This is a genomic window from Cryobacterium sp. (genome assembly GCF_026786305.1).
In the GTDB taxonomy this organism is placed as follows: domain Bacteria; phylum Actinomycetota; class Actinomycetes; order Actinomycetales; family Microbacteriaceae; genus Cryobacterium.
Map to the genome: position 1 here is coordinate 56597 of NZ_JAJAYI010000070.1, position 57671 is coordinate 114267.

Consider the following 57671-nt stretch of genomic DNA (forward strand, 5'->3'; position numbering starts at 1 on the left):
CGCCGGCTTCGTGGGCCTGATCGGCCTGTTCCTTCGTCGTTTTCGCAGGGGAGAGGTCTCGATATGACCGGCAGAAGCACGATCGACAGCACGATTAGCCCCGCCGGTAACAGTTCCGCCGTTGACGTGCGCGGCGTCAGCCGCATTTTCGCCGCCCGCAGGGGTCCCGGCGTCACCGCCCTCGACGACGTGAGCCTCGTGGTCGCGCCCGGCGAATTCGTCTCCCTGATCGGGCCGAGCGGCTGCGGCAAGAGCACCCTGCTGCGCCTCATCGCCGACCTCGACACACCGACTGCCGGCAGCGTAGAGGTCTTCGGCAAGCCGGCCAGGCAGGCCCGTATCGACCAGGACTACGGCATCGCGTTTCAGCAGGCCGGGCTGTTGCCGTGGCGCACCGTCGCCGGCAACATCGAGTTACCGCTCGAACTGCACGGTGTGGGCAAGGCGGCGCGGCGGGCACGGGCAGCCGAACTGATCGAACTGGTGGGCCTGGCCGACTTCGCCGGCCACTACCCCGACCAGCTCTCCGGCGGTATGCAGCAACGCGTCGCGATCGCTCGTTCCCTCGCCGAGAGCCCGAGCCTCCTGCTCATGGACGAACCGTTCGGCGCCCTCGACGAGATGACCCGTGAGCGGATGCAGAATGAGCTCGTGCGCATCTGCGCCGAAACCGAGGCGGCGGTCGTGTTCGTGACCCATTCCATTCCCGAGGCCGTTTTTCTCTCCAACCGTGTCGTCGTCATGTCACCGCGCCCCGGCCGCATCCGCTCGGTCGTCACCGTCGGACTTGGCGACAGGAGCCGCCGCGGCGAAGACCTGCGCGAAGACGAGGGCTTCTTTCAGGCGCTCAGCCAGGTGCGCGACCTGCTGCGCGGCGATGAGGCCGCGAGCACGCCGCAGGGTGCGCAGGGGGTGGAGACCCGATGAGAGGCAGCCCGATGAGAGGCAGCCCGCCGCGTCTGTTGCAGACGGTGCTCGCACCGATCGTCTTCGGCGTGGTCGTGGTGCTGCTCTGGCAGGCTGTTGTTACAGGGCTCGCGATCAAGGCGTTCATTCTGCCTGCCCCCCTCGCGATCGGCGCCGAATTCGGCTCCAACCTGCAGAACGTCGCCAACGGCATGGCGGTTACCGGGCGAAACGCCCTCGTCGGCCTGCTGATCGGGGCTGTCCTGGGCATCCTGCTGGCGATCCTGTCAGCCCTGGCCCGGGTCTTCGATGACATGGCCGCGCCCGTGGTCGGTGCCCTCTCGGTCGTGCCGATCGTCGCCCTCGCCCCGGTGCTGTACACCATGTTTGGGGCCGGAGCCGAGACCGCGCGGCAGCTCGTCGCAGCGCTCGCCGTGTTCGTGCCGGTGTACTTCACTACCCTCAAGGGCCTGCGCCAGGTGCGCCCGGTGCACCGCGACCTCATGCGCTCCTACGCCGTCTCAAGCGCCCAGGCGACCCGGGCGGTGACCCTCCCAACGGCGCTGCCGTTCGTGTTCACCGGGCTGCGCATCGCGTCGTCGCTCGCGGTCATCTCGGCGCTCATTGCCGAGTACTTCGGTGGTCCGGTCGGCGGTCTCGGCAAGTCCATCACCTCGGCGGCGGCGAGCAGCAATTATGGTCTGGCCTGGGCTTACGTGCTCGGCTCGATCATCCTCGGACTGGTGTTTTTCTGCGCGGCGCTCGGTGTCGAGAAGCTGGTCAGCAGGCGCACCGGCTAGGAAGCGCCGCCTAGACGTTCCATCGGCAGCAGCACCACCTTTCTCTGCATCAGCAATCAAGGAGGCAAACATGAAACACCGCACCACACGACTCGGCACCATCGCAACAGTCGCCGCGCTCGGCGCGCTGGTTCTCAGCGGATGCAGCACCTCCGGCGGCACAGGTGGCGTGACCGACGCCGCTTCGGCCGGGCTCACCCCGATCACCCTGCAACTGCAGTGGGTAGCGCAGGCCCAGTTCGCGGGCTACTACGCCGCGGTCGACCAGGGCTATTACAAAGACGAAGGCCTCGACGTCACCATCGAAGAAGGTGGCCCCGACATCGTTCCGCAAGACGTGCTCGCGGCCGGCGACGTCGACTACGCCATCTCCTGGGTGCCCAAGGTGCTCGGCTCGATCGAACAGGGTGCCAACATCACCGACGTCGCGCAGATCTTCGAGCGCAGCGCCACCACGCAGATCTCCTTCACAAACAAGGACATCACCACGGCCGCCGACCTCACTGGCAAGAACGTGGGTAGCTGGGGCTTCGGCAACGAATGGGAGCTTTTCGCGGGCATGCAGCAGGCCGGTGTCGAGGTCGGCGATATCTCGCTGATTCAGCAAGCCTTCGACATGAACGCGTTCCTCTCGGGTGACATCGATGCGGCGCAGGCAATGACCTACAACGAGTACGCGCAGGTGCTGGAAACCGAAAACCCCGACACCGGTGAGCTCTACCAGCCCGAGGACCTCAACGTCATCGACTGGAACGACGAGGGCACCGCGATGCTCCAGGACGCCATCTGGGCCAACGCCGACAAGCTGGCGAGCGACCCGGACTACGCCGACAACACCGTGAAATTCATCAAGGCTTCGATCCGCGGCTGGATCTACGCGGCGAACAACGCCGAAGAGGCCGCCGGCATTGTTACCGCGGCCGGCTCCTCGCTCGGCCAGAGCCACCAGCTGTGGATGACCAACGAGGTCAGCAAGCTGATCTTTCCGTCCACCAACGGCGTCGGCCTGATCGACGAAGCCGCCTGGGCGAACACTGTCGATATTGCGATGAACACCAAGAACGAGACCGGAGCGACCATCATCACTGCAGAACCTCCGGCAACCGCGTTCTCGAACGAATACGTACAGAAAGCTCTCGACGAGCTGACCGCCGACGGTGTCGACGTGATGGGTGCCGATTGGGCCCCGATCGATGTCACCCTGAATAAGGGCGGCAACTAGCCGCACCGCCTGGCTCGCGACCGATTGGCTGGCCGGGCGGCGGTATCCGCTACCCGGTCACTCCACAATTTACCTAACGCACGACCTCTTCACCAGTACATCTAAACCGAAAGAAGCGATATTTGTGAACGACACCACGTTAGTAGGCACCGCGCAACTCGGACTGAACGAGAGCACCACCGAGCTCGATCGCGCGCACGTCTTCCACTCATGGTCTGCACAGGCGGCGTTGACGCCGCTCGTGGTCGCCGGCGGCCTCGGCTGTCGGGTGTGGGATCACGATGGGCGCAGCTACCTCGATTTCTCGAGTCAGCTGGTGAACGTGAATATCGGCCACCAGCATCCGGCCGTTATCAAGGCGATCACCGAACAAGCCCACACCCTGACCACCATTGCGCCGTCGACGGCCAACCTGTCCCGCGGCGAGGCGGCACGGCGCATCACCGACCGTGCCCCCGAGGGGTTCAACAAGGTCTTCTTCACCAATGGTGGAGCGGATGCGAATGAGAACGCCATCAGAATGGCCCGATTGCACACCGGTCGCGACAAGGTGTTCTCGCTGTACAAGTCGTACCACGGCAACACCGGTTCGGCGATCGTCGCGACCGGCGACTGGCGCCGCATCCCCAACGAATATGCTCGCGGACACGTGCACTTCTTCGGCCCGTACCTCTACCGCAGCGAATTCTGGGCGACCAGCGAGGCCGAGGAGTGCGCCCGCGCGCTGCACCACCTCGAACGCGTCATTCAGGGCGAGGGCGTGTCGTCTGTTGCCGCCATTCTGCTCGAGTCGATTCCCGGCACCGCCGGCATCATGATGCCGCCGGCCGGCTACCTGCCCGGCGTGCGCGCCCTCTGCGACAAGTACGGCATCGTGCTCATCCTCGACGAGGTCATGTGCGGCTTCGGCCGCACCGGCAACTGGTTCGCGTTCCAGGCCTACGACGTCGTGCCCGACCTGATCACCTTCGCCAAGGGCGTCAACTCCGGCTATGTGCCCACCGGGGGCGTGATCATCTCCGATGCCATTGCGGCGACCTTCGACGAGACCGTCTTTCCCGGCGGACTCACCTACAGCGGGCATCCGCTTGCCATGGCGTCGATCGTCGGCGCGCTCGATGCAATGCAGAGCGAGGGCATCGTCGAGAACGCCGCCCGCATCGGCCGCGACGTGCTCGAGCCGGGGCTTAAAGCACTGCAGGCCAAGCACCCGATCATCGGCGAGGTTCGCGGTGTCGGGGTGTTCTGGGCGGTTGAACTCGTCGCCGACCCCGAGACCCGTGAACCGGTGAGCGCCGCCGTCATGGCGCGCGTGAAGGCCGAGCTGCTCGGCCGCAACCTGCTGCCGTTCCTTATGGAAAACCGCATCCACGTGGTGCCCCCGTGTGTCGTTACCGACGCCGAGGTCGCCGAAGCCCTCGCCATCTACGACGAAGTGCTCAGCCTCGACCTGCTCTCCTAACCAACGGACCAACGAAAGGTTTCATCAGAATGACTGTCACCACCGCAGTATCGCTCCTCACTCACTGGGTCGACGGGGCACCGTTCGCCGGCACCTCCACCCGCACCTCCCCGGTGTACAACCCGGCTACCGGGCTCGTGACCAAGAACCTCACCCTGGCCACAGCAGCCGATCTCGACGCTGCCGTCGCGATCGCCCAGGCCGCGTTCCCCGAGTGGCGCGACACCAGCCAGGCCAAGCGCCAGACCATCATGTACAACTTTCGCGAGCTGCTCAATGCGCGCAAGGGTGACCTGGCCGACATCCTCACCGCCGAACACGGCAAGGTGACCTCGGATGCCCTCGGCGAGATCATTCGCGGGCTCGAGGTCGTCGAATTCGCCCTCGGCATGCCGCACCTGTCAAAGGGTGACTACTCCGAAAACGTCTCGACCGGCGTCGATGTCTACACGCTGCGTCAGCCGCTCGGCGTCGTCGGCATCATTAGCCCGTTCAACTTTCCGGCGATGGTTCCGCTGTGGTACTTTCCGATCGCGATTGCCGCCGGCAACACCGTCGTGCTCAAGCCGAGCGAGAAAGACCCATCGGCCGCTAACTGGCTCGCCGAGTTGTTCGCTGAGGCCGGCCTGCCCGCCGGCGTGTTCAACGTCGTCCACGGCGACAAAGAAGCCGTCGACGCTCTGCTGGTCAACCCCGATGTGCAGGCAATCTCGTTCGTCGGGTCGACTCCCATCGCCCGTTACATCTACGAAACAGCAGCCAAGCACGGCAAGCGTGTGCAGGCACTCGGCGGGGCCAAGAACCACATGCTCGTGCTGCCCGACGCTGACCTCGACCTGACAGCGGATGCCGCGGTCAACGCCGGATTCGGATCGGCCGGCGAGCGGTGCATGGCCATCAGCGTGATCGTCGCGGTTGAGCCCGTCGCCGATGAGCTCATCAAGAAGATCACCGAGCGTATGAGCGGCCTCAAGGTCGGCGACGGCACCCGCGGCTGCGACATGGGCCCGCTCATCACCGAGGTGCACCGCGACAAGGTGGCAAGCTACATCGACATCGCCACGGCGGATGGCGCCACCGTTGTGGTTGACGGTCGCGGCATCGAAGTCGACGGCGCTGCCGACGGTTTCTGGCTCGGGCCCACCCTGTTCGACAACGTCAGCGTTGATTCGGCCGTCTACATCGACGAGATCTTCGGCCCGGTGCTCTCCATAGTGCGCGTCGACAGCTACACCGAGGGCCTCGACCTCATCAACGCGAGCCCGTACGGCAACGGCACGGCGATCTTCACCAACGACGGCGGCGCCGCTCGCCGGTTCCAGAACGAGGTGCAGGTCGGTATGGTGGGCATCAACGTGCCGATCCCCGTTCCGGTGGCATACCACTCCTTCGGTGGCTGGAAGAACTCCCTGTTCGGTGACGCGAAGGCCTACGGTCCGGCCGGCATCAACTTCTTCACCCGCGAGAAGGCCGTGACGAGTCGTTGGCTCGACCCGAGCCACGGCGGCATCAACCTCGGGTTCCCGCAGAACCAGTAGGTTCAAACCGCGAGAGCGGGTAAACGGTTGCTTGTGCATGGTCGAGGCAACCGTGTGCTCGCTCTCGCGGCCCTATGGCTCGGTGTGGGATTGCTGTACCCGCGCAGCTTCGGCTTGGAGTTCCTCTATGACGGTGCGCACGGCAAGGCGTTCGGCGCGGTCAGGGCGCATGAGCGCAACGATCTGCCGCTCCGATTCGATGCCGCGCAGCGGTTTGAGCACGAGGCGGCCGGGCTGGCCGCCGCCGGAGGTGTAGCGCGGCACGAGCGCGATACCGAGCCCGGCAATCACGAACGATTCGATCAGGGCGAGGTCGGCGAAGCGCTGCGACATCGACAGGCGTGCACCGGCCTCCTGTTCGATCGCGTGCAGAATACGCTCGAACGGATAGCCGTCGGTCACGCCGATCCAGGTCTCCCCGACGAGATCGCGCGGGCCGACCCAGACGCGATCGGCGAGCGGATGCCCCACCGGCAGCCCCACATCGAGCGGCTCCGTCATGAGCGGAACGACCGTGAGGCCCCGGCCGGCCCAGGACAGCTGCCCGCTCATCGAGTGGGCAAGCACGATGTCGTACTCGGCCGTGAACGCGGGGAAGTCGCTCAGTTCGGGGTCTTCGTCGGCGCAGTTGAGCACGAGGTCGGCGCCGAGTTTCTTGATGACGCCGGGCAGCAGCATCTGGCCGGCGGTGGGAAAGGTGACGAGGCTCACTTCGCCGCTGGCCTGGTTGCGAAATTCGTCCCAGAGTGCGGTGGCCTTCGCGAGCGACACCGCGACATCCGTTGCACTGCGGGCCAGGGCGCGGCCCGCGTCGGTGAGTACGAGGCCGCGACCCTGCCGCTGGGTGAGGGGCAGGCCGGCTTCTCGTTCGAGCACCTTGAGCTGCTGGGAGACGGCCGAGGGGGTGCGGTGGGTGGCGAGGGCGACCGCCGTGACGCTACCGCGATCGGCGAGTTCGCGGAGGAGTTCGAGTCGCTGCACGTCCATGTAGAAAATCTACACGATGTATGCAGAACAATGCGATTGTGCTGCACGGTTGGGAGTGGTCAGATGGAAGAGTCATACACGAGCAATGTCGCCTCCGTGCCGGGCCACCCCACCTCCTTCGAAAGGCATCTCGTGTTCGTCCTCATCGCCATCCTGCTCGTCTCTGTTGCTTCTATCGCCGCCCTCGTCGTCGAGGTGCATCGCGATGGCTACCGTCAGACCGAGCGTCAGAACCTGGTTCGCATCTTCTAGCTCCTGCCCTCTCCTTCGCGCGATACCGGGTGGGATAGCGGGAACAGGCTCACCTGCTCCTCGCTGGAACATTCGGGTGTTTCGGGGACCACCGCGAAAAGTGCGCGGCGCCCACCCCGGAACACTCGCCGCCCCCGCCTACAACCCCGCCCCCGCCTCAGGCTCTCGCGACATTTGGCGGCCGGGGTGAGCGGCGTGGGCATGCCCTAAACTGGCAACCGTGACTGATACACGGCAGCAACTCATCGACTTCATCTCGGCCGAGGCCGTTTTTCACGGAGACTTCGTTCTCACCAGTGGCAAGAAGGCCACGTATTACGTGGACCTGCGCCGGGTGAGCCTCGATCACCGGGTTGCCCCGCTGATCGGCCAGGTCATGCTGGACCTTATTAAAAACGTGCCCGATGTCGTTGCTGTTGGCGGTATGACCATGGGCGCCGACCCGATCGCTGCCGCCGTCATGCACCAGGGCGCCGCCCGCGGCGCGAGCTACGACGCGTTCGTCGTGCGCAAGGAGCCAAAGGACCACGGCCGCGGCCGCCAGGTCGAGGGCCCCGACCTCGTCGGCAAGCGCGTGATCGTGCTCGAAGACACCTCGACGACCGGCGGATCCCCGCTCGCCGCCATCGAAGCCCTGCTCAGAGTCGGCGCCGAGATCGCCGGCGTCGCCGTCGTGGTCGACCGCAACACCGGCGCCCGCGAAGTGATCGAGGCCGCCGGCTACCCGTACTTCGCCGCGATCACCCTTGGGGACCTGGGGCTCAACTAGTGGCACCAGACGGCACCGCGGTGGTGAGCCGTCACCGATCAGGGCGCGGCGCTCCCGGAGTGACCCAGGCCGCCCTGATCTGGGCGGCCGTCGGGCTGCTCGCGCTCATCGTGCTCGTGGGGCTGTTCTATCTCGGCCAGCGACTCGTGGCCAGCCCGGTGCCGGTCGCTCCGCCCACTACCTCGGCGTCGGCCATCCCGACTCCGACCCCCACGCCTACCCCAGCGGCGGAGATTACTGCCGTGCAGCCCTCCGGTCTGCACGAGTGGAACACCCTGTTCGGTGGCGAGTGCCTCGAACCGTATGCCTCGGCGTGGGAGGAAGACTTCACAGTCGTCGATTGCGCCGCCGCGCACACCGCCCAGCTGGTCTACCGCGGCGACTTCGGCGGCGACGCGACCACGGTGTTTCCGGGCGAGGCCGCACTCGCCGCCCAGATAAACCTGCTGTGCACGACACCCGGCATCCTCGACCTGACCACGGCGGGCGCCTACCCGAACCTCCAGATGCAGGGCAGCTACCCGATCACCGAAGAACAGTGGACCGACGGCCCGCGCAACTACTACTGCTTCGTGAGCCGAGCCTCGGCCGAACCGCTCACCGCGAGCATCAGGGGTGCCGGCCCCGCCGCATGACCTCAGGCGGACCCACAACAATGTGGGGGGTGCCGCCTCGTACGCCGCGCGTGCGGCTTTCGGCCGCGCGAGCGCGGCGAGCTAGATCTCGTCGCTCTCGATCGGTTCGGCGGCGAGTAACTCGTGCACACCGGCCACGATTTCGTCGGGGCGAAATGGGTAGCGATTGATCTCGGTCTCGTCGCTGATGCCGGTCAGCACCAGAATCGTGTGCAGCCCTGCCTCGATGCCCGCGACGATGTCGGTATCCATCCGGTCGCCGATCATGCCGGTGTTCTCCGAGTGTGCGCCGATCTTGTTCATCGCCGAGCGGAACATCATCGGGTTGGGCTTGCCGACGACATAGGGCGCCATGCCGGTGGCCTTCGAGATCAGCGCCGAAATCGCGCCGGTCGCCGGCGTCGGGCCGTCTTTGCTCGGCCCGGTCGCATCCGGATTCGTCGCGATGAACCGCGCCCCGGCCAAAATAAGTCGAATCGCCTTGGTGATCGCTTCAAAGGAATAGTTGCGCGTCTCGCCGACGACAACGTAGTCGGGGTTGGTCTCGGTCATGATGAACCCGGCCTCGTGCAGCGCGGTCGTGATGCCGACCTCACCGATCACGAAGGCGGTGCCGCCGGAGACCTGTGACTTCAGAAAGTCCGCCGTTGCGAGCGCCGAGGTCCAGATGCGGTCCTCGGGCACGCTCAGCCCGCTTGAGCGCAGCCGTGCACTCAGGTCACGCGGCGTGAAAATTGAGTTATTGGTGAGCACGAGAAATGGTGTGCCGGAGTCGGTCCACTGTTGCAACAGTTCTGCCGCCCCCGGGAGGGCCTGGTTCTCGTGCACGAGCACACCGTCCATGTCGGTGAGCCAGCATTCGATTTCGTCGCGTCGTGCCATCAGGCGCTCCTGTTCGTTGTGGGTTCCAGCCTAGCCGCGCGAAGTTTCGCCACGGTGACAAGATGCCTGACTCGGTGAGTATGCGATGAACGCGCACACTGAGAGGAGTACGGAGCGTCAGGGGGCACTCGCTGAATTTTTCTGGTGGCGCGGTTGAGGCGAACGTGATGTCAGCTGGCGCGCTGGCAATGTTGAGTACTCGGGCTCTTGGGCTGGCGAGCCTTCCTGATAGGCGGGCGGCATGGCGGGTCGTCTTCGAGGCGGATGCCGGTATTGCAGCGGCAGGAAAAGAGAAGAGCGTTTCGACGGGGTGGCCTGCGTGTCCCTCGATCTCTGCCTGTGTCGGGGATAGGTGGTCATCCGGTTCAGCCGCCCGGTCAGCGATTGCGCCGCTTTGGGCAACGCGTCAGGTCGGGTTGCCCCGGCCGGAAGGAAACGGCCCGGACGTGTGCAGGTAGGAGCTGGGCTTTGATCGCATCCAAAACTGAGGGTGCTTTTTGGTGTTCGTGCGCACACACCAGGGGGGTGCCCGCCATCAATACCCGCCATCAATACCCGCCATCAATAGCCCCGGGTTCGCCAGGACGGCATCTCTGGTCGCTTGATCATCCGGTCGCGAATGACGCTGATGGCCCGGCGTTCTCCGTGGTGCGGCGAAGCTGACGTCTTCCCACATGTTTAGTGCGTTCTAGGGATTTCGAGGCTGAGAAGGTGCGGAACCCGCCGGTTCCGTGGCCACGGCACCGGTAACGACTGGTACATGAGGCGTTGGCACGACGTCGACCACATTTTTCAAGCTTGGCTACTCGCGTGGACCGTTGTCGTCGCACTACTTTGCGGCGACCTGATTGCCATTCATGTCATCCCTGTAGCAGTTGTCGCCGCGTTGATGATCGGCACCTAGCCCCGTCAACAGCGCAAAACAGCACACGGTCAGTACTGGAACAGTCGCCCCTTTTTGGCGATTGGATCAATTGACCCGCATATCGAGACAGAGAACAGCTGACGCATCCGCAGGATCGGTACGTAGCGGAACAGTGGTTGGCGCTCAGCGCTGGGTTTGGTGCTGGATAGGTGGCGGAAGATGGTGGCGCGGGAGTGGTTGCGTCCCTGCGGGTGACGCGCTCCCAGTCGACGGATGCCATTCGACGGATGCCAGTCTCCGCAGCCCCGCGTATTGGCAGGAGCCCCGCGCAGCGGCACGGCACGGCACGCCGCCAGCGACCCGACTGAACGTCCTCGGCACCGTGGGCCTTGACCGGGTCGTCCGCAGAAGAAATTGCACAGTTTTTCCCCAGTTTGAGTGCCTACTGTTAGCGCACCTAGGGGAGTATTGATGTTCAATCGTACGGTGGGGTTGGTCGTGGCCGCGATGGTGACCGGGGGCGCCGCCCTGCTCTGGATCGCTGTCAGCGTGGATACGCCGGAGGCCGGCCGGGTGCTGGGCGAGGAGATGTTCGGCATCTGGACCTTCCTCTACTCCCTAGATACACCCGCCCCTCGCGTGATCGTGGCGGCGATCGCCGTGGCGGTATTCTTCGCCGCGGGCCTCAACCTGCTGGAATGGCGCGTGACTAACCGGTCGCGCCGGTCCTCGAACGCCGCCAGGACTCCGCTTGCTCCCAAGATTGTGATGGCGGCGACACGGCATGTCTTCGCCGGCCCGGTGTCGTTCACCGTTCTAATTCCCGCCTACAACGAGGAGGCATCGCTGCCAGCCACCCTGACCTCGCTCTTGACCCAGTCTCACCGGCCGGAGCGGGTCATCGTGGTCGCTGACAATTGCACCGACAACACCGCGTCCATCGCCCGCAGCTTCGGCCTTGAGGTCTACGAGACTCAGGGCAACACCCAGAAGAAGGCTGGCGCGCTCAACCAGGTGCTCTCAATCATCCTCCCCGATCAGGGCGACAACGACATCATTATGGTGCTTGACGCGGACACGACACTGGACGCCGGCTTTCTTAAGAGCGGGGTCGCTCGCTTCGAGGGCGACCGGGCACTGATGGCGATCGGGGGTCTGTTCTACGGGGAACCCGGCGCGGGACTGCTCGGCCAGATGCAGCGCAACGAATATGTCCGTTACTCCTCACAATTGAATCGCCGCCGCGGCAAGGTGTTCGTGCTCACCGGAACAGCGTCGATGTTCCGGTCCCGGGCGCTGCGCGAGGTCGCGCGCAATCGCGGCGGCAGCATCCCGGGCACAGGGGGTGACGTTTACGACACCCACGCTCTGACCGAGGACAACGAGCTCACCATTGCGCTGAAGACGCTCGGCGCGCTCATCACCTCCCCGGCCGCGTGCACAGTGGTCACCGAGGTGATGCCCACCCTGCGCGCCCTGTGGGTGCAACGCCTGCGCTGGCAGCGCGGAGCCCTGGAGAACATCGGTGCCTACGGCATTACGCCGCCGACCCTGCGGTATTGGGCACAGCAACTCGGGATCGGGTACAGCGTCATCGCCCTGACCTCGTTCCTCTCCCTCATTCTGATCACCCTGCTCGCCCTGGATGTGTGGATCTGGTTCCCGTTCTGGCTGGGCCTGGGCGCCGTCTTCATGACCGAACGTGTGGTGTCGGCCTGGAACGGCGGTTGGCCGGCGCGGCTGCTGGCCGTGACCGTGGTACCGGAGCTGCTCTTCGACATGTTCCTCAACCTTGTCTACATCAAGGGGATCATCGACATCACCCGCGGCCGACAGGGCTCCTGGGGCCCCGGTGCTGACGCCCAGCCCGCCGTTGCCGGCGGGGAGCTACCTGACCGGAGCCAGATGTCGGGTGCGAGCTGATGCTGTTACCGGCGGGGATCCTGTTTCCCGAGTCGGTGCTGCAGTCCCCGTTCATCTCCGTTCTCGCTGCCTTCGTGGCGGTGAACACGGTCATATACGCGACGCTCGCGATCGCCAAGCTCGTGCCCATGGTGCGCCTCGGCGACCTCTTTCCCGGCCGTCCGCGCCGCTCCGAGACGCGCAGTATCTTTCCGCACTCCGTCCGCGCTGATGGCGCCCGGCAAGCACGGTTGCGCTGGACCAGACGCGGGGCACCGCGACCGGACTCGCGCGGCGTGCGCGAGATGTAGTTCCCACGCGGGTTGTGTGCAGGGCCGCTGAGCCGGGGCTCAGCGGGCTCATTCAAATCCTCCGACTTGGCGAAGGGACCTTCCGTGCTGAGCAGGATGGGCATGTGGTGGTCGGCACGCTCGCTCCACCAGATGCCTGACCCGGTGGCTTCGTCGAGAACACCCAACAACAAGACGGCGAGGCACCCGCCGGGCGGGGTGGTGGCGAAGTGTTTGGCTGAGCATGCCTCCCGTGGCTTCCTCGACGAGAGGGGGCAGGCCCGCCGCAACCTGCCGATAATCGCGGCCGTGGCATCCGCCCGCCGAAGGTGGCCGACGCTGTGGTATTCGGGAGCCTCCTCGACAACGCTGGTGCCGGCTCGAGAACCGATTCCCCAGGCTGCTGGCTTCGGTTTGACCACGATTAAGATCCGAGAAGATCCAGAGCGCGGATGAGCATGTGTGACGACATTTTGAACAATTCAGGCCGAGACGGTGACCCAGATCGACGCTGCCGCAGCCGGTGTGACCAGCCGGCTCTGGCCATCCGCTAACACGATGGTGAGTGGCGCCGCGAGGGTGAAGTCGGTGCCGGGCCCGATCAGATCGGCGGCGAGCTCGCGCAGCACGGCCGGGTCACGGTCGCTGATGCGCAGCACGGTTGCCCGGTGCCCCACCGTGGCCGCCGCCAACAGCATCGCCGGCGGCCGAACCACGGTTCCATCGGCGGCCGGAATCGGATCGCCGTGCGGATCGTGCGCCGGAAACCCGAGCCGGGCGTTGATGGCCTCGAGCAGGCGATCCGAAATGGAGTGCTCGAGAATCTCGGCCTCGTCGTGCACCTGATCCCAGTCGTAGCCCATGTCGCCGACCAACCAGGTCTCGATCAGGCGATGCCGCCGCACGACGGCGGTCGCGCGCAGCCGGCCGGCATCCGTCAGCGCCAGCGGCCCATACGGTATGTGGGTGATGAGCCCGTTCGCGGCGAGCTTTTTGACCATTTCGGTCACGGATGACGGTGCCACGCCGAGTCGCACCGCGAGCGCCGACGGGGTGATCAGGTCGCTCTGCCACTCGGTGTGGGAATAGATGGTCTTGAGGTAATCCTCGGCCGCGCCTGTCGTGTACGTCATATCTGTTTCAGGGTAGCCGGGTCAGGCGCCGGTGAACACGAGCACGAGCAGCACGACGTTGAGCGCGACCAGGGCCAGCGCGCAGATGACGCCCGCGGCGGTCGTGAACCACCGGTTGGTGAAGGTGCCGAGCAGGCCACGCTGGGCGGTGAGCCAGACCAGCGGAATCAGCGCGAACGGAATGCCGAACGACAGCACCACTTGGCTGAGCACGAGGGCCTGGGTCGGGTCGAATCCCACGCCGAGAATGAACAGTGCCGGAATCAGCGTGACCAGTCGGCGCAGCAGCAACGGAATGCGCACGTGCAACAGGCCGTGCATGATCTCGGCCCCGGCATACGCACCGACCGAGGTCGAGGCGAGGCCCGAGGCGAGCAGCCCAATGGCGAACGTTGTTGCGATCGCCAGTCCGAGCGTGTCCTTGAGCGCCGCGTAGGCACCCTGTAGGGTGTCGGTTCCGTCCACACCCTGCAAAGCGGATGCCGCGAGTAGCAGAATTGCCAGGTTCACCGTGCCGGCAATCGCCATGGCAATGGTGACGTCCCACTTCGTGGCCCAGAGCAGTCGGCGGGTGGCGACCACGCCCTGCCATTCCGGAAAGCGATCGCGGGTGAGCGAAGAATGCGCATAAATGGCGTGCGGCATGATCGTGGCCCCGAGAATCGAGGCGGCGAGGAGCACCGAGTTGGAGCCCTCGAACCGCGGCACCATTCCGGCGAGCACCCCGCCGGCCTCGGGCGGTGCGAAGAACACGCCGGCGGTGAATCCAACGGTGATGATGAGCATGAGGGCGATGATGACGCGTTCGAAAATGCGCGGTCCCCGGCGCGAATGCACCATGAGCACGATCATCGAGATGGTTCCGGTGATCACGCCGCCCCAGATGAGCGGAAGGTTGAACAAGAGGTTGAGGGCGACCGCCCCGCCGATGATCTCGGCGAGGTCGGTGGCCATCGCGACCAGTTCGGCCTGGATCCAATACAGCCGCCGGGCCGTGGGGCGTTTCATGCGCACCCCGAGAATCTCGGGCAGGCTCGCCCCGGTGACGATGCCGAGCTTGGCCGAGAGGTATTGGATGAGCCAGGCCATGACGTTCCCGGCCACGACCACCCAGACCAGCAGGTATCCATAGCGGGCGCCGGCGGTCATGTTGCTCGCGACATTACCGGGGTCGAGGTAGGCGACCCCGGCGACGAGTGCCGGCCCGAGCAGCCAGAGCAGCCGGCTGGAGGCGACCGTGGTGGGAGCCTGCGAGAGCACGCGGTCGTGGACCGGGGCATCCGTTTTAGTCATACCGAAACCCTAGCCAGAATTTAGGGGGACCGAAACCCCAATTTCGACCGCAAATTGCAGGATACGGTTAGGTAGTGACAGATCCAGCGCCAGCAGTAGATAACTCCACACCCGAGCGCTCGACCTACGGCGTCGGTCCGTGGCCGGGGGAGTGGCCGGGCGAGGACCGCTACGACGCTGACCTGCTCGAGCACGGCGACACCCGCAACGTGATCGACCGCTACCGCTACTGGAACATGGCCGCGATCGTGGCTGACCTGGACGAGCATCGACATCCGTTTCACGTGGCCATTGAGAACTGGCAGCACGACATGAATATCGGCTCGATCGTGCGCAGCGCCAACGCGTTCGGTGCCGACACCGTGCACATCATCGGCCGCCGACGGTGGAACAAGCGCGGCGCCATGGTCACCGACCGCTACCAGCACGTGCTGCACCACAACAATGTCGCCGCTTTCGTCGACTGGTGTGCCAATGAGTCGCTGCCCGTGATCGCGATCGATAACGTGCCGGGCAGCGTTATTATCGAAACCTTCAGCTTTCCGGAACGCTGCGTGCTTCTGTTCGGCCAGGAAGGCCCTGGATTGTCGGAGGAGGCCATTGCCGCCGCGGATTCCATCGTCGAAATCAGCCAGTTCGGTTCGACCCGGTCGATCAACGCCTCGGCCGCCGCGGCCGTGACCATGCATTCCTGGGTGGTCCAGCACCGGTTCTGACTTTTTTACGGTTTGAGCGCTCCTTCACGAATCTTTTCTGCATTCGGTTACGGTTTGGGGCTAGCGTGACGGTATGACTGCGATCACTGACGATCTTCCGGCCCGGCTCCTGCACGAGGAAAACGCCGGATGGCAGGCCATCCTGAGCGGCCACGGCGGCGCGTACTATCAGCGCGAAATGACCGACGACGGCCTGATGATCGTGCCCGGTGCGGTCATCACCCGCGATCAGGTCACCGCCTACTTTGACCAGGCGGCTCCGTGGGAGAGCTACGGCATTCACGAGCCCGCCATCATTCGCCTCGGCGAACATGCCGGCGTTGTCGTCTACCGGGCGATCGCCCGGCGCGGAGAGGTCGTGGCCGAGCTCAACATGTCGACGACGTACCTGTTCGTCAACGGTGGGTGGCGAGTCGCGGCCCGGCAGCAAAGCCCAGCCTGATTGGCCCCGTTTCGGGCTTCGGGCCCGGCGCTCGGGGCGACCGACCCGGGCTTGGTAGGATTGAGTGTGACCGGCGAAAATTTGATTTCAGAGCCCGAGACCCTTCTTCCCGCGGAACCGGAGGTGCTCGAGGCCCTGCGCCGAACCGTGAGGAGCGAGATCGCCGGCGTCGTGCGGGTGCATCCGACCTCATCGCTCGCCTGGGCCGAACTGGCAGATGCCACCCACGCCGAGGGTCGCATCCTCGAGTCGTACGCCTACGCCCGGGTCGGGTATCACCGCGGACTCGACGCCCTGCGCAAGGCCGGCTGGAGTGGCCACGGCCCCATTCCGTGGCACCACGAACCCAACCGCGGTGTGCTCCGCGCCCTGTTCGCACTGCGCCGCAGTGCCGAAGAGATCGGCGAGCCCGACGAAGTCTCCCGCCTCACGGCTTTTCTGACGGATGCCGATGCGAGCGCCATGTCGATTATCGCCACCCTGCACACCGGCAGCCCGGGTTTCGACCCAGCACCGCCCACCGAAGCCTTTGTTATTCGAGGAGAAGACTAAATGCCCGCGATCGTACTCATCGGAGCCCAGTGGGGCGACGAGGGCAAGGGTAAGGCCACGGACCTGCTCGGCAGTCGGGTTGACTACGTCGTCAAGTTCAATGGCGGCAACAACGCCGGACACACCGTCGTCGTCGGCGACGAGAAATATGCGCTGCACCTGCTGCCGTCGGGCATTCTGAGCCCCGGGGTCACCCCGGTCATCGCCAACGGCGTCGTCGTCGACGTCGAGGTGCTCTTTGAAGAGATCGATGCCCTCTCCGAGCGTGGAGTCGACGTCTCCCGGCTCAAGGTCAGCCTCAACGCGCACGTCATCACCGCGTACCACCGCACCCTCGACAAGGTCACCGAGCGTTTTCTCGGTAAGCGCCAGATCGGCACCACCGGGCGCGGCATCGGCCCGGCCTACGCCGACAAGATCAACCGTGTCGGCATCCGCGTGCAAGACCTGTTCGACGAGAACATTCTGCGCCAGAAGGTTGAGGGAGCCCTCGACCAGAAGAACCACATGCTGGTCAAGGTGTACAACCGCCGTGCCATCGAGGCCGAGGAGATCGTCACCGAGCTGCTCGGTTACGCCGAACGCCTGCGCCCGATGGTCACCGACACCGCGTTGCTGCTGCACCAGGCGCTGGACGCCGGCAAGACCGTGCTGTTCGAGGGCGGCCAGGCCACCATGCTCGACGTCGACCACGGCACCTACCCCTTCGTTACCTCATCGAACGCCACCTCGGGCGGCGCGGTGACCGGTTCCGGTATTGCCCCGAACCGCATCGACCGTGTCATCGGTGTGGTCAAGGCGTACACGACGCGCGTCGGCAGCGGCCCGTTCCCCACCGAACTCTTTGACGAGTCAGGTGAATACCTGCGTGCCAACGGCGTCGAGTTCGGCACGACCACGGGGCGCCCGCGCCGCTGCGGCTGGTACGACGCTCCGATCGCCCGCTACACCGCGCGCATCAACGGCGTCACCGACTTCGTGCTGACCAAGCTCGACGTGCTCACCGGTCTGGCCGAAATTCCGGTCTGCGTGGCCTACTCGGTCGACGGCGTGCGTGTCGAAGACGTGCCGGTCTCGCAGAGCGACTTTCACCACGCCGTTCCGATCTACGAAAACTTTCCCGGCTGGACCGAGGACATCACCGATGTTCGCACGTTCGAGGAGCTGCCGCACGCGGCGCAGAACTATGTGCTCGCCCTGGAGTCGATGAGCGGATCGCGCGTGTCGGCGATCGGTGTCGGCCCCGACCGCGAAGCCATCGTGGTGCGTCACGATCTGATCGACTGATCTGATCGACTGATCTGAATCACCGGCCGGGCCCCCAATGTGCCCGGCTCGCACATTTTGTGAACAATTCCTCACTTTGACCTGTCACACTAATCGAGTGAGCGCCGTAAGACCCCATTCCCTGACCCTGACCGGTCGTTTTGTGCAGTTACAACCGCTCGGTAGTGCGGTGCTGCCCGACCTTGCGCGCGCCATCGCACACCCCGACGTGTTCGCAGCCGGCTACGGCGGCGGCCCGGCCGCACTGCACCGTGATGTTGACGGCTTCATCAAGTGGGCGCACGACTACTTTCAGTGGGAAGGCCTGCCCTATGTGGTGCGCCTGCTCGGCGGCCCAAACGACGGCGATGTCGTCGGCACGACCACGCTCGGCGACATCGATGTCGTCAACGAGTCGATCCACCTCGGCTGGACCGCGTACGATCCGCGCGTCTGGGGCACCGCCGTCAACGCCGAAACCAAACTGCTCGTACTCGGCACCGCCTTCGAGAACGGCTTCGGCCGGGTCAAAATTCAAGCGGATGCCATCAACACGCGTTCCCGCGCCACCATCCTCGGCATCGGCGCCACCTTCGAGGGCATCCTGCGCCGTGATCGTCCGCGCGCCGACGGCACCTGGCGGGACAGCGCCGTTTACTCGATCCTCGCCGACGAGTGGCCGGCCGTGCGCGCCGGGCTGCGGGCCCGCCTCGACGCATTCGAGGAGCGCTTCGTGACGTACCGGAGCCTGCGCCCGACGAGCCCGAGCGGTACCATCGTGGGTGGCGGCCCTCAGGGTGGCGGCCCTCAGGGTGATCGCCGTCCGTCCTCCGGGAGCGCGCCCCGGGCCCCGGGCGCCACGGGTACCACCGGAGCGGCGCCGGGCTCCGCAACGGACGCGGAGCGCAACGCCGGGGCCGACACCTCGCAGTAGGCGCCGCCAGGCATCTCGGCGCTTTCAGGCGTTGCGCTCCCGTGGGCCCGCACTCGGCAACGCCGCCTATAGGCTCGGAACGTGCCCCCTACGCCTGCCGCCGGCAAGACCCTCGTCACCGTGCAATTTCTTGGGATGGGGCTGATCTGGGGCTCCAGCTTTCTGTTCATGAAGATCGCCCTCGATGGCGTCAGCTTCGGCCAGATCGCCTGGTCGCGGCTCGTGCTCGGCGGCCTGACCCTGGGGCTGATCGTGCTGATGAATCGTCCGCGCATCAACAACGGGCCAGTGCTGCCGCAGGAGGGCGTGGTCTGGCTGCACTTCCTGGTGATTGCGATCAGCGGATGCGTCATTCCGCACCTGCTGTTCGCTTGGGCCGAACAGTACGTCTCATCGAGTCTGGCGAGCATTTACAACGCGGTCACCCCGATCATGACAGCGTTGATGGCGACCCTCGCCTTTCGGGTCGAGACGCTCGTGCGCGCGCAGGTCGCCGGAGTCGTGCTCGGCATCGTCGGCGTCGTCGTGATCATTGGCCCCTGGCAGTATTCCTCGCTCACCGGTGACCTGTGGGGACAGCTCGCCTGCCTCGGCGCTGCCGTCTGCTACGGCTTCACCTTCGGCTATACCCGCCGTTTTCTGAGTGGGCGGCCGATCGCAGCGTCGACGTTTGCCTTTCTCAACATCGGCATTGCGGGCGGAATCATGCTGCTGCTGACCCCGGTTCTGGCGTGGAGCCCGGTGCAGTTGACGCTGCCGATCGTGCTGGGCCTTCTCACGCTGGGCGCGCTCGGTACCGGCCTGGCCTACATTTGGAACATCAACGTGCTGCGCGCCTGGGGCCCGACCAATGCGTCCACGGTGACCTATGTGACGCCCGTGGTCGGCGTGGTGCTCGGGGTGCTCGTGCTGAGCGAAACGTTCTCCTGGCACGAACCGGCCGGGGCGCTCCTGGTGTTGCTCGGCATTCTGCTCACGCAGAAACGGTTGCGGCTGGGCTCGTTCGGATCGCGCGGCCGGGAGACGGCGGCATCCGTTTGAGGGCGCAACGGTCGTATGCATTATCGTAAAAGTATGGCCGTACACGAGGAATTACCCGCCGACGCCGACGCGGCTGCGATTGAGCAACTGCACAGCATTCGCGAAAGTATCGACAACATTGACGCCGCGCTCATTCACCTGCTGGCCGAACGATTCAAGTTCACCCAACAGGTTGGCCGGCTCAAGGCGGCCCACGGGCTGCCGGCCGCAGACCCGGCGCGCGAACTCATGCAGATCGACCGCCTGCGCGGCCTCGCCGAAGAGGCCCACCTCGACCCGGCCTTCGCCGAGAAGTTTTTGAATTTCATCATCGCCGAGGTGATTCACCACCACGTGAAGATTGCCGGTGGCGAGGCGGCGCAGCCCCCGACGCCGGCTACTGGAGCGGCGCCGACGGGTGCCGTATCGCACCCGGTGCCCCACCCACCGACCGCGCACGCGCCCAGCGCGGCCTTGTAGTCTCCACCCGATGACCTGGAACCCACTCTCGCTGCCCAACCAGGCCGGCAAGACGTTCGTGGTCACCGGAGCCAACGCCGGGCTCGGCTATTTCACGAGCGAGCAACTCGCCAACACGGGCGCCCACGTCGTGCTCGCCTGCCGCAATACTGTGAAAGCGGATGCCGCGGCGGCGGCCATCCGCGCCCGCGTGGCCGGGGCATCCGTTTCTGTGTTGCAGCTCGATGTGTCCGACCTGCAGTCGGTGCGAGACGTCAGCGAGACGCTGCGCGCTTTGCCGCGCCTCGATGGGCTGATCCTCAACGCCGGAATCGTGCACCCGTCTGCGGACCGCCAGGTGAGCCTCGACGGCAACGAGCTCATCTTCGCCACGAACTTTCTCGGCCACTTCGCGCTCACTGCGGGCACCCTCATGGCGTTGCGCCGCACGCCCGGCAGCAGGGTCGTGTCACTCGGTTCGATGATCTCGCGGCTGATGGACTCGTCGCTTGAGGACCTGCAGCTCGCCACGACGTACAACGGCTGGAAGGCCTACGCGCAGTCGAAGATCGCCATGCAGGTGTTCGGTTTCGAGCTCGACCGCCGCCTGCGCGCCGCCGGTGCAGGTACCGTGCAGTCGCTCGTGGCGCACCCCGGCTATTCCATCTCCGGTCTGACCCCCACGGTGCCGGGGATCAACGATCTCACGCCCGCCAAGCGGGTCATCGACGGCCTGCAACTGCTCGTCGGCGCGCAGGGCAAGCACCACGGCGCGTGGACGACCGTGCGTGCCGCGATCGACCCGGATGCCCACGGCGGCGACTACTTCGGCCCGCGATTCCTCACCCGCGGTGCACCAACGCTGCAGGCGGCCACTGCCACGTCGCGTGATCGCGGCGTGGCAGCAAAGCTGTGGGAACGGGCCGAGACACTCATCGAGGAACCCTTCCTCTAGACCTGCTCACCACCGGGCTCGGCTACTTCCCCGGCTTCTGCTGGTCGTCGACGAGCACGGCCACGGTGCGGGCGGGCACGGTGATCGTGCCGGTGACCGCGTCCCAGGTCGTGGTCTTGACCACGGCATCCGTGCCCTTCGCCTGGGTGGGGCTGAGCGTGTACGTCTTGCCGGCCAGGTCCGCCAGACGGATGGTCTGCGGCTCCGGGCTCGGGTTGAACACCGTGAGCAGGCCGTCCAGCTTACGGTCCACGTCGGCGCCGACGGTGTCATCGATGCGCATAACGATGACCCCGGGGACCTGGGTCGGTCCACCCGCCGGGAACGACAGCTTCTGCGTGATCAGCTTTGCGTCACCGAGCCGGAACAGCTCGGTCGACTGCTTGAGCCGAAGCAGGTCCTGCGCCTGGTGTGACGCGGCCGTGATATCGGCCGGGGTCGGCACGAGCGCCGGGTCTTCCAGCAGAGGCCGCTGGATGTCCCACTTGTCCTTGTTCGCTGCCGCCGACGGCAGGCCCACCCCGAAGTTGTTCGTCTGCCCGGTCCAATCGATCCGGTTGAACCAGTCGCCCGAGTTGTAGCTGTCCCGATCGAGGGACTTGGAGCGCAGCAGGTCGGTGCCGGCGTGCCAGAGCGACGGCGACTGGGAGAGGGTCGCGGTAGCCAGGGAGAGGGTGTTCATCCGTACCCGGTCGGTCATGGCAGAGTCGGCCGGCATCTTGAGGGCGAGCAGGTCGAAGAGCGTCTCGTTGTCATGTGCGTCGACGTAGTTGATCACCTCGTCGGGCTGGGCGGCATAGCCGGCCGGGGAACCGTTGTAGTCGAGCTCGTCGCCGCGCTTCACGGAGCCGTCGCTGGTCACGAAGCTGAACTCCCGGAGGTTCGCGGCGAGTCCGAGCCGCACCAGGTCGCTCGCCTGAGCCAGCCTGGCAAGCGCCTGCGGAGTGGTGCCGTTAATTGCGGCCCCGTTCGGGTCGGTGCCGAGGCCGGTGCCGAAGCCCTGCTGCTGCACCGTTCCGCCGTCGACGGGGCTGCCGCCGTGCACGGCGTCGCGCAACCGGTCGTTGAACGTGCCGATGCCCGTTCCGCCGAGCTGGCCCTGGCTTGCCTGTTCGAACAGGGCGTTGTTCGCGACCTCGCCGAAGTTCCAGCCCTCGCCATAGAGGTAGATTGCTTTTCCGTCCACCCCGTCCTTTTTCAGCGTGAGCTGGTTCAGGGCCGCGCGAACGGCGAGCAGATTCTCCTTCGAGTGGTGACCCATCAGGTCGAACCGGAAACCGTCGACCCGGTACTCCCTGGCCCAGAGAACGACCGAGTCGACCATGAGCCGTTCTGCCAGCCGGTGCTCGGTGGCCACGTTCTGGCAGCAGGTCGAGGTCTCGACCGCGCCGAGCGGGTTGAGCCGGTGGTAGTAGCCGGGTACTACCTTGTCGAGCACGGACTTGGCGGTCTGGCCGCTCGCCGCGGTGTGGTTATAGACCTCGTCGAGCACGACCTGGAGACCGTCGTCGTGCAAGGCGCCGACCATGCTGCGGAACTCGGCCACTCTGGCCCCACCGCGCGGGTCTGCCGCGTAGGAGCCCTCCGGCGCCTGGAAGTGCAGCGGGTCGTAGCCCCAGTTGAAGCCGTCGGCGTCGGCCGTGGCCTGCACGCAGGCCTGCTGCTTCGTCGAGGCCGGTCCGAAGGATTCGAGATCGCAGGCCGGAACGGCCTGCTTGCTGCGGTCTTCCTCAATGGTGGCGATGTCGAAGGTCGGCAGGAGGTGCACGGTGTTGAGGCCGGCATCCGCCAGCTCGGCGAGGTGCCGGGTTCCGGCGCTGTCCACGCCGAACGCGCCGTAGGTTCCGCGGAGCGGCTCCGGCACGGTCTTGTCGGAGATCGAGAAGTCACGCACGTGCAGTTCGTAGATCGACCGGTCGACGGGGTTGTCGATTGTGGGCGACTCGGCCCGCTCCCATTTCTTGGGCCGGAAGTCCCGGTTCGCCAGATCGACGAACACCGACCGGGTCGAGTTGGTCGTCAGAGCCACCGAGTACGGGTCGGTGATCTGGTTCACCTCGATCCTGCCTGTGGTCGGCGCGAACACCGTGACCTCGAAGACGAAGGAGGCGTCGGCCCAGCTCTTCGCGCCGGTCGTCGTCCAGGTGCCGTCGGCCTGGCGTTTCAGGGCGACCCGCTCGGCTTCGGCGGCGTCGCCGGCGGTCCAGGCGAGCAGATCAACCTTCTGGGCGGTCGGCGCCCAGACCGCGACGGTCGGCCGCTTCTTCGACCAGGTGACACCGAGCGGACGGGAGGCGACGGCATCCGCGTAGAGGTCATCGAGCACGCCGGGCAGTTGCACCCCGGTGAGCGCGCTCAGCGCGCCGTCGGCGCCGGCCTGGCTGACCTGCAGCTGCGTGGTGAGCAGCCGCTCGATTTCGGTGCGGTCGGTGCCCACCGGGCGCAGCACGACGGAGTTCACCAGAGCGGGGAACGCCTTCTTCTGTGCGTCGGTCAGGCCCGTCTTGTCGTAGGCGAGCTTCACCGTGTCGCCGCCGGTCACGGCGCCGTCTGCGAGTGTCAGGGTCGAAGTCGGCGAGGAGTGGATTGCGTAGACCAGGTCGGCCGGATCAGCGTTCACCGGCAGCAGGTCGCGCGGCCAGGCCAGCGTCTTCTCGCCCAGCCAGTGGGCGCGCTGCTGACCGGTACCGGCGAGCGGCGGGTCGGTGGCCAGGACGGTGAGGACGTGGCTTGCCAGGTCGTAACTGAACGTGGTCTGCTTACCCTCGGTCACGCTGAAGCCGATGTTGGCGCCATTCGGCACGCCGTTTGCGCCGTAGTTCTCGGCCCAGTCAAGATTGTGCGCCACCTTGCCCTCATAGCTGCCGGTGGGCAGGGTGCTCGTGCTCCAGGTGAGGATGCCGTCGCCGTCGATGTCCTGCAGCCACGTGGCGAGGCAGTCGGGTTTCCAGTCGCCGGGGCACCCTGCCTCCTCCTGGAAGGAACCGGCCGCTACGACGATCGGGCCCTGCGCTGTGTTTTGGAAGAAGTTGCTGCGCGGGTCGAAGTAGAACGTGACCGGTCCGCCCGGGGCGGTGAAGGCGACGTTTGCGCCGTTCGGAACGCCGCCCGCACCGTAGTTGATGTCCCAAGAACCGTTGATCGCGATCTTGTATTCGTAGGCGCCGGCCGGCAGGTCGAAGGTGCCGGCGTAGATGCCGTCGGCGCGCTTGGTGAGCTTCGCAGCGTCGCAGCCGGGCTGCCAGTCGCCCGCACAGCCGATCTCCGAGTCGAGACTGCCGGCCACGGTGACCATGTCGATGGCGGGCGGCGGCGTGCCGGTGTCGGTGAGGGTGACGCTATTGCCCACCGACGCGAAGGTGGAGGCGGCTGCATGGTTGCCGGCGGCATCCGTGGTCACCGCGCGGTATTCGACCAGGGTGCCCGGTGCGAGTCCGGCAGTGTCGTGGAAAACCCGCGGGCTGGTGTCTTCAGCGGTACCGAGGGCCGTCCAGTCCGGGGAGCCGACCACGCGCCAGGCGAAGCCGGTCTCGGCCCAGGTGCTCTCGTCGACCGTGGCGGAGACCGGTGAGACTCCGGATACGCCGGCGCCGGCCGTCGGGACGGCGACCGTGATCGCGGCGGCCGCAGTCGGCGCCGTGACCGGTATATCGGCGACGAGCACGACCGAACCGAGCGCGGGTACGGTCACCGAGAGCTCACCGGTGGCGGTGGCGGTGGCGGGGGTGCCGGATCCGTAGAGCACGGAGAAGGCCGCGTTGTCGGTGAGGGCCGGCACCGTGACGGTTCTGGTGGCAGCCGAGTTGTTGACGGCGACGAGGTGCTCGATCTTTTCGGTGCGGTCGACCCGGCTGAAGGCGTAGATGCCGGCTCCGGTGTCGGTGTAACGCTCGATCTGCGCGCCGGTGGCCAGCGCCGGGTGATCCTTCCGGAGCGCAGAGAGGGCGCTGATGTGGGTATACAGCGGGGCGTCAGTGCCGAAGCGGTCGACCGACCCGGCCGTCTCCCCGGTGATCAGCGGCTGGTTCGTGTAGTCGGTGACCTTGCTGGCGAATAGGGACTGGCGGGCGTCCTTGTCGCCACCGACGCCGGCGAAGCCCTGCTCGTCGCCGTAGTAGACAACGGGCTGGCCGCGGGTCAGGTACAGGAGTTCGTGGGCGAGCTTATCTCGCTGCACCGGGGAGTCGGAGCTTTTCAGGAAGGAGCCGATCCGGCCCATGTCGTGGTTGCCGAGGAAGGTCGGCAGGGCGTAGGCGTTGGAGTCGGGAGTCGTGTAGCGGTCGTCGTTTGCGAACAGCTGACTGAGGCCCTTGGCCGAGTTGCCGGCCGCGAAGCTCGTGGCCTGCGACTGGAAGCCAAAATCGAGGACCGAGCTGAGGTCGGTCCCCCGCACGTAGGGAGAGGTCTTGGCGGCGTCCGCGTCGTACACCTCGCCGAACATGAAGAAGTCGGGCTTGCCCTTGGAGTGTGCGTAGTCGCGCACAGCGGTGGACCAGGTCTGCCAGAACTCGAGGTTGACATGCTTGACGGTGTCGATGCGGAAACCGTCGATGCCGAGGTCGATCCAGGTCTTGTAGACGTCGATGAAGCCGTTCACGACGGCCGGGTTCTCCGTCATCAGGTCGTCGAGGCCGGAGAAGTCACCGTCGAGCGCGCTCTCGCCCTCGAAGGTCGAGTCGCCGCGGTTGTGGTAGAGCGTGGGGTCGTTCAGCCAGGCCGGCACCTTGCGGTTGGTGTTGGACGGGGTCACGGCCGGCGTGTAGGGGAACGAGGTCGTGTCGAGCACGGGGAAGTCGGCCGTGCCGGCGTAGTCGGCCGGATCGAAGGCGACGCCGGCGGCGGTCGTGTACGGGCTGGTGGCTTTGTCGATGTAGCTGTATTTCTTCTCGGCGTAGTCGATCAGGTCTGCGGTGTGGTTGGTGATGATGTCGAAGTAGACCTTGATGCCGCGGGCGTGCGCGTCGGCGATGAGGGCCTCGAGTTCGGCGTTCGTGCCCAGGTGCGGGTCGATTCGGGTGAAGTCGGTGATCCAGTAGCCGTGGTACCCGGCCGAGGCGTTCGCCCCCTCACCCTGTACCGGGTTGTTCATGAACGACGGAGTGAGCCAGAGGGCGCTCGTGCCGAGCCCCTGGATGTAGTCGAGAGAGGAGCGGAGCCCCGCGAGGTCACCACCGTTGTAGAAACCCTTGTTGGTCGGATCGAAGCCCGAGACAAGCGGATCGGCGCCGAGGCCGGCGGTGTTGTTGGTCGGGTCGCCGTCTTTGAACCGGTCGGTCATCACGAAGTAGAACTGCTCGTCGCTGCCGGCTTCGCGGATGGGGGCGGCCGCGAGCGGGGCATCCGCTTCGGAGTACGGACCGGCGAGGGAGAGCGCTTCGAGACCGACCCGCTTCTTCGCGAGGTCGAAGGTGAACCGCAGGGTGCTCTGGCCCGCGAGGGTCAACGGGATGTTGTCACCGCCGCCGTCGAGTCCGTAAGCGACATCCCAGGTGTCGTTCAACGCCACCTTGTAGTCGTAACTGCCCGAAGGAAGGGTGAACTCTGCAGCCCAGACACCCTCGGTGCCCGTTGGGGCGAGCTCGGTGGCGGCGCAGTCTGGTTGCCAGTCCTCGCTGCAGCCGAGTTCGCTCTGCAAGCTTCCGACCAGGGCTACGGTCGGCGTTGCCGCCACCGTAGCGATCGGTGCGAAGACAAGACCGGAGACGATGATCGCCCCGGCACCGATCGTGGCCAGGATTCGGCGTGCAGCGGTGCGACTAGTCATCATTGACTCTCCCCGTTCGGCGCCGAGCGGCGCAAAGAACAACAGGTTCGACGCTACCGCGCGCAGCGCCAATTCTGCAAGCGTTTACATGTGTTTTGTCGGGGATCCGTCCGTTTCGACCGAATCGCCGAAAAGTGACCCTCAGTGGAGGGTAAGATCGCCCCCATCAGCCACTTTTCGACTTGCAAGCGCTTGCAGAGAGCCGATGCGTCCGCGCGGATACGACCCGTAGAGTCCGCGGCTGATCGCCCGGTTCATCACCACCACGAATCCCGTGCCGTCGCTGCGCTGAGGCACGACGTACACGGGGAGGGGTCCTTCGGTCGACTTTTCGGCACCTGTGTGCCCGGGTCGAGTTGGCTCTGGAGCTGGTCAGGCAGCCACCGAGCGCCGCCGGTTATGCAAACGCGGCGGGCAGCGTGGTGCGATGTCGCGCCCGCAGATCATCGATCGACACCGAGAACTGATCTTGAATCTCGAGCGCGCCGAGTTCGGCATCCGTTACGCCAATACGCAAAACCGGGTATTGGCGACCCTTGCACAGGCCGAGAAACTTCACGTCGTCTTCACGCGGAACCGACACGATCACGCGACCGGCCGACTCCGAGAACAGGGCAACGGATGCGTCGATGCCAGTGCGCTCGCAAATATCGCCCAGCCATACGCGAGCACCCACGCCGAAACGCATCACGGCCTCCGCGAGGGCCTGGGCCAGCCCACCCTCGCTCAGGTCGTGCGCGCTGTCGATGAGGGCTTCCTTCGATGCGGCGTGCAGCAGTCCGGCCAGGGCCACTTCGCCCTTGAGGTCAACAGCCGGCGGACGACCACCGAGGTGGTTGTGCACGACGCCGGCCCAGGCCGAACCGTCCAGCTCGAGCGCGGTCGTGCCGAGCAGGTAGATATTGTGCCCGTCGTCCTGCCAGCCGCTCGGGATGCGGCGGGCGACGTTGTCGATCACGCCGAGCACGGCAACGACCGGGGTCGGGTGAATGGGCTGGTCGCCGGTCTGGTTGTAGAACGAGACGTTGCCGCCGGTGACGGGAATCTCCAGCTCGAGGCATCCGTCGGCGAGGGCGGTGACGGCCTCGCGGAACTGCCACATGACCTCGGGGTTCTCGGGTGAGCCGAAGTTGAGGCAGTCGCTGACGCCGGCCGGAACGGCTCCGGTCGCGGCGACGTTGCGGTACGCCTCGGCGAGGGCCAGCTGCGCGCCTCGGTACGGGTCGAGCTGGCAGTAGCGGCCGTTCGCGTCGGTGGCGATCGCGACACCGAGGCCACTCTCTTCGTCGACGCGAATCATGCCGCCGTCGTCGGGGAACGACAGGGCCGTGTTGCCCTGCACGTAGTGGTCATACTGGTCGGTGATCCAGCTCGGGTCGGCGAGGTTCGGCGAGCCGAGCAGGTCAAGGAACTGCTCGCGCAGGGTCTCACGGTCGAGGGCGCGCGGCAGCACGGAAGCGGTGTCGGCCTGCAGTGCGTCGATCCAGGTCGGGTAGGCGAGCGGACGCTCGTAGACGGGGCCGTCGACGGCGACCGTGCGCGGCAGCACGTTGACGATCTCTTCGCCGTGCCAGTTGATGATCAACCGGCCGGTGCCGGTGACCTCGCCGAGCACGCTGGTCTCGACGTCCCATTTCTTGGTGACGGCGAGAAAACCCTCGAGCTTCTCCGGCGTGACGATCGCCATCATGCGTTCCTGACTCTCGCTCATGAGAATCTCTTCGGCGGTGAGCGTGGGGTCGCGCAGCAGCACCTTCTCGAGCTCGATGAACATGCCGCCGTCGCCGTTGGAGGCGAGTTCGCTCGTGGCGCACGAGATTCCGGCCGCACCGAGGTCCTGAATGCCCTCGACGAGCTTGCCCTGAAACAATTCGAGGCAGCACTCGATGAGTACCTTCTCGGCGAACGGGTCGCCGACCTGCACCGCGGGGCGCTTGGTCGGCCCGCCGGCGCTGAACGTGTCCGAGGCGAGAATGGATGCCCCACCAATGCCGTCGCCGCCGGTGCGGGCACCAAACAGCACCACCTGGTTGCCCACGCCGCGAGCGTTGGCGAGGTGCAGGTCTTCGTGACGCAGCACGCCGACCGAGAGCGCGTTGACGAGCGGGTTGCCCTGGTAAACCGCGTCGAAGTAGGTTTCGCCGCCGATGTTCGGCAGACCCAGGCAGTTGCCGTAGAAGCTGATGCCACTCGTGACGCCGTGCACGACCCGGGCGGTGTCGGGGTCATTGATGTCGCCGAAGCGCAGGGCGTCCATGACGGCGACCGGGCGGGCGCCCATCGAGATGATGTCGCGAACAATGCCGCCGACGCCGGTCGCGGCGCCCTGGAACGGCTCAATGTAGGAGGGATGGTTGTGCGATTCGATCTTGAACGTCACCGCCCAGCCCTCGCCGACGTCGAGCACGCCGGCGTTTTCGCCCATGCCGACCATGAGGTTCTTCTTCATGGCCGGGGTGACCTTGTCGCCGAACTGGCGCAGGTACATCTTCGAGCTCTTGTAGGAGCAGTGCTCGCTCCACATCACCGAGTACATGGCGAGCTCGCCACTCGTGGGGCGCCGGCCCAGAATTTCGCGGATCTTCGCGTATTCATCGGCCTTGAGTCCGAGCGCGCCGTAGGGTTGCTCCTTCTCGGGCGTCGCGATGGCGTGAGAAACGGTGTCGGCGACGCCGCGGGAAGAGGTGTTGGAAACAACGGTCACGTGTGGAATTCTCCCCGAGATAGCGGATGCCTGACCTGGCAAGTCTACCCGTCGCGTCGCCCCTGCCCGCGGGCCGTGTTGGGCGCGCTTCTAGATCACTGCGGCACGCTCTCTGGCGCGCAGGTCCTTGCGCAGAATCTTGCCAGACGACGACTTGGGAATCACGTCGATGAACTCGACCGCTCGCACCTTCTTGTGCGGGGCGACCCGCTCAGTGACGAATGCCATGACTTCCTCGGCCGTGACGAAAGACTCAGCCACGACGACGACGAAGGCTTTCGGAATCTCCTGGCCGTCGGCATCCGCTGCGCCGATCACCGCCGCGTCCGCGATCTCGGGGTGGGTGAGCAGCAGCGCCTCGAGTTCGGCCGGCGCGATCTGGTACCCCTTGTACTTGATCAGCTCCTTGCTGCGGTCGACGATGGTGACCTCACCGAGTGCACTGACCGTGGCGATATCGCCGGTGTGCAGAAAACCGTCGGCGTCGATGGTCTCGCGGGTCGCTGCGTCATTATTGAGGTAGCCGAGCATCACGTTCGGACCGCGCACGAGCAGCTCACCGGGTTCGCTGGACCCGACTGAGGGAACCTCGATCTCTTCCCCGGTTTCGGTCGAGACGAGCTTGCAGTCCATGTTCGGCACGGTCACCCCGACCGAGGCACGCGACAGGTGCACAGCGTCGATCGGGATCAGGTGGCTCACGGGGCTGACCTCGGTCATGCCGTAGCCCTGCAGAATGCGGCAGTCCAGCCGGGATGCCACGGCCGCGGCGAGGGCGCCGTCGAGCGGTGCCGCCCCCGAGAGAATCGTGTGCACACTCGACAAATCGTAGCTTTCGACGAGCGGATGCTTCGCCACGGCCACCGCAATCGGCGGCGCGATAAACACGTAGCTGCAGCGGTGGTCCTGGATCATGCGCAGAAACTCGACGAAGTCGAACCTGGCCATGGTGACGAGCGCGGCCCGCTGTTTGAAGGCGAGGTTGAGTAGAACCGTCATCCCGTAGATGTGATAGAACGGCAGCAGCGCGAGCACCTTGTCTTCGGGCACGACCCCGATCAGGTCACGGGCCTGCTGCACGTTCGCGACGAGGTTGCGGTGGCTGAGCATGACGCCCTTCGGCGCCGCGGTCGTGCCCGAGGAGTAGGGCAGAACGGCCACGTGCGTGGCCGCCTCGATGCTCACGACGGGCGCTGCGGCATCCGCTTGGAGAAGATCAGCCAGAGACGGATGCCCCGGCTCACCGTCGATCACTACGATGCACTCGTTCGAGATGCCCGCCGCGTGTGCTGCCGCCCGGGCACCGGCCAGCAGCGGTGCGATGGTCACGAGCCAGGTCGCACCGGAATCATCGAGCTGGCGTTTGATGTCGTCGGGGGTGTAGAGCGAGTTGATGGTGGTCACCGTTGCGCCCGCGCGCAGGATGCCGTGGAAGACGGCCGTGAACTCCGGTGTGTTCGGGCAGAGCAGGCCCACGACCGTGCCGGTGCCGACGCCGCGCTCGGCGAGAGAGCCGGCCACCCGGGTGATCTGATCGACCAGGGTGCGATAGCTGATCATGGCACCGCTGGCCCCGTCGATGACAGCGGTGCGGTCCAGTTCGGTCTCGCTGAGGTCGCCGAACAGATAGTCAAAAATGCTCAGGTCGGGAATCTCAACGGGAGCGTAGGGGCTCGTGAACACGGGGATCTCCTTTGATCGGGTGTGGCCTGCACACGCTACCGCCCTGCGCTGCCGTGAAACTGTGCATCCGGCCCCAGTCGTCACTGCTCGTTCACCTGCCGGTTACCCGGGGCGACATTGCTGTTGGTGGGGCCTGCCTAACGTGAGGGAGCGTACTGCCCTCGACTCAGGAAGGTTTCACGTGGCAATCCACAGTGCTTCTTCACGCAGTGCTTCTTCACGCAATACTTCTGCCCGCACCGCCAAGACGGCGCTTGCCGCCGGTGCCGCCGTCCTGCTCACCCTGAGCCTCGCATCGTGCTCGACGGACACCGCCGACACGACCGGCAACGATGCGGCCGGCGTGAGCTACGCCGCCGACGAGAACACCCTTGTTTTCGGAGTGGTTCCCGACTCGGTGGACACGCAGACCAACTACCAGCCGCTGATGGACTACGTCGAGCAGGAGACCGGCAAGACAGTGGAATACCACGAGTCGACCGACTACGCCGCCCTGATCGAGGCCGCGATCGCCGGCAAGATCGACGTGGCCTCGTTCTCCGGCTTCACCTACATCACCGCGACCAATAGCGGAGCGGCCATCACCCCGATCTCCTCGATCGTCACGACCGCGGGTGCGGCGCCCGGGTACTACTCGCAGGCGATCGTGCCGACCGACAGCGCGATCACGTCGCTGACGGAATTCGCCGGCAAGAAGGTCTGCTTCGTTGACCCGTCATCGACGAGCGGCTACCTGTTTCCCTCGTACAATCTGCTCGAAGCGGGCGTTGACCCGGTCGCCGACGTGACCCCGGTGTTCGCCGGCAAGCACGACGTGAGCGTGCAGAAGGTCGGCGAGGGCAAGGAGTGCGAGGTCGGTTTCGCCGAAGACAGCGAAGTCGCCAAGAGCGACCAGGTCAAGGTCATCGCCGAGACCATGGTTCCCGGTGCCCCGATCGTCGTCTCCGACACCCTGCCGGCCGAACTCAAGACTCGACTGGCCGCGGTGCTCGGCGAGGTCACCATCGAGGACATCATCGCGTCCGGAGTGAAGAGCGCGGATACCCAGGCCTTTCGCGACACGTTCTACGCCACCGAGCCGGTCGATGACCAGTACTACGACACCATCCGCGATATTTGTGTGAAGACGTCGGCGGCCCAATGCCAGGGCTGACCGAGCCCTTTCGCTCGCTCACCGGCTCCGCTCTCGAGGTGCAACCGGTGATCGACGTGCGCGGTGTCACGAAAACCTTCGGGGAGACCACGGCCCTGAACAATGTGTCGCTCACTGTTGCCCGCGGCGAAATTGTCGTATTGCTCGGACTGTCGGGTTCGGGCAAGTCAACCCTGCTACGGCACCTCGACGGCCTCGACCGGCCCGACTCGGGAACGGTGACCGTGCTCGGCGCGGCGGTGTCGCGTCTCACGGGCCGTCCGCTGCGTGCCCTACGCGGTCAGGTCGGCTTTGTCTTTCAGCAGTTCGAGCTGGTCGGTTCGCTGACCGTGCTCGAAAATGTGCTCACCGGCGCCCTGTTTCAGGTGCGGGGGCCGCGCCTCGGCCTCTGGGGTTATCGCCGCGCCCTCAAGCTGGCCGCCCTCGGCCTTCTCGACCGGGTCGGCCTGCTCACACAGGCCTATCAGCGCGCCGACACGCTTTCGGGCGGGCAGCAGCAGCGAGTGGGGATCTCCCGGGCACTCATGCAAAATCCGTGCATTCTGCTGGCCGACGAACCGGTCGCCTCGCTCGACCCGGAATCCAGTGATCAGGTCATGGCGCTGATTCGCGAGATCGCGCTCGACCAGGGCCTCACCGTGGTGTGTAGCCTGCATCAGGTCGACCTCGCCCTGTCCTGGGGCGATCGCATTGTGGGGTTGCGGCACGGCGAGGTTGTGCTCGACACGCCCGCGGCGGGTCTCAGCAAGGCCGAGGTCATGGAGATCTACGGCCGTGTCGCCACCACGACCGCGGAACCGGGCACGATCGCGAACGAGCTCAAGACCAGTGCTGCTGTCGGCGTGCCCGTCGAGGAAACGGCCAGGAGTGACCTGGTCGACGCGACGTGGGAGCCGCGACGGTGACCGGCACCACGGTCGATCTGCTCGATAGGGTACCGCGGCGTCGCCTGTCACCCGAGAAGATCGCGGCCGGGCTGACGCTGCTGGCGCTCGTGCTCACCTCCGTCGTCTCACTGGTGGGCATCGATATTTCGATCCCGCAGATGATTGCGAGTTGGTCGAACGCCCAGAACTTCTTCGAACGGGTCGGCTTGATCAGCTTTCCCGAACCGGGGGAGCTGCTCCACCTGACCGGTCTCACGGTCGGGCTCGTGCTCTGCGGAACCCTGTTCGCGGCCTGCATCTCGGTGCCGCTGGCCTTTCTTGCTGCCGCCAACACGACGCCCGGCCGCGGCTGGATGGTGGGCGGGCGTTTTATCGGCGTGCTGTGCCGAGCGGTGCCGGACGTCGTGCTCGCCATGGTTTTCGTGCTGATGTTCTCGCTCGGGTCGCTGCCGGGAATTTTGGCCATCGGCATCCACTCGATCGGCATGATCAGCAAGATGTTCGCCGACGCGATCGAGCAGATCGATGAGGGGCCGCGGCTGGCGATTCGCGCGGCGGGCGGCTCGAAACTGCAGGAGTTCGCCGCGGGCGTGCTGCCGCAGGTGCTGCCGTCCTGGGTCGCGACCGTTCTGCATCGCAACGACATCAACCTGCGGGGCTCGGTCATTCTTGGTTACGTCGGCGTTGTCGGCCTCGGCCTGGAAATGTCCTACGCCTTCAAGTCGCTGAACTATTCGCTCGGCCTCGGCATCGCGCTTGTCATCTTCGCCCTCTGCGTGATCATGGAAATCGTCTCCAGCGCCGTGCGCACCATGATGCTCGGTACCGGCCCGACTGGGCGCGGCCTCGATGATCGCCCGTTGCGCCGTCTGTCGATCACCGGTCGCCGCCGTACCCTGGCCACCCGCGCCGCACCACGTCAAGCGGATGCCCGCAGCCGCGACCTTCGCCGCCCATGGAACGCCGCTCGCCGCCGCACCACAGCGTGGGGCTGGGCCGCGGCGCTCGTCGTGGTCGGCAGCGTCATCATCTCCGACATCCACTGGGGCGACTTTGCAACCGTCTGGGCCTACCTGCCCGAGACCGCGGCAAAATTCTGGCCGCCGAGTTTTGGCAGTTACGACGCGCCCACCATGTTCTCCGCAATGGGCGAGACGATCGCGATCGCCCTCGCCGCGACGATCCTCACGATCATCGCCTCCATCGTGATCGGTTCGCTCGCGGCCCGCAACGTGGCACCGAACCCGCGGGTGCGCAGCGGGATGCGACTGTTTCTCGTCACGATCCGTGGCATCCCCGAGATCATCCTGGCCATCGTGCTCATCGTCGTGACCGGCCTCGGCACCCAGGCCGGCACCATCGCCCTCGCAATCGGCGGCGTGGGCCTGCTCGGCAAGCTGCTCGCCGACTCGCTCGAGGAGGTCAAGCCCGGTCCGGAACAGGCGCTGACTGCGGCCGGTGCGACCCGACTGCAGGTGTACGCCGGCGCCACGGCGCCCCAGGGCATGAAGGCCCTGATCGGTCACAGTTTCTACATGCTCGACACCAACATTCGCGCGGCCACCATTCTCGGGCTCGTGGGCGGCGGCGGGGTGGGATACTTTCTGCTCAACGCCGGCCAGGGCTCACGCTACGACCTGGTCGCGACCATCGTGCTGATGATTCTGGCGGCCGTGCTCGTCATCGAGGGCCTCGCTGTGTGGATGCGCCGGGTGTTCCGGTGACCGCCTTCGACGTCGTCGTCGTCGGCAGCGGCATCGTCGGCCTCGGGCACGCGCTCGCCGCGACCGACCGGGGTCTGTCCGTTGTCGTCGTGGACCGCGCGGCGGCCCTGCACGGGGCATCCGTTCGTAATTTCGGGCACCTGTGTTTCACCCCGCAGACTGGCCTGGCCCGTGAATTCGCGCAGCGATCGCGCCCGCTGTGGCGGAGGCTCGCAACGGATGCCGGTGTCTGGCTGCGCGAATCGGGCACGGTCGTCGTAGCACGGCACGACGACGAAACGGCTGTGCTGCGCGAGCTGGCAGCCCAGCGCGGGACCGAGTCGGTCTTCGGCGTCGGGCAGCCCGACGTCGTGCTGTGGAGCGCCGCTGAGGTCGAGGCTCGCCTGCCACTGGCTGCCGGCACGTCGAGGGGCGGAGCCGTTCTGCCTTGGGACCTGCAGATCGATCCGCGTCAGGCCGGTGCCGGCCTCGCCGCCTATCTCGCGAGTCGGGGAGTCGCGTTTCGCTACCGCACCGCCGTGACTGCCGTGTGTCCGGGGCGGGTCACGACCACCCGCGGGCCGATCGACGCTGGAACGGTCGTCGTGGCGGTCAACCACGACATCGACCAGCTCTACCCGGAGGTCGCGGAGCGGGACGGCATTTTGCGGTGTGGCCTCGACATGCTGCGCGTCGATGCCGGCCTGCGCGCGCCGCTGCCCGCGCCGGTGCTCACCGGCTGGTCGCTGCTGCGCTACGGAGCTTTTGCGACGCTGCCAAGCGCTGCCGATCTGGGCGACCGGTTGCGGCGGGAGTACCCGGCGCTGGCCGAGCTGGACCTCAACCAGATGTACACCCAATTGCCCGACGGCTCGCTGATCGTGGGGGACACCCACTATCGCGGGGCATCCGTTTCTCCATTCCAGAATGAGAACGCGTTCGAGCAGCTGCTAGAGCTCACCGGCGACCTGTTCGGCGTGCCGCGCCCGCGCGTGCTCGAACGGTGGCAGGGTATCTACGCCTCGGGCCGTGCCGACTTTCTCATTGACGAACCCGAACCCGGCGTGCACCTCGTGGCGGCCACGACCGGAATCGGTATGACGACCGGTCTCGGCCTCGCCGAGCACGTCATTGCCGGCGTCTGTGACTCACCCATCCCCTCCCTGAAAGGCACCTCATGAGCACCGCACCCCTCTCTCTCGATTTTGACCTAAACGATTTCGACCCCGAAGACGTTGGCGTTGAACTCGTCGTGTTCGACATGGCCGGCACCACGGTGAGCGACGACGGACTCGTCGAGCGGGCGTTTGTGCTCGCCGCCGAGCGCAGCGGCCTGGCCGACACCGCCGACGAGTCGGCGGAAGCCGTTGCGTTCGTGCGCGAGACCATGGGGCAGTCCAAGCTCGATGTCTTTCGCGGGTTGACCGACTCCGACGAAGCGGCCGTCGCAGCGACAGCAGCGTTCGAAACCGCCTACGGTGAACTCGTCGAGCAGGTCGGTGTGACGGCGATCGCCGGCGCGGCTGAGCTGTTTCAGGAACTCCGTGGCGCCGGAGTGAAGGTCGCCCTCGTCACCGGATTCGCCCGTGCCACGCAGAACACGCTCATCGAGAAGCTCGGCTGGAGCGACCTCATCGACGTCAGCCTCTGCCCGGCCGAAGCCGGTCGTGGCCGCCCGTACCCCGACCTGCCGCTCACCGCGCTGCTGCGCACCGGGGCATCCAGCGTCGCGGCCGTGGTCGTCGTCGGCGACACCGCGAGCGACATGCTCTCCGGCGTGAACGCCGGCGCCGGCCTGGTCGTGGGTGTGCTGACCGGCACGCACGACAGCGAGACCCTCGACGATGCCGGAGCCGACGTCGTTATCGCGAGCGTCGCCGACCTCGCCGAACTGCTGGGCCTGCGTGAGGAAACGATCGAGTAACCATGCCCGAACACGATCCGCACGCTGAACCTGCTCCCGTGCCCGCCCCGACGCTCGCCCCGACGCTCGCCGCCGGGCGGGAGGTTGTGTTGCCGCGGGCCGCCGAAGCCATGGTCTGGTCGGGCATCGGTCTGCCGTTGGAGCGAGTGGCCGTACCGGGCGTGCTGCTCCGGCCCGGCGACGTGCTGGTCGAGGTCGAATTGGCCACGATCTGCGGCTCCGACGTGCACACGGCGCTGGGGCACCGACCGGCCGCGAAACCGCTCGTGCTCGGGCACGAGCAGGTCGGCCGCATCGTCGCGACCACTCAACAGTCATATGCCGCAAATGGAATGCCTGTACGCGTGGGGCAGCGTGTGGTCTGGTCGGTCACCGTGAGCTGCGGAACGTGCCCGCGTTGTCGCCGCGGCCTGCCCCAGAAATGCCTCGAGCTGGCCAAATACGGCCACGAACGGATGCAGCGTGGCTGGGAACTCAGCGGCGGCTTCGCCACTCACGTGCAGGTGCGCGCCGGAACGGCGATCGTGGTCGTGGACGAGCAGGTTCCGGCGACGGTGCTCGCGCCGGCCTCCTGTGCGACCGCAACGGCCGTCGCAGCGCTGGGGGCGGCCTCCGCTCTCGTCCCGCTGGCCGGAGCAACCGTGCTGGTGACCGGTGCCGGAATGCTCGGCGTGACCGCCTGCGCGATGGCGACGGATGCCGGTGCCGTCGTGGTCGTCAGCGACCCGGATACGGCCCGCAGGCGGCTCGCGCTGGACTTCGGGGCCGCGGCCGTCGCTGACCCGAGTGCACCCGGCGAGTCGCCGGCCGGGGCCGCGAGCGTGCTCGCCGCGCTCGCGCAGGCCGGCGCGGCCGAGCCGACGATCGCGCTCGAACTGAGCGGTGCCCGGCCCGCCGTGCACACCGCCCTGGACCTGATCGGCATCGGGGGCGTGGTCGTGCTCGTCGGGAGCGTTTCGCCCGGGGATCCGGTGCTGCTCGACCCCGAGTCGGTCGTGCGCCGCCTGGTCACCCTCCGCGGCGTGCACAACTACACGCCGGGCGATCTGCAGCAGGCGGTGGACTATCTCAGCGGAGCCTGGCACCGGCATCCGTTTTCAGCCCTCGTCGGCACGACCTTTCCGCTGGAGAAAACGGATGACGCTCTCGCGCTGGCCGCAACCGCCCGCCACCGGCGCGTGGGAATCACCCCGCAGCCGCCCGCGACCCTCGGCTGACGCACTCAGACGGTCCGCTTCTGCGGGTGGCCGAGAACTGGGGCTAGCTGGTGCCGCCGGGGGGACCGATGCTGAGCAGGGTCGCCATGATCGACACCAGAGCGATCCCCATGATGCCGGCCAGTAAAACCGGACGGGCCAGCATCCAGCGCAGCAGGGCGCTCAGCCGGGTGTGATCGCGGGGGTCGGCCGTGCGCGTGAGGCGCCAGCCCCCACCGAGAGCGCCGCGGCGTTCGAGGGCCCGGTTGAACGGGATCGTCGCGAACGGAATGACCGCCGTGAGGCAGGCGAGCGCGATCAGCCGTGCGTTCCAGTGCTGGTTGACGCCGATGAACACGGCCGTCATGCCGTAGGCGATGAAGACCAGACCGTGCGCAAAGCCGCCGATCTGCACGCCCCATTCTCCGGCCTGCGCGACGTATTTCAGCAGCATGCCGGTAATCAGCAGCGCCCAGGTGATCGTCTCGGCAATGGACACACAGCGGTACAGCGAGCGGGGAGACACGAGGACACTCCAGAGGTCGGCAGGTGGGGTGGGCAGGCCCAGTCTTTCAGACCGTGCCTCGTGAAGCTGAGAGCCCGCCACGAGTGTGTGCAATTCTCTCAACGAGCGGTTGCGCACGAAACGCACTCGTAATGGGTGAACCGAACATGGGGCGTCGCGAGAGCACGCAGCGCGAAACAAGCCTGTGTCAACTGGTTCGAAAGCTAGGATGCCGCGATTCTCGGCCATCGTGGCCTCGGGAACCAGCAGGGCCATCGGCAGCGCCGGACGAACCTTTACGGCCTCGTTCCACGGCCTCGTTCTACGCCCCTGGAATCATGGAGGCGACCCTGCTGGTGTCGTCGAGCTTGGTGCATTCGAGCAGGTGGAGGCCGGCGTGGCCTCCGTGGTTTCGACGTACTCGGGCTGGCTCCAGTCGATATCGGGGGAGTAGATCAATGCGACAGAGCTGGTCACGGCGCGCTCCTGCACGAGAAAATGGTGAACACCGACTATCGGGCGACGAGCGCCTGGGCGATGACCGAGGTGAAGAAGGTGAGGCCGTCGACGCCGCTCGCCATGGCGTCGTCGGTGTCGGGACCGAACCCGGCCTCGACGGCGTGCTCGGGGTGCGGCATGAGGCCGACGACGTTGCCGCGGGCGTTGGTCACGCCGGCGATGTCATTGAGCGACCCGTTCGGGTTGCCGCCGATGTAGCGGGCCACGATGCGGCCCTCGCCCTCGAGCGCCTTGAGGGTTTCGTCGGAGGCTATGAACGAGCCCTCGCCGTTCTTGAGCGGAATGACGATCTCGGCGTTGGCGGCGAACCCGGCGGTCCAGTCGCTCCTGGTGTTCTCGATGCGCAGGCCCTGGTCGCGGCAGATGAAGCGGCCCTGTTCGTTGCGAATGAGACCGCCATCGAGCAGGTGGGCCTCGGTGAGCATCTGGAATCCGTTGCAGATACCGAGCACGGGCATGCCCGCGTTCGCCGCGTCGATGACCTCGGTCATGATCGGCGAGAGGCTCGCTATGGCGCCGGCCCGCAAGTAGTCGCCGTAGCTGAACCCGCCGGGCAGCACGAGGGCGTCGACACCGTGCAGGTCGTGGTCGCCGTGCCAGAGGGCTACGGCGTCGGCGCCGGCCAGGCGAATCGCGCGCACAGCGTCGCGATCATCGAGCGATCCGGGAAAGGTGACGACGCCGATGCGCATCAGGCGACCGCTGACGAGGGAGCGTCCTGAACGTGGATGCCGACGACATCCTCGATCACGGAGTTCGACAGCACGGTGTCGGCGAGCTCACGCACGGCCGCGAGGGTGGCGGCATCCGCGTCACCCTCAATAGAAATCTCGAAGCGCTTGCCAACGCGCACACCGAGAAACTGGGTCTGACCGAGCCGACCGAGGGCGCCGGCGACGGCCTTGCCCTGGGGGTCAAGCAACTCGGCCTTGGGCATTACTTCGACGACGATCGTTGGCACAGGGCACTCCGCATACAGTCTGGGGCTTATTGTCGTGGCAAATCTCTCCAATTCTACAGGCCGGGCCCGACCGGCCCGGCCCGCTTCGGTGCGGGCCTATTCAGCACGCCGCCGGTCTACTGCGCTACGCCGCTTTGGCCGAGCAGAATGCCGCGCAGCACATCGCGCACGGCGGAGACACCGTCGTAGGTCTCGACGAAACTCGTGCTGAGCGGGGCGAGGCCGAGCCGCAGACCGTTCGGTGCCCGAAAATCGGGAATCACGTCGTTGTCCCACAGAATCTTCGTCACCTGACGCATGAGCGGATGGTTGATGGTCACGTGACCGCCGCGATGCGTCTGCTCCCGCGGCGAGGCCACCGTGACCCCCATCGGCGCGAGCCACTCATCGACGAGGGCGATTGCGAACTCGGTCAGCGCGACCGACTTGGCCCGCACCGAACCGATCGTGGCTTCCTCGAGCATGGCGATGGTGTCCTGCATGGCAAGCATGCCCACCACAGGGGGTGTACCGCTTATGAATCGACGGATGCCGGTGGCCGGCAGATACCCCGGCCCCATCTCGAAGATGGCTTGGACTCCCATCCAGCCCTGAATCGGCTGGGTCAGCACATCGTGCAGGTCGCTCTTGACATAGCCGAACGCCGGTGCGCCCGGCCCGCCGCTCAGGTATTTGTAGGAGCAGCCGACCGCGAGGTCGACGTCGCAGCCGTCGAGCTCGATCGGCACCGACCCGACTGAATGGCTGAGGTCCCAGAGCACGAGAGCGTCGTGCTCGTGGGCGATGGCGGTAATGGCCTGCATATCGGCGAGGTAACCGGAGCGATAGGCCACATGACTGAGCAGCACGAGCGAGGTCTGCGGGCCGATCACTCGGCGCACCTGGTCGGCGGTGACCCCGCCCTCGGTGTCGGATTCGATCCACCGGAGAGTGAGGCCGCGCTCTCGCGCTATGCCCTCGAGAATGTAGCGGTCGGTGGGAAAGTTGTCGCTGTCGAGCACGATTTCGGTGCGGTGCGGGCGCGAATCCACGGCGGCGCGGGCCAGTTTGTAGAGCAGAACGGTGGTGGAGTCGCCGACGAAGACCTGCCCGGGAGCGGCACCGAGGGCGACCCGACCGAGGTCGTCGCCAATCTGCAGGGGAAGCTCCATCCACTGTTCGTCCCAGCCGCGAATGAGCCGGGTGCCCCAGTCCTTCTGCAGAAAGTCGGCGATGCGTTCCGCGCTCGCCCGCAGCGGGCGGCCGAGCGAGTTGCCGTCGAGGTAGGAACGGGGGTTGGCGGTGTCGGGGTCGGCATCGGTGCCGAGAAACCGGGCGCGATAGTGCGCCAGGCCGTCGATGCGGTCCATGCGCCGCGCGAAGGCGAGGTGGGCGTCAAGGCCGGTCGTGGGGCCGGGAGCACTGTTAAACGTGGGAGTCATGTGAGAACCTCGAGTTCGGGGCGGGTGAGAGCGCGAGCGGTGCAGAGCCAGTCGGTGAAATCATCGGGGTCTCGTGGCCGTTCGCCCGGAATAAAGGTAACCCGATTGTCGGGCAGGGTCAGGCCGAGCGGTGCGGGCGCGCAGAGAGCGGTCAGTACCTCGTCGGGCGTCAGGCCTGCGCCGAGCAGCGCGCCGATCTCGCCGCGATTCAGCCCGAGCGGGAGCGGCCCGTTGCCGAGGTCGGTGCCGTACAGCACCCGGCCGCCGGCCGCATGAAACCGGCGCAGATTGTCGCTCGCGATCTCGAAAGCAGCGGTGGGGCGGCCCCAGCCGTGCATGTCGAGGGTGCTGATCCAGGTCATGCGGGCAGCCATCGCGGCCACCAGGTCGCCGGCGAGGCGCTCCGAAAACGGGGTGTGCGCGAACGCATCAACGCCGGCCGTGAACGCGCGATGGGCCTGTCCGGAACCCTCGGCGTGCGCGACGACCGGCAGACCGCGTTCGTGCGCCCGGTCCACAACCGCGGCCAGCGCCTCGGCGTCCAGTACCGGCCCGACCAGGGAGTTCAGGGTGACTTTCAGAACGGATGCCCCGGCTGCAGCCTGTAGATCCACCGCTGTGGCGGCATCTGCTCTGGTCGTCACCTCGCAGCTCCAGCCGCGCTCGGCCCAGCCGGCGCGGGTGGGATAGCCGCCGGGAGCGGTGACAAACTGATGCGCGTATGCCAGATCAGGCATAGACGTGCGGAGGCCATCGTGCAGCCAGCCGCCGAGGTCGAGCACCCGGGCGATGCCGCCGCTGGGTAGGCGGCTCGGGTCGATCAGGGCCAGGTGCACGTGCGCATCGACAAAGCCCGGCAGTACGGTTCCGCGACCGACAAGAAAATAACTGGTCACGCCCCGATCTCCGTGCGCACCGCGAAAAGCTCCGGAAAGAAGGTGAGTTCGAGGGCCTTCTGCAGAAAGGCCGCGCCGCTCGACCCGCCGGTGCCCTGCTTCATGCCGATGATGCGCTGCACGGTCTTCAGGTGGCGAAACCGCCAGAGTTGAAAGTTGTCCTCGAGGTCGACGAGTTCTTCGCAGGCCTCATAGGCGGCCCAGTGCTCGGTAGCGTTCTCGTATATTCCCCGAAAGGTATGCACGAGTTCGGGGTGGAACGTCCAGGCCTCGGTCACGTCGCGCGCGAGCACGGCGGCGGGAATGTTGTAGCCAGCCCGGTGCAGGAAGCGCAGAAACTCGTCGTAGAGGCTAGGCGCATCGAAGGTGGCGGTCAGCAGCGCGTGGGCCGGTGCATCCGCTTCGAAGACCGTGAGCATGCGACGGTTCTTGTTGCCGAGCGCGAACTCGACCGCGCGGTACTGGTGGGACTGAAAGCCACTGGAGTTGCCGAGGAAGTTCCGAAACTGACCGTATTCGGTCGGGGTGAGGGTCGCGAGCACCGACCACTGCTCGGTGAGGGTGCGCTGAATGTGCTTGACCCGGGCGATGCCCTTGAGGGCCGGCGCGAGCTGATCCTGCCGCAGCGCCTCGATGGCTGCTTGCAACTCGTGCAGCACGAGCTTGAGCCACAGCTCGGTGGTCTGGTGTTGAATGATGAAGAGCAGTTCGTCGTGGTGTTCCGGAACGCTGACCGGCTTCTGCGCGTCGAGCAGGGTCGACAGGTCGAGGTAGGACCCGTAGCTCATCTTTTCTCGAAAATCGGTGACGATCTCGGGGTCGAATTCACGGGTGTTGTTCTTGAGGGTCATCGGGTTCCTTCGGCTTGATCAAATTGTGCGCCGGTTGCGGCCACGGGCGCAACACCGGGGCGAACCGTCAAGGTCAAAGTTCTAGACTGGAGCGTATGACCTCGCCGACCCGAAAGCCCCAGGATGGCGTGCCAGCCCCGTCTGCACCCGAGCGCACCGCGCCACTGCCGCCCCGCCGCCGCGACGCCCGGCTGAACCGTGACCGGCTCATTGCCAGCGCCCGCACCCTGCTGGCCCAGCACGGTGTCGACGCCTCGCTCGAGGCGATCGCGCGTCAGGCCGAAGTTGGCGTGGCCACGCTCTACCGCAATTTTCCGACCCGCGACGACCTCGTGCGCGTGCTCTATGACCTCGCACTCGCGCAACTGCACGCGGTGCGTGGCGAGATCGAGGCCGCGCCCACGCCGTGGGAGGCGCTTGTCATCTACACCGAACGGGTCGCCGAATGGCTTGTCGCTGACCCCTCTCTGCCGCCGATCCTGCGGCGGATGGCCGTGCTCGAGCCCTCGGCGCGGCCGGCCGCGGAGTTCGACGGCTTCATCGCGAGCCTCGTGGCCCGCGCCAAGAGGGACGGCACGCTGCGCCGGGATGTCGACGCGGTCGATCTCGCCGTACTCGTCACCATGGTCGGGTCGCTCGGAGGTCTCGGCGCCGGCTATGCGGGCCAGTGGCGCCGCCAGCTGTCCATTGTTCTCGACGGCCTGCGGGCGGCTGACGCGCCGCGGCCCAGGCTGCCTGGCCGCCCCCTCAACGTCAAGGAGTACCAGGCCACCGTGCACGGCCTGACCCGCCGGGCGGCCCGCGCCGCCCTCTGAGCGTTAGGGCGTCGCGACCGGCTTCTGCGTTAGAACGTCGCTACCGGCTCGATTGCGGATGCCGCGGCGTCGTTGGTGCGGTCTGCCGCGCGCACCCGGATGTGGTTCGCCCACGGGTCGTCGAAGTCGAGGGTCTGCCCGTCGTGACGGGTGTCGACTTTGTAGTGGGTCATCCGCTCCTCTCGGGCACCCACGTCGTCGGTGCTGGGCACGATGATGCTGACCTCGCCGAGCCCCAAGGCGAGGCGTCGCTTGCCGCTGCCCGAACTCTCCCAGGTGTTCATAGCCATGTGGTGGTGGTAGCCGCCGGTGGAGACGAACAGGGCCGCCGGGCCGAAGCTTGCGGTCGCCTCGAAGCCGAGACGGTTCACGTAGAATTCGCGGGCGCTCGCAACGTCGCCGACCGAGAGGTGAACGTGGCCCACGGTGGCGTGACCAGCGCTCGGCTCTGCCGACAGGTGCTCAGAAATGAATGCGTTCGGGTCGAGGTAGAGCGAGGCCATTTCGACCTGGCCGTGGGTCCAGCTCCAGAGGGTGCGGTCGCGGTCCCAGTACAACTCGATACCGTTGCCCTCCGGGTCGGTGAAGTAGAAGGCCTGGCTGACGAGGTGATCCGCGCTGCCGGTGAATGTCCCGGGAGACTTCGTGCCGATTGAGTCGACCGCGGCGGCGAGATCGGCCTGCGTGTCGAACAGAATGGCCGTGTGATACAGCCCGGCCGAGCGCGGTTCGGCGGCTGTGAGCTCGGGGGCGTGCTGCAAAATCACGAGCGGGATCTGGCTGCGACCGAGCACCGCGACTGGTCCCTCCTGGCTCAGGAGCTCAAGGGTCACGACGTCGCGGTAGTAGGCGATCATGGCGCCGAGGTTACCCACGCGCAGGGTCACCGCGCCCATGCCGGTGTCGGCGGCCAGCAGATCTTTCGCAGTAAGAGTCACAGCAGTCTGAACTCCGGTGTGGGCCCGGCTATTCCGCGATCCGCGGGCGAACGGTCCCCCCTTCGCCCATCAGCGTGCGGAAAGCACCATTCGGGCGGTGATGACCGCCGCCCGGCACCCCGACCTGGTGCGGGAGGTCAGGCGCTGGTCAGGCGCTGGAGCAGTTCTCGGTAGCGGGCCGCGGTCTGCTCCACGATCTCGGTCGGTAGCGCGGGCGGGGTGCCGGCACCATCCCAGTGCGCGGATAGCCAGTTGCGCACGATCTGCTTATCGAAGCTCGCCATGCGGGTCTCCGCGGTGGTGCCGGTGTGCCAGGCCTTGGCGTCCCAGTAGCGGCTGGAGTCGCTCGTGAGCACCTCGTCGGCGAGTACGGTCACGCCGGTCTGTCGGTCAGCTCCGAACTCGAATTTGGTGTCGGCGAGAATGACGCCGGCCTTCTCGGCGATCGTTCCGGCGGTCTGGAACAGGGCCAGTGAAAGGTCGCGCAGCTCGGCGGCGATAACGGGCCCAACCAGTTCGACGGTGCGCTCGAAGGAGATGTTCTCGTCGTGCTGGCCCATCGGAGCCTTCCAGGCCGGGGTGTAGATGGGTTCGGGCAGCCGGTCGCCGTTCTGCAGTCCGGCCGGCAGCATAATGCCGCACACCGACTGGGAGTGCAGGTATTCCTTCCAGCCGCTGCCGGTGAGGTAACCGCGCACAACACATTCGATCGGGTACATATCGAGGGTGCGGCAGAGCATTGCCCGCCCGGCGACACTGGCGGGAATGAGCGCGCGAACCGTGCTGCCGACCAGTTCGTGGTCGGCGACGAGGTGGTCGGGAATGCCGGTCAGCAGGTCGAACCACCACAGGCTCAGGGTGGTGAGCAGCTCGCCCTTGCCCGGAATGCCCGGCTCGAGCACGTGGTCGAACGCGCTCACGCGGTCGCTGGCGACCACGAGCACGCGCGACGCGCTCGTGAGCGAGGGCGCGGCATCCGTTGTTTCCACGTACAGGTCGCGCACCTTACCCGAATAGACGAGTGTCCACCCGTCGAGTGCGGCGACAGATGCTGGGGGCTGCTGATCGGATTGGCTCACCCCTGTATTCTCCCGCATCTCGCCGAGCCGTGAGTTTGGGCTGTTTTTTTCGCGAGAATCGCTTCAAACTCACGGCTCGCGGGCGGAGGAAACGGGTTAGGCGACGCGGGCGGCGATATCGGTGCGAAAGTGGGCGCCGGCGAGGGTGATCTGGCCGAGGGCCTCGTAGGCGCGGGCGCGGGCCAGGGCGAAGGAATCGCCGACGGCGACAACGCTGAGCACCCGGCCGCCGGTCGACACGAGAGTCCCGTCGACGAGCCGGGTCGCCGCGTGGGCGATCGTGACGCCGTGCACGGCCAGGGCTGCGTCGAGCCCGGTGATTTCGCGCCCCACGAGCGGGGTTTCCGGGTAGTTTTCGCTCGCGAGCACGACGGTGACGGCGACGTCGGCGGAGAACTCCGGCCGGGGGAGGGCGCCGAGCACGCCGGTCGCGGCGGCGAACAGCAGGCCAGACAGCGGCGTGACCAGGCGCGGCAGCACGACCTGCGTCTCGGGGTCTCCGAAGCGCGCGTTGAACTCGATGACGCGAATGCCGGCATTCGTCACAATGAGCCCGCAGTAGAGCAGCCCGACGAACGGGGTGCCCTCGGCGTCGAGCTGGCGCACGGTCGGTAGCGCGACGGTCTCGATGATCTCGTCGATGAATTCGTTTTCACTGCCGAACGCGGCGTCGAGCCAGGGCAGCGGCGAGTAGGCACCCATGCCGCCGGTGTTGGGGCCGGCGTCGTTGTCGAGGGCGCGCTTGTAGTCCTGGGCGGGGGAGAGCGGCAGGACGTTCTGGCCGTCACTGAGCAGAAAGAGGGAAATTTCCGGGCCGTCGAGAAATTCTTCAATGAGCACGCTGCCGTGTTCGAGCCAGAATGTGGCGTGGGCGAGGGCGGCGGGGCGATCCTCGGTGACGAGCACGCCCTTGCCTGCGGCGAGACCATCAGCCTTGACCACGTAGGGGGCGCCGAATTCGTCGAGGGCGGTTTCGGCCTCGACGAGGGTTGCGGCGCAAACGGCGCGACCGGTGGGAACGCCGGCCTCATCCATGATGCGTTTGGCGAAGGTTTTGCTGCCCTCGAGCGCGGCGGCGGCCCGGTCGGGCCCAAATACAGCCACGCCGCGGGCGCGCAGGGCGTCGGCGACCCCGGCCACGAGCGGAGCCTCCGGCCCGATCACGACGAGCTCGACGCTGTGCAGTACCGCATAGTCGGTCACGGCGACAGGGTCGTTCGGGTCGAGCGCGACAACTGGCACATCGGCCGCGATACCGGCGTTACCGGGCGCGCACACCACGCTCGGCCGCGGCTCCTCACGGAGCAGGCCGGTAATAATGGCGTGCTCGCGGGCACCGGAACCAAGGACCAGAATTTTCACAGCTTCAGGCTACCCGATGCGCCCGGCCCGCCCGATCCCGCAGACTAGACGCATGGCACGAGCACGAATAGACGACGGCGCTGGGCGGATCGCGGTGCGCAAGGCGCTTTCCGAGGGGGACAGCGCAAGTCGGGACATCCGCGCGCAAGCCGTGCGCTACACCCTTCAATTGCTCGCCGAACAGGCCGAGGGCAACACCCTCGAGGTGCGTGTGCCGCCGTTCGGTGCCGTGCAGTGCGTCGCCGGCCCACGTCACACTCGCGGCACCCCACCGAACGTTATTGAAACGGATGCCGCCACGTGGCTTCACCTCGCCACTGGCAGCCTGGCCTGGGCTGAGGGACTCGCAAGCGGTCGCATCCACGCCTCCGGTGCCCGCGCCGACCTGAGCGGACACGTGCCGGTGTTGCCAGGGCCGCCCTGACCCCGTCGCGAGTAGACGTTAGGCGAGAATCGCCTCGACCTCGTCGCGGGTGGGCATCGACGACGTTGCCCCGGCCCGAGTCACCGCCACCGACGACGCGGCCGTGGCGTAGCGCACTGCTTCGATCATGTTGTCGGGGGTCACGGCGGTGCCGCGCACACAATCCACCGCCAGTCGTGCCACGAGTGCCCCAACGAAAGTATCACCGGCCGCGGTGGTATCAACCGCGCTCACCGGTCGGGCGGGCGCAAGCCCGATAACTTTGCCGTCGAAGGCCACGACCGACCCTTGCGAACCCAGCGTGACAATAGCCCAGGTGCCGCCGGCGCTGAGTACCTCGGCGGCGCGCACCGGGTCGCTCTCCCCGGTGAGTTCGGCCGCCTCACCCTGGTTGGGCACGATGAGGTCCACCGAGGCGAGAAAACCCTTCGGCAGCGGCACAACCGGCGCCGGGGTCAGCACGGTGAACACGCCGGCGGCGCGGGCCGCGGCGATTCCCTCGACCAACACGGAGATCGGCAGCTCGCACTGCATCACCAGAAACGCCGAATCGGTAACGGCCAGACGCTGCGCGGCGCTCAGCGTGGTGACGGTGGCGTTGGCGCCCGACACGACGACGATCGAATTCTCGCCACTGTCCACAACGGAGATGTGGGCGGTGCCGGTGGGGGCATCCGCGGTGGCCAGTGCGGGAGAACGGATGCCCTCGGTCGCCAGCAGCTCGCGTAGTTGGGTCCCGTAGGCATCCGCTCCCACCGCTCCCAGAAAATTCACGGACGCTCCCATTCGCGCAGCGGCGACCGCCTGATTCAATCCTTTGCCACCCGGAACGGTAGTGAAACTAGCCCCAAACATCGTCTCGCCGGGGAGGGGTAGCCGCGCCTGCCGCACGACGAGGTCCATGTTGGCGCTTCCGAGTACCGCAATCGTCTTCATAGGGTCAGTCTCGCATCTGCCCATGGAACAATAGAGGGGTGAGTTCTATCGAGCAGCCCCAGGACCCGTCAACCGAGAGTATCGCCGACAACGAGACCGCCAGTGAGACCGTGCTGGCGGAGGCGACCGTCACCGTGCATCGGGCCCCGCGTTACCGCAACTTCATGCTGCTCGGAGCGATTCTGGGAGTGCTGCTGGCCTTCATCTTCACGCTCGCCTTTCCGGAGAACGACGAGTATGACCGCGCGCAGATTTTCGGTTTCCTCCTGCTCGGCGGCGTCACTGTCGGTGCCGGTCTCGGCGCGGTCGTGGCCCTCGTCATCGACCGGATCATCGGCCGATCGCACACGACGGTCGTCGCCGATAGACTGGGCGCGAACGAACCACGCGCCGCTGAGCCTGGCTCCGGCACCCCCAACGACGATTTTCAAACGTTCAACGAGAAGTAAAGAGGCTGCGGCTTGCCCGGTGGCGACGGACTGTTAAATCACGATATTCTCCAAGGCGAGAAGGGTCCACAGGATGCCTGTGGCGTCTTCGGCGTCTGGGCTCCCGGCGAAGAGGTAGCCAAACTCAGCTACTTCGGCCTCTATGCCCTGCAACACCGCGGCCAGGAATCGGCCGGAATCGCCACGAGTGACGGCAGCAAGATTCTCATCTACAAAGACATGGGACTTGTCTCGCAGGTCTTCAATGAGGCCTCGCTGAGCACCCTGCTCGGGCATATTGCCGTCGGGCACACCCGATATTCCACCACCGGATCATCGAGCTGGCAAAACGCCCAGCCAACCCTCGGGCGAACCGCGAGCGGAACGGTGGCCCTCGGCCACAACGGTAACCTCACCAACACGGCCGAGTTGCTGCGGCTCGTGCACGAACGCTATCCGCAGGTTGACGGTGAACTCGCCCGCGGCAACACGACCGATACCGCCGTGGTCACCGCGCTGCTCACCGGCGACCTCGACCACACCCTCGAAGCCACCGCGCTCGAGGTGCTGCCGCGCCTGCGCGGCGCCTACTGCCTGGTCTTCATGGACGAAACCACCCTCTATGCGGCCCGCGACCCGCAGGGCGTACGGCCACTCGTGCTCGGTCGCCTGGAACGCGGGTGGGTTGTGGCCTCCGAGACCGCCGCGCTCGATATCGTCGGCGCGAGCTTCGTGCGCGAGGTTGAACCCGGCGAACTGATCACGATCGACGAAAACGGGCTGCGCACGCAGCGTTTCGCGAAGGCCGACCCCAAGGGCTGCGTCTTCGAGTACGTCTACCTTGCCCGCCCCGACACCACGATCGCCGGCCGCGGTGTGCACGAGGCTCGGGTCGAGATGGGGCGCCGGCTCGCCGCCGAGCACCCGGTCGAGGCCGACCTCGTCATCCCCACCCCGGAATCCGGTACGCCAGCTGCCATCGGCTACGCGCAGGCATCGGGCATTCCATTTGGCCAGGGCCTCGTCAAGAACTCCTATGTCGGCCGTACCTTCATTGCGCCGTCGCAGACCATCCGGCAGCGCGGCATCCGCTTAAAATTGAACCCGCTCAAAAACGTCATCAAGGGCAAGCGCCTGATCGTGGTCGATGACTCGATCGTGCGCGGCAACACGCAGCGCGCCCTCGTGAGCATGTTGCGGGAGGCCGGTGCAGCCGAAGTGCACGTGCGCATCTCCAGCCCGCCGATCACCTGGCCGTGTTTCTACGGCATCGACTTCGCCAGCCGTGCCGAACTCGTCGCGACCGGCCTGGAGATCGACGAGGTGCGCCAGTCGATCGGCGCCGACAGCCTCGGCTACCTCTCGGAAGACGGCATGATCGAAGCCACCGAGCAGCCGCGCGAACGTCTCTGCACCGCCTGTTTCACCGGCGTGTACCCGATTGCGCTGCCCGAGTCGCAGCACCTCGGCAAGAACCTGCTCGAGCGTCCGGCGGCATCAAACGGATGCGACCCCGGCCCGGATTCCGACCTGGAAGCAGTGTTGGCACCCGCAACGCGCAAAGAAGAAGCCCTTGCCCGCCTGGGCCAGGTACCGTTCGGTGACCCGGGAAGACCAGAATGAGCAACACCCCCACAACTTCTCAGGCATCGTATGCAGCAGCCGGTGTCGATACCCGGGCCGGTGACCTCGCGGTCGAGCTCATGAAGTCTGCTGTCTCGAAGACGCACGGCCCCGAGGTCTGGGGCGGTGTTGGGGGTTTCGCCGGGCTTTTCGATGTGTCGTTCCTCACCAAGTTTCGCCAGCCGCTGCTGGCCACGTCGACCGACGGCGTCGGTACCAAGGTTGCCATCGCCCAGGCGATTGACAAGCACGACACCATCGGGCAAGACCTGGTGGGCATGGTCGTCGATGACATCGTCGTCGTCGGCGCCCGCCCGCTGTTCATGACGGACTACATCGCCTGCGGCAAGGTGGTGCCCGAGCGCATCGCGTCGATCGTGGCCGGAATCGCCCGCGCCTGCTCCGAGACCGGAACGGCCCTGGTCGGCGGCGAGACCGCCGAACATCCTGGCCTGCTCGGCCCCGACGACTATGACGTCGCCGGCGCGGCCACCGGTGTGGTGGAAGCCGACCAGGTGCTCGGCGCCGACAAGGTCATTTCCGGCGACGTCGTCATCGCCATGGCCTCCAGCGGCCTGCACTCCAACGGGTACTCGCTCGTGCGCCATATTCTGGCCCAGCGCGGCATCGGTTACACCGCCATGTCAGCCGAACTTGGCGGTATGGTCGGCGAAGTTCTGCTCGAGCCGACCCGGCTGTATACCGGCCCTCTCCTCGACGTACTCGGCGACCCTGAGCTGGCCGGCGCCATCCACTCACTCAGCCACGTGACCGGTGGCGGAATCGCCGCGAACCTCGCCCGCGTGCTGCCGGTCGGCTCGTGGGTGGAGGTGGACCGCTCCACCTGGTCGCCCGCGCCCGTGTTTCGCATTCTCGGTGACATGGCTGGTTCCACGCTGGAAAGCGCGGAGGGAACGTGGAACCTCGGAGTGGGCATGTTCGCGGTCGTCGATGCGGCATCCGTTTCGTCGGTCATTGCGAGGCTGGCGCGAAGCGCTATACCGGCCTGGGCCGCCGGCCGCGTCTCACGCGCCGCGCACGACCTGACCGGGTTCGAGCAGGGTGCAAAGGGTGTCAATGGCGGTGCCGTGCGCCTCGTCGGGGCCTACGCGAGCTGAAGCACACTGCGTGCGGGCGCCCGTTTGCCGATGCGCTCAACGGGCCCGGTACGGCCGGTCAAACCCGGCCGGCAGCAGTCCCCGCGGGTCAGTTGCCACCTACGTCGCCACCGAGCAGACCGGCTCATCACCGACGTGGGTGCTCTCCAACCACGACCTTGTGCGCCTGGCGACCCGGTACTTACTGCCGGCGCTGGGTGGCCGCGGGCAGCGACCCTGCTGGAGTCGGCTCTGCCGGGCTCTGCCTACCTGTATCAGGGTGACGAACTGGGGTTACCGCAGGTCGCCTCGATCCCCGCTGCCGACCGGCAGGATCCGGCATTCTTCCGCAGCCGGCCTGGTTCGGGCAGCTGTCGGTCGAAGCGGCGGACTCGAGTGGATGGAGGCCGGCAGAACGGATCTGCTCACCTTCCAACGCCCGAACGGTTGGGTCACTGTGACCAATCTCAGCGACAGCTCTGCCTAGGCGCGTTTCTTCTCGTCTTCGGTGGCGTAGTGGTCTACGTAGCGGTCGTCGTCGCCGTCGGGGTCATCGTCACCGTCAGCGGAATCCGTGGCGTCAGCGTCGGCGCCCTGCTTGGCCTTGTCCGCTTCGTACTCGGGCCACTTGGCGAGGTCTTCGTCAAGGCGCGGGTCGGACGGATGCCCGGTCAGCTCACGTTCGAGCGCGTTGTAGTTGGTATCCGGGCTGAAATACTTCAGCTCCCGAGCTACCTTGGTGTGCTTTGCTTTTTGACGGCCGCGCCCCATGCGTGACCCCCTTACGATGCCAGGCCGAGCAGGTCGCGAGACCCTCGGGATTTGCCGAACGGAATGTGTAAAAACTAAACTTTAGTTTAGCATGGTGGGCCTAGCGCCCCGCGGACGCCGTTCGCACGGCTAATCCGTAGAAACGGGGTGGCATGACGGGCAATCTCAGCGTGCCCAACGTCATTATCGGAGCCGGCCAGGCTGGTCCGTCCGTCGCCTTCTATCTGCGCTGCGGAAGGGCGAAGCCGCTACTTGCGCTTGCGGCGACGGGATGCCGCGGGCCTGGACTGCGCGGGGACGGTTCCGACGATCGTGGTCGACTTCGTCCCGGTGTCGAGCGCTCCCGGGGGGGGCGCGAGTGGCCGGCGCGACACCGGGCGCGACCGCACCGGCTCGCCGCGGCGGTCCTGACCGGGAATAGGGCGGGACCGCCGACCGTAGATGAGCTCCGAGGAGTCGAGCAGCCACGGCACGAGGGCAATCGTGACGCCGTGCACGAGCATGAGCTTCTGACGCAGCCGGCGGGCCTTGTGGTTGTGCAACAGCCCCTCCCACCAGTGGCCGACGATGTAGATCGGTGTGTACACGGTGATGACCTCGGAGCCGTGGTCCTCACGGCGACCGCGAATGTAGCTGATCAACGGCCAGCTGATATCGCGGTACGGCGAGGCGACGATTCGTAATGGCACCTGGATGTTCTGCCTGACCCAGGCGCGTTTGAGCTCTTTGGTCTCGGCGTTGTCGATCGAGATGTGCACCGCCTCAAGGCTGACATGCCGCGCGGCAATGGCATAGTCGAGCGCCTTGAGCACCGGCTTCTGCATCTTGCCGACGAGCACGATTGCGTGGTCGCCCTGCGAGCCGAACGTCGTAATCGGGTCGACCTCGATCTCCTTCGCAACGTCGCGGTAGTACCGGTTGACCCCCATCATGAGAAAGAACAGAATCGGCATCATCACGAAGACGAGCCAGGCGCCGTGGGTGAACTTGGTGACGGTGACGACGATGAGCACGACTCCGGTCAGCAGCGCGCCGAATCCGTTGATGGACAAGCTGAAGATAATCGAACTGCGATTGGGCGGGTTCTTCTTGAGTAGTTTCAGCCAGTGCCGCACCATTCCGGTTTGCCCGAGGGTGAACGACACGAAAACACCGATGATATACAGCTGGATCAGAACGGTGAGGTTGGCCTGGTAGACGACCATGATCGCCACCGCGGCCAGGGCCAGCAGAACGACACCGTTGGAGTAGATGAGCCGATCGCCGCGCGTGCTGAGCGACTTGGGTGCGTAGGAGTCCCGGGCGAGAACGGAGCCCAAGAGCGGGAAGCCGTTGAAGGCGGTGTTGGCGGCGAGCAGCAGCACGGCCGCGGTCGCGGCCTGCAGCACGAAGAACATGACCGAGAAGTCGCCGAAGGTCGCCGCGGCCACCTGCGCGATGAGACTGCGCTGGGGCTCGGTGGCGCACTCAGCCCAGCCGATCAAGTCGCAGGGATTCTCGGCGTAGTGCACCTTGGAGATGAGCGCGAGCGCGGTCAACCCGACGAACAACACGATGGCGATGGCGCCCATGAGAGTGAGGGTGCGCTGCGCATTCTTGACCTTGGGGTGTTTGAACGCGGGAACCCCGTTGGCGATGGCTTCGACCCCGGTGAGCGCGCTGCATCCGCTCGCGAAGGAGCGCAGGAGAAGCAAGATGAACGCGGCCTGAGCCAGGTTCTCGCCCTGTACGTCGTACCCGGCCGATTCCGCAATGGGGGCATCCCCCAGCAGGGCCCGACCGAGTCCTACCATGATCATCAGCAGCACACTGCCGATAAACAGGTACGTCGGAAGGGCGAACGCGTTGCTTGACTCGCGAACGCCGCGCAGGTTGACCGCGGCGAGCAGAATGATGAAAACCACGGCGAGTTCGACCCGGAACGGAGCCAGGCCAGGTAGTGCCGAGATGATGTTGTCCACGCCGCTGGCCACCGAGACCACCACGGTCATGACGTAGTCGACCAGGAGAGCGGATGCGACGACGAGGCCGGCCTTCTCGCCGAGGTTCTTGTGGGCGACTTCGTAGTCGCCGCCCCCCGAGGGATAGGCCTTGATCAGCTGGCGATACGACGCGACCACGACGAGGAGCAGCACGACCACGACGGCGGCGACCCACGGTGCGAAGCTGAGGAATGCGAGCCCGCCGAGGGTCAGGATCATGAGGAGTTCCTGGGGCGCGTACGCCACGCTCGATAGCGGGTCGCTCGCAAAAATCGGGAGGGCGAGGTGCTTGGGAAGTAGCTGGCCCTCTAAGTGCTCGGTTGGGAGCGGATCGCCAATGATCCACCGCTTTGGTGAACGGCTTTCCGGTACTGGGGCGTTCGCCTCGGTTGTCACGAGCATCGACACTACACCCACGGCGACCCGTGTCAAATCGACCTCATTTATTGGGCGTTTTCTGACATCGTTGCGGGGCCGCCGCAGGCTCCTACTGGTGGAGGGTGGCGAGGATGCTCGCGCGCACGTCGGCGAGCTGCCGACGGAGCGACGGGACGGTGTCAGGCGGCACGACCGACCGATAGGCCTGCGTGCGCAGATCGGCGCGCAGCTGCTGTCGGAACTCGTTCAGCACCATGTCGGCCTCGCGCAGGGACCGCGTGGAGTCATGGCGTGGGGCTGTGCCGTCGCCCGTCGTGGTGTCAGCATTCGAGGTCTCGGTGGACTTTTCCTCGGTTGCGGTCGGCGTCGGGTGGCCACGGTTCCAGGTCGACGAGCCCGTGGGGTCCCACGAATCGGCGGTACCGTCGTAGCCGCGCGAGTCTGCCGAAGCGGCATCGCGGGCCTGGCGGGCGGCCGAGGCGAGGTCGGCCCGCAGGGTCTTCATGGCGGAGTTGACGCCGCTGCGCACCTGGTCGGCGAGGCGCCGCACCGAGTCGGTCACCTCGTCTTCGATCGCGCCGAGTTCGCCGTCGCGGGCGAGCAGTTCGGCACGGCCCGCAGCGGTGATCTCGTACACGGTCTTGCGGCCGTCGGTCGACTTCGTGACGAGCCCGTCCTCCTCCAGCTTGGCCAGCCGCGGGTAGATCGTGCCGGCGCTCGGGCTGTAGGTGCCGCCGAAGCGGTCGCTGAGCGCCTGGATCAGCTCGTAGCCGTGCCGGGGCCGCTCGGCGAGCAGGCTCAGCAGGTAGAGGCGCAGGCTACCGTGCGCGAACATGGCACTCATGCCTGCTCCTGCGGGGCGTCCGCGGAGGCCGCCGCTGCGCCATCCGCCGTGCTGGTCGACGCCGTGCTGGTCGACGCTGGGCTGGCAGTCTCGCGGCGCACGACCGAGATATCGCCCGACACCGAGTTGGAGCGGACGTCGACCCAGCTGCCGTCGAGGGCACCGGTGGAGCCCTCGTAGCCCTTACCGAACGCGGTGCGCACCGTCTGATCGTCGAGCTGGATCGTGCCGGAGATGGTGTTGAGGTGGTAGCGCGCGGCGACGCCCGGCTCGAGCCGCACGGTGAGGTTGCCGCTGACCGAATTCGTCACAATCTGGTCGGGCGTGCTGGTCAGGTCGAGAAATACGTTGCTGGAGACCCCGTCGAGCGTGAATTGATTGATACTGCCGCTCGCCGTGATATCGCCCGATACGGTGTGCACGACCAGCGCTCCCGCGTGGTTACGCACCGAGATTTCGCCGTTCACCGCGTTGAGTTCGAGGTCGCCCTCGACATCGTCGATGACGAGATCGCCGGAGACGGTGCTGAGTCTGGCGTCGTTGCGCAGGCCCGAGACGAGGGCATCGGCCGAGACGACCCCGAAGCGCAGCGCGACGTCGCGGGGAACCGAGATGCTCACATCGGCGCGTGCGGTGCCGCGGAACGAGGCGAATACCTCGATGAAGTTGTCCCAGCGCAGTTGTGGGTGGTCGATTTCGAGGCGGTCGCCGTCCATCGAGATCTTGAGGTCTTTGCCGGTGACGCCGTGCACTTCGATGCGGGCGCCGGGCTCGTCACGGCCGATGATGTCGACCGTGCCGCTGATGAGGCCGACCTTCAGCTTGCGCACCAGTTCGACATCGATAATCTTGGTCTGCCCAGGGGCGACCAGCCATTTTTCCAGTGACACTGCGTTGTCCTTTCAGCTTGAATCTCGCGTTATATCGCGTGTACTGAATGACACTTTATAGCGCGTTCCTGAGGGGTTCACGAGGGTCAATACAAAAAGATGGCCAGCCAGTCGCGATTGTGGGCGTGCACGAGCACGAGAAACACGACCACATCGAAGAGCAGGTGCACGCAGACCACATAGGTCAGCGACCGGGTGCGGGCAAAGGTGTAGCCCTGGAGAAGCGCGAACGGTACGGTCAGCAGGGGCCCCCAACTTTGGTAGCCGAGTTCCCAGAGGAACGACGAGAAGATCACGGCCTGCAGAATATTGGCCTGCCAGTCGGCAAAGTGCCGGCGCAGCAGGGCGAACGCGATGCAGATGAAGAACAGTTCGTCCCAGATGCCCACGAAGCCCACACCCACGAACAGCCGGGCAATCTCATCGGGCGCGGTCACCGCCGGCCAGTTCCGGTACGCGCCGCTTCCGATGAAATAGCTCGGCAGAATCAGGTACCCGAGCAGTACTACGATCGGGAGGTAGGCGCGTTCGAGCGTGGTCCAGCGCTGCCCGGTGCGAATCGGAAAGCGAATCGCGTGGTCCATGAAGTAGTAGCGCGAGAGCAGGTATGGCACGAGCACCGAGAGGCTCAGCACCGTGCCCATGAGGGCGATGTTG

Annotated in this window: 52 protein-coding genes and 1 pseudogene (2 of these 53 running past the window's edge); 31 read left to right on the top strand and 22 right to left on the bottom strand. The window is 66.3% G+C overall.

Going from position 1 to position 57671, the window contains the following annotated elements; all coding sequences use genetic code 11:
* The 6 genes from LH475_RS08570 to LH475_RS08595 all read left to right on the top strand — a co-directional run.
* Positions 1–67 carry the 3' portion of an ABC transporter permease subunit gene (locus tag LH475_RS08570; protein ID WP_196844652.1) on the top strand. 845 nt of this gene lie to the left of the window's left edge, so only the last 67 of its 912 coding nucleotides appear in the window; the start codon falls outside the window, past its left edge; it ends in the stop codon at positions 65–67.
* Entirely contained in the window at positions 64–927 is an 864-nt protein-coding gene (locus tag LH475_RS08575; protein ID WP_196844651.1) for an ABC transporter ATP-binding protein, read from the top strand. The genes LH475_RS08570 and LH475_RS08575 overlap by 4 nt, the downstream gene beginning before the upstream one ends.
* Before the next feature lie 11 nt (positions 928–938).
* Positions 939–1706: an ABC transporter permease subunit gene (locus tag LH475_RS08580; protein WP_196844650.1), complete on the top strand. Its 768-nt coding sequence runs from the start codon at positions 939–941 to the stop codon at positions 1704–1706.
* A gap of 70 nt (positions 1707–1776) precedes the next feature.
* Positions 1777–2928 (top strand): ABC transporter substrate-binding protein, encoded by a 1152-nt coding sequence (locus tag LH475_RS08585; protein ID WP_297413454.1) that lies wholly within the window; start codon positions 1777–1779, stop codon positions 2926–2928.
* A 124-nt stretch (positions 2929–3052) separates the two neighbouring features.
* Positions 3053–4390, top strand: a complete 1338-nt coding sequence (locus LH475_RS08590; protein WP_297413456.1) for an aspartate aminotransferase family protein — start codon at positions 3053–3055, stop codon at positions 4388–4390.
* Positions 4391–4419: 29 nt separating this feature from the next.
* Positions 4420–5928 carry a CoA-acylating methylmalonate-semialdehyde dehydrogenase gene (locus LH475_RS08595; protein WP_196844648.1) on the top strand — a complete coding sequence of 503 codons (1509 nt, stop codon included), beginning with the start codon at positions 4420–4422 and terminating at the stop codon, positions 5926–5928.
* Between the two features lie 72 nt (positions 5929–6000).
* On the opposite strand, the gene LH475_RS08600 is transcribed toward LH475_RS08595, so the two are convergent.
* A complete protein-coding gene (locus LH475_RS08600; RefSeq protein WP_196844647.1) occupies positions 6001–6915 on the bottom strand; it encodes a LysR family transcriptional regulator in 915 nt (304 codons plus the stop codon).
* 63 nt (positions 6916–6978) lie between these two features.
* On the opposite strand from LH475_RS08600, the gene LH475_RS08605 reads away from it, so the two are divergent.
* From LH475_RS08605 to LH475_RS08615, 3 genes are all read left to right on the top strand, one after another.
* Positions 6979–7167 carry a hypothetical protein gene (locus tag LH475_RS08605; RefSeq protein ID WP_196844646.1) on the top strand — a complete coding sequence of 63 codons (189 nt, stop codon included), beginning with the start codon at positions 6979–6981 and terminating at the stop codon, positions 7165–7167.
* A gap of 220 nt (positions 7168–7387) precedes the next feature.
* Complete coding sequence (gene pyrE / locus LH475_RS08610; RefSeq protein ID WP_196844645.1) at positions 7388–7936, top strand: orotate phosphoribosyltransferase; 549 nt, start codon at positions 7388–7390, stop codon at positions 7934–7936.
* 59 nt (positions 7937–7995) lie between these two features.
* Positions 7996–8571 carry a hypothetical protein gene (locus LH475_RS08615; RefSeq protein WP_196844644.1) on the top strand — a complete coding sequence of 192 codons (576 nt, stop codon included), beginning with the start codon at positions 7996–7998 and terminating at the stop codon, positions 8569–8571.
* 81 nt (positions 8572–8652) lie between these two features.
* Here the strand turns inward: LH475_RS08615 and LH475_RS08620 are convergent, their stop codons facing one another.
* Positions 8653–9453 carry an HAD-IIA family hydrolase gene (locus LH475_RS08620; protein WP_196844643.1) on the bottom strand — a complete coding sequence of 267 codons (801 nt, stop codon included), beginning with the start codon at positions 9451–9453 and terminating at the stop codon, positions 8653–8655.
* 1336 nt (positions 9454–10789) lie between these two features.
* Here LH475_RS08620 and LH475_RS08625 point away from each other — a divergent pair.
* Entirely contained in the window at positions 10790–12241 is a 1452-nt protein-coding gene (locus LH475_RS08625; protein WP_196844641.1) for a glycosyltransferase family 2 protein, read from the top strand.
* A complete protein-coding gene (locus LH475_RS08630; RefSeq protein ID WP_196844640.1) occupies positions 12241–12531 on the top strand; it encodes a hypothetical protein in 291 nt (96 codons plus the stop codon). Before LH475_RS08625 ends, LH475_RS08630 begins: the two co-directional genes overlap by 1 nt.
* Before the next feature lie 461 nt (positions 12532–12992).
* Here LH475_RS08630 and LH475_RS08635 read toward each other — a convergent pair whose 3' ends face one another.
* A complete protein-coding gene (locus LH475_RS08635; protein WP_196844639.1) occupies positions 12993–13643 on the bottom strand; it encodes a metal-dependent transcriptional regulator in 651 nt (216 codons plus the stop codon).
* A 21-nt stretch (positions 13644–13664) separates the two neighbouring features.
* Positions 13665–14936, bottom strand: coding sequence for an Nramp family divalent metal transporter (locus tag LH475_RS08640; protein WP_196844638.1), 1272 nt, complete (start codon positions 14934–14936; stop codon positions 13665–13667).
* 74 nt (positions 14937–15010) lie between these two features.
* On the opposite strand from LH475_RS08640, the gene LH475_RS08645 reads away from it, so the two are divergent.
* From LH475_RS08645 to LH475_RS08680, 8 genes are all read left to right on the top strand, one after another.
* Complete coding sequence (locus LH475_RS08645) at positions 15011–15652, top strand: RNA methyltransferase (RefSeq protein WP_196844637.1); 642 nt, start codon at positions 15011–15013, stop codon at positions 15650–15652.
* A gap of 73 nt (positions 15653–15725) precedes the next feature.
* Positions 15726–16094 carry a nuclear transport factor 2 family protein gene (locus LH475_RS08650; RefSeq protein WP_196844636.1) on the top strand — a complete coding sequence of 123 codons (369 nt, stop codon included), beginning with the start codon at positions 15726–15728 and terminating at the stop codon, positions 16092–16094.
* 66 nt (positions 16095–16160) lie between these two features.
* Entirely contained in the window at positions 16161–16646 is a 486-nt protein-coding gene (locus LH475_RS08655) for a DUF3151 domain-containing protein (RefSeq protein ID WP_196844635.1), read from the top strand.
* Positions 16647–17933, top strand: coding sequence for an adenylosuccinate synthase (locus LH475_RS08660; protein ID WP_196844634.1), 1287 nt, complete (start codon positions 16647–16649; stop codon positions 17931–17933).
* Between the two features lie 97 nt (positions 17934–18030).
* Positions 18031–18846 (top strand): GNAT family protein, encoded by an 816-nt coding sequence (locus LH475_RS08665; RefSeq protein ID WP_297413464.1) that lies wholly within the window; start codon positions 18031–18033, stop codon positions 18844–18846.
* A 135-nt stretch (positions 18847–18981) separates the two neighbouring features.
* Positions 18982–19887, top strand: a complete 906-nt coding sequence (locus LH475_RS08670; RefSeq protein ID WP_196844676.1) for a DMT family transporter — start codon at positions 18982–18984, stop codon at positions 19885–19887.
* A 33-nt stretch (positions 19888–19920) separates the two neighbouring features.
* A complete protein-coding gene (locus LH475_RS08675; RefSeq protein WP_196844632.1) occupies positions 19921–20346 on the top strand; it encodes a chorismate mutase in 426 nt (141 codons plus the stop codon).
* Between the two features lie 10 nt (positions 20347–20356).
* Complete coding sequence (locus LH475_RS08680) at positions 20357–21280, top strand: SDR family NAD(P)-dependent oxidoreductase (protein ID WP_297413467.1); 924 nt, start codon at positions 20357–20359, stop codon at positions 21278–21280.
* Positions 21281–21302: 22 nt separating this feature from the next.
* Here the strand turns inward: LH475_RS08680 and pulA are convergent, their stop codons facing one another.
* The 3 genes from pulA to LH475_RS08695 form a co-directional block, all read right to left on the bottom strand.
* A complete protein-coding gene (pulA, locus tag LH475_RS08685; RefSeq protein WP_366145593.1) occupies positions 21303–27047 on the bottom strand; it encodes a pullulanase-type alpha-1,6-glucosidase in 5745 nt (1914 codons plus the stop codon).
* 394 nt (positions 27048–27441) lie between these two features.
* A complete protein-coding gene (purL, locus tag LH475_RS08690; RefSeq protein ID WP_196844629.1) occupies positions 27442–29748 on the bottom strand; it encodes a phosphoribosylformylglycinamidine synthase subunit PurL in 2307 nt (768 codons plus the stop codon).
* A 90-nt stretch (positions 29749–29838) separates the two neighbouring features.
* Complete coding sequence (locus tag LH475_RS08695) at positions 29839–31431, bottom strand: AMP-binding protein (RefSeq protein WP_196844628.1); 1593 nt, start codon at positions 31429–31431, stop codon at positions 29839–29841.
* 181 nt (positions 31432–31612) lie between these two features.
* Between LH475_RS08695 and LH475_RS08700 the strand changes: the two genes are divergently transcribed.
* The 6 genes from LH475_RS08700 to LH475_RS08725 are packed head-to-tail and all read left to right on the top strand — an operon-like array spanning position 31613 to position 38315.
* The gene (locus tag LH475_RS08700) at positions 31613–32584 is read left to right on the top strand and encodes a phosphate/phosphite/phosphonate ABC transporter substrate-binding protein (protein WP_297413471.1); all 972 of its coding nucleotides are present in this window, start codon (positions 31613–31615) and stop codon (positions 32582–32584) included.
* Positions 32572–33489, top strand: a complete 918-nt coding sequence (gene phnC, locus LH475_RS08705; protein ID WP_297413473.1) for a phosphonate ABC transporter ATP-binding protein — start codon at positions 32572–32574, stop codon at positions 33487–33489. Before LH475_RS08700 ends, phnC begins: the two co-directional genes overlap by 13 nt.
* A complete protein-coding gene (locus LH475_RS08710; RefSeq protein ID WP_297413475.1) occupies positions 33486–35195 on the top strand; it encodes an ABC transporter permease subunit in 1710 nt (569 codons plus the stop codon). The genes phnC and LH475_RS08710 overlap by 4 nt, the downstream gene beginning before the upstream one ends.
* Positions 35192–36355, top strand: a complete 1164-nt coding sequence (locus LH475_RS08715) for a TIGR03364 family FAD-dependent oxidoreductase (protein WP_297413477.1) — start codon at positions 35192–35194, stop codon at positions 36353–36355. The genes LH475_RS08710 and LH475_RS08715 overlap by 4 nt, the downstream gene beginning before the upstream one ends.
* Positions 36352–37098, top strand: a complete 747-nt coding sequence (locus tag LH475_RS08720; RefSeq protein WP_196844625.1) for a phosphonatase-like hydrolase — start codon at positions 36352–36354, stop codon at positions 37096–37098. The genes LH475_RS08715 and LH475_RS08720 overlap by 4 nt, the downstream gene beginning before the upstream one ends.
* A gap of 38 nt (positions 37099–37136) precedes the next feature.
* Positions 37137–38315 (top strand): alcohol dehydrogenase catalytic domain-containing protein, encoded by a 1179-nt coding sequence (locus LH475_RS08725; RefSeq protein WP_297413478.1) that lies wholly within the window; start codon positions 37137–37139, stop codon positions 38313–38315.
* 43 nt (positions 38316–38358) lie between these two features.
* Here LH475_RS08725 and LH475_RS08730 read toward each other — a convergent pair whose 3' ends face one another.
* From LH475_RS08730 to kynA, 6 genes are all read right to left on the bottom strand, one after another.
* Positions 38359–38820, bottom strand: coding sequence for a DUF3817 domain-containing protein (locus LH475_RS08730; RefSeq protein ID WP_196844624.1), 462 nt, complete (start codon positions 38818–38820; stop codon positions 38359–38361).
* 491 nt (positions 38821–39311) lie between these two features.
* Positions 39312–40010 (bottom strand): phosphoribosylformylglycinamidine synthase subunit PurQ, encoded by a 699-nt coding sequence (gene purQ, locus LH475_RS08735; protein ID WP_196844623.1) that lies wholly within the window; start codon positions 40008–40010, stop codon positions 39312–39314.
* Complete coding sequence (purS, locus tag LH475_RS08740; protein ID WP_196844622.1) at positions 40010–40279, bottom strand: phosphoribosylformylglycinamidine synthase subunit PurS; 270 nt, start codon at positions 40277–40279, stop codon at positions 40010–40012. The genes purQ and purS overlap by 1 nt, the downstream gene beginning before the upstream one ends.
* A 116-nt stretch (positions 40280–40395) precedes the next feature.
* Positions 40396–41700, bottom strand: a complete 1305-nt coding sequence (locus LH475_RS08745) for an aminotransferase class V-fold PLP-dependent enzyme (RefSeq protein ID WP_297413481.1) — start codon at positions 41698–41700, stop codon at positions 40396–40398.
* Positions 41697–42596, bottom strand: a complete 900-nt coding sequence (locus tag LH475_RS08750; protein WP_196844620.1) for an amidohydrolase family protein — start codon at positions 42594–42596, stop codon at positions 41697–41699. The genes LH475_RS08745 and LH475_RS08750 overlap by 4 nt, the downstream gene beginning before the upstream one ends.
* Positions 42593–43447, bottom strand: coding sequence for a tryptophan 2,3-dioxygenase (gene kynA, locus LH475_RS08755; RefSeq protein ID WP_196844619.1), 855 nt, complete (start codon positions 43445–43447; stop codon positions 42593–42595). Before kynA ends, LH475_RS08750 begins: the two co-directional genes overlap by 4 nt.
* Before the next feature lie 95 nt (positions 43448–43542).
* Here kynA and LH475_RS08760 point away from each other — a divergent pair, with 95 nt between their 5' ends.
* Positions 43543–44262, top strand: a complete 720-nt coding sequence (locus LH475_RS08760; RefSeq protein ID WP_196844618.1) for a TetR/AcrR family transcriptional regulator — start codon at positions 43543–43545, stop codon at positions 44260–44262.
* A 29-nt stretch (positions 44263–44291) separates the two neighbouring features.
* Here the strand turns inward: LH475_RS08760 and LH475_RS08765 are convergent, their stop codons facing one another.
* The 3 genes from LH475_RS08765 to purD form a co-directional block, all read right to left on the bottom strand.
* Positions 44292–45158 (bottom strand): VOC family protein, encoded by an 867-nt coding sequence (locus LH475_RS08765; RefSeq protein WP_196844673.1) that lies wholly within the window; start codon positions 45156–45158, stop codon positions 44292–44294.
* A 179-nt stretch (positions 45159–45337) separates the two neighbouring features.
* Complete coding sequence (locus tag LH475_RS08770; RefSeq protein ID WP_297413485.1) at positions 45338–46279, bottom strand: phosphoribosylaminoimidazolesuccinocarboxamide synthase; 942 nt, start codon at positions 46277–46279, stop codon at positions 45338–45340.
* A 96-nt stretch (positions 46280–46375) separates the two neighbouring features.
* Complete coding sequence (gene purD, locus LH475_RS08775) at positions 46376–47641, bottom strand: phosphoribosylamine--glycine ligase (RefSeq protein ID WP_196844616.1); 1266 nt, start codon at positions 47639–47641, stop codon at positions 46376–46378.
* A gap of 52 nt (positions 47642–47693) precedes the next feature.
* Here purD and LH475_RS08780 point away from each other — a divergent pair, with 52 nt between their 5' ends.
* A complete protein-coding gene (locus LH475_RS08780) occupies positions 47694–48065 on the top strand; it encodes a sterol carrier family protein (protein WP_196844615.1) in 372 nt (123 codons plus the stop codon).
* 18 nt (positions 48066–48083) lie between these two features.
* Here the strand turns inward: LH475_RS08780 and LH475_RS08785 are convergent, their stop codons facing one another.
* Positions 48084–49001, bottom strand: a complete 918-nt coding sequence (locus tag LH475_RS08785; RefSeq protein ID WP_196844614.1) for a ribokinase — start codon at positions 48999–49001, stop codon at positions 48084–48086.
* A gap of 38 nt (positions 49002–49039) precedes the next feature.
* On the opposite strand from LH475_RS08785, the gene LH475_RS08790 reads away from it, so the two are divergent.
* From LH475_RS08790 to LH475_RS08805, 4 genes and pseudogenes are all read left to right on the top strand, one after another.
* Positions 49040–49450, top strand: a complete 411-nt coding sequence (locus LH475_RS08790; protein WP_196844613.1) for a hypothetical protein — start codon at positions 49040–49042, stop codon at positions 49448–49450.
* A gap of 12 nt (positions 49451–49462) precedes the next feature.
* Positions 49463–51052: an amidophosphoribosyltransferase gene (gene purF, locus LH475_RS08795; protein WP_196844612.1), complete on the top strand. Its 1590-nt coding sequence runs from the start codon at positions 49463–49465 to the stop codon at positions 51050–51052.
* A complete protein-coding gene (gene purM, locus LH475_RS08800) occupies positions 51049–52170 on the top strand; it encodes a phosphoribosylformylglycinamidine cyclo-ligase (protein WP_196844611.1) in 1122 nt (373 codons plus the stop codon). Before purF ends, purM begins: the two co-directional genes overlap by 4 nt.
* 118 nt (positions 52171–52288) lie before the next feature.
* Positions 52289–52506, top strand: a pseudogene (locus LH475_RS08805) (alpha-amylase family glycosyl hydrolase); the annotation flags it as partial.
* 126 nt (positions 52507–52632) lie between these two features.
* On the opposite strand, the gene LH475_RS08810 reads toward LH475_RS08805, so the two are convergent.
* The 5 genes from LH475_RS08810 to LH475_RS08830 all read right to left on the bottom strand — a co-directional run.
* Positions 52633–52920 (bottom strand): DUF3073 domain-containing protein, encoded by a 288-nt coding sequence (locus LH475_RS08810; protein ID WP_196844610.1) that lies wholly within the window; start codon positions 52918–52920, stop codon positions 52633–52635.
* Between the two features lie 248 nt (positions 52921–53168).
* Positions 53169–55304 (bottom strand): APC family permease, encoded by a 2136-nt coding sequence (locus LH475_RS08815; RefSeq protein ID WP_196844609.1) that lies wholly within the window; start codon positions 55302–55304, stop codon positions 53169–53171.
* An 85-nt stretch (positions 55305–55389) separates the two neighbouring features.
* Positions 55390–56124, bottom strand: a complete 735-nt coding sequence (locus LH475_RS08820) for a PadR family transcriptional regulator (RefSeq protein WP_297413492.1) — start codon at positions 56122–56124, stop codon at positions 55390–55392.
* A complete protein-coding gene (locus LH475_RS08825; RefSeq protein WP_297413494.1) occupies positions 56121–57014 on the bottom strand; it encodes a DUF4097 family beta strand repeat-containing protein in 894 nt (297 codons plus the stop codon). Before LH475_RS08825 ends, LH475_RS08820 begins: the two co-directional genes overlap by 4 nt.
* Before the next feature lie 86 nt (positions 57015–57100).
* On the bottom strand, positions 57101–57671 hold the 3' portion of the coding sequence (locus LH475_RS08830; RefSeq protein ID WP_196844607.1) for a CPBP family intramembrane glutamic endopeptidase. The gene runs 224 nt beyond the window's last position; only the last 571 of its 795 coding nucleotides appear in the window; the start codon falls outside the window, past its right edge; it ends in the stop codon at positions 57101–57103.

Coding starts and splice junctions, on each gene's coding strand:
- LH475_RS08630 (WP_196844640.1), top strand. CDS start 12,241: ATGCTGTTACCGGCGGGGATCCTGTTTCCCGAGTCGGTGCTGCAGTCC.
- purM (WP_196844611.1), top strand. CDS start 51,049: ATGAGCAACACCCCCACAACTTCTCAGGCATCGTATGCAGCAGCCGGT.
- LH475_RS08640 (WP_196844638.1), bottom strand. CDS start 14,936: ATGACTAAAACGGATGCCCCGGTCCACGACCGCGTGCTCTCGCAGGCT.
- LH475_RS08675 (WP_196844632.1), top strand. CDS start 19,921: ATGGCCGTACACGAGGAATTACCCGCCGACGCCGACGCGGCTGCGATT.
- LH475_RS08785 (WP_196844614.1), bottom strand. CDS start 49,001: ATGAAGACGATTGCGGTACTCGGAAGCGCCAACATGGACCTCGTCGTG.
- LH475_RS08680 (WP_297413467.1), top strand. CDS start 20,357: ATGACCTGGAACCCACTCTCGCTGCCCAACCAGGCCGGCAAGACGTTC.
- LH475_RS08815 (WP_196844609.1), bottom strand. CDS start 55,304: ATGCTCGTGACAACCGAGGCGAACGCCCCAGTACCGGAAAGCCGTTCA.
- LH475_RS08745 (WP_297413481.1), bottom strand. CDS start 41,700: ATGACTCCCACGTTTAACAGTGCTCCCGGCCCCACGACCGGCCTTGAC.
- LH475_RS08600 (WP_196844647.1), bottom strand. CDS start 6,915: ATGGACGTGCAGCGACTCGAACTCCTCCGCGAACTCGCCGATCGCGGT.
- LH475_RS08585 (WP_297413454.1), top strand. CDS start 1,777: ATGAAACACCGCACCACACGACTCGGCACCATCGCAACAGTCGCCGCG.
- LH475_RS08575 (WP_196844651.1), top strand. CDS start 64: ATGACCGGCAGAAGCACGATCGACAGCACGATTAGCCCCGCCGGTAAC.
- LH475_RS08720 (WP_196844625.1), top strand. CDS start 36,352: ATGAGCACCGCACCCCTCTCTCTCGATTTTGACCTAAACGATTTCGAC.
- pulA (WP_366145593.1), bottom strand. CDS start 27,047: ATGATGACTAGTCGCACCGCTGCACGCCGAATCCTGGCCACGATCGGT.
- phnC (WP_297413473.1), top strand. CDS start 32,572: ATGCCAGGGCTGACCGAGCCCTTTCGCTCGCTCACCGGCTCCGCTCTC.
- LH475_RS08780 (WP_196844615.1), top strand. CDS start 47,694: ATGGCACGAGCACGAATAGACGACGGCGCTGGGCGGATCGCGGTGCGC.
- LH475_RS08820 (WP_297413492.1), bottom strand. CDS start 56,124: ATGAGTGCCATGTTCGCGCACGGTAGCCTGCGCCTCTACCTGCTGAGC.
- LH475_RS08605 (WP_196844646.1), top strand. CDS start 6,979: ATGGAAGAGTCATACACGAGCAATGTCGCCTCCGTGCCGGGCCACCCC.
- LH475_RS08810 (WP_196844610.1), bottom strand. CDS start 52,920: ATGGGGCGCGGCCGTCAAAAAGCAAAGCACACCAAGGTAGCTCGGGAG.
- LH475_RS08650 (WP_196844636.1), top strand. CDS start 15,726: ATGACTGCGATCACTGACGATCTTCCGGCCCGGCTCCTGCACGAGGAA.
- LH475_RS08625 (WP_196844641.1), top strand. CDS start 10,790: ATGTTCAATCGTACGGTGGGGTTGGTCGTGGCCGCGATGGTGACCGGG.
- LH475_RS08620 (WP_196844643.1), bottom strand. CDS start 9,453: ATGGCACGACGCGACGAAATCGAATGCTGGCTCACCGACATGGACGGT.
- LH475_RS08760 (WP_196844618.1), top strand. CDS start 43,543: ATGACCTCGCCGACCCGAAAGCCCCAGGATGGCGTGCCAGCCCCGTCT.
- kynA (WP_196844619.1), bottom strand. CDS start 43,447: ATGACCCTCAAGAACAACACCCGTGAATTCGACCCCGAGATCGTCACC.
- LH475_RS08635 (WP_196844639.1), bottom strand. CDS start 13,643: ATGACGTACACGACAGGCGCGGCCGAGGATTACCTCAAGACCATCTAT.
- LH475_RS08670 (WP_196844676.1), top strand. CDS start 18,982: ATGGGGCTGATCTGGGGCTCCAGCTTTCTGTTCATGAAGATCGCCCTC.
- LH475_RS08595 (WP_196844648.1), top strand. CDS start 4,420: ATGACTGTCACCACCGCAGTATCGCTCCTCACTCACTGGGTCGACGGG.
- purQ (WP_196844623.1), bottom strand. CDS start 40,010: ATGCGCATCGGCGTCGTCACCTTTCCCGGATCGCTCGATGATCGCGAC.
- LH475_RS08660 (WP_196844634.1), top strand. CDS start 16,647: ATGCCCGCGATCGTACTCATCGGAGCCCAGTGGGGCGACGAGGGCAAG.
- LH475_RS08765 (WP_196844673.1), bottom strand. CDS start 45,158: ATGGGCGCGGTGACCCTGCGCGTGGGTAACCTCGGCGCCATGATCGCC.
- LH475_RS08580 (WP_196844650.1), top strand. CDS start 939: ATGAGAGGCAGCCCGCCGCGTCTGTTGCAGACGGTGCTCGCACCGATC.